Genomic DNA, 57,671 nt, shown 5'->3' on the forward strand with positions numbered 1-57,671 from the left:
CCAGCGGTGGTGCTGCGATAAAGAGCACAATCAGCGACTGCACCACAAGCACAATCTCAACCGGCACACCCTGCGAAGCCTGCATTGCGAAACCGCCGGCCTTGAACGCGCCGAAGAGCACTCCGGCCGCCAGAATTCCAAGCGGCGATGAACGGCCAAGTAGCGCAACAGTAATGGCGTCGAAGCCGATACCGGCATCAATATCGCCGCCGAAGCCCGAAGGCACCGTACCCTGCACCTGGCTCACCCCGGCGATACCCACCAGGGCACCGGCGATCAGCATGGCGAAGAAGTATGTCTGCCCAACGTTGATACCGGCCACCTTCGCGGCGTTCGGGTTCAACCCCACCGCGCGGAAACGGAAGCCGAGGCTCGAACGCTCAAGCAGCCACCAGGTAAACGCGACCGCGATCAAAGCCAGCAGCAGGCCCATGTGCAATTTGAACTGCGGTCCGAGCAGCGGCGGCAGCACGGCTGACTCTGCCATCGGCGCGGTTTTTGGGTTCTTTGAGCCGGGCGCCTGCAGCACGCCCTGGGTGGCAAGCATCCAGGCCAGCAGGTACGCGGCAATGTGGTTCAGCATGATCGTCACGATCACTTCGTGAGCTCCGGTGCGCGCCTTCAAGAAGCCAGCAATACCGGCCCAGACCGCCGCCGCAGCCATACCGGCGATAATGCCAACGATCATGTGCAGTGGCCACGGCATCGTCATGGTTGTGCCGACCCAGCCTGCAGCGGCTGCAGCCATCAGAATCTGGCCCTGGCCGCCGATGTTAAACATGCCGGCGCGGAAGGCAAGACCAACACCAAGACCAGCAGCGATCAGCGGAGTCGCAAACTTCAGGGTCTCGGTGAGTGGGCGGATACCCTTCACGAAGCTGTCAGCATCGAAGTTGTAGATCGCGCCCTTGAACAGTGCCACGTATGCGCCAGATACCGACTGCCAGATGGCCGCAAAAGTGTCGCCTGGTCGCGAGAAGAAGTAGCCAGCCGATTCCTGCACATCGGTGTCGGTGAAGGCGATCATGATCGAGCCAACAACGATTGCTACGAACACTGCGAGCAGCGAGATAATCGCGTTGCCCGTGGTGATCTTGGTGAAAGCTTCGCGCCACTTCGACACCTCAGGGGTCTCGTCGGGTGCCAAGCTGGGTTTTGTCGCCAGGGTGCCACTCATGCCTGCGCTCCATCGTTCTCAGCGGTTTCATGTGGGTGCATGCCCGCCATCATCAGGCCGAGCTGCTCCCTTGAAGTGTTTCCGGGTACCACCCCAACGACGCGCCCGCGGTACATCACCATGATGCGATCGGCGAGTGCGGTTACTTCGTCAAGTTCGGTAGAGATCACGATCACGGGAACACCCGAGTCGCGGGTCTCAATAATGCGATTGTGAATGAACTCGATCGATCCAACGTCGACACCGCGGGTTGGCTGTGCCGCCACAAATAGGTTGAGGTCGCGGCTCAACTCGCGTGCGATCACCACCTTCTGCTGGTTGCCGCCGGAAAGGCTGCCAGCTGCCTGGCTTGGCCCCTGGGTTCGAATATCAAATTCTTCGATCTTGCTCTTGGCGAATTCGTTGAGCAGACCACGTTGCACCGTGGCTGTCTTTACGAATGGTGCACCGTGTGAGCGGTCGAGCATCATGTTCTCTGCGACACTGAAGTCTTTAACGAGGCCGTCTACGCTGCGATCCTCAGGCACAAAGCCAACGCCCTCATCAAGGATGTTTCGCACCGAACGACCAATGAGTTCGTTCTGGTTCAGCTTGATGGATCCCTTTGCGCTCGCCTGCAGACCTACGATGGCCTCGGTGAGTTCGGTCTGGCCGTTTCCTTGCACGCCAGCGATGGCAAGCACCTCGCCCTTGCGGACCTCGAAGCTGACGTCGTCGACCAGCACCAGGCCTGAGGGGTCAGTCACGGTCAGGCTTTCTACCGAGAGGGCAACGTCGCCAAGCTTCGGCGCATCCTTCTGCACGGTAAGTTCGACCGCGCGGCCAACCATGAGCGATGCGAGCTCTTCGTTGCTTGCACTTGGTTGTGCCTCGCCAACCACTTTGCCAAGGCGAATCACGGTAATTCGATCGGCTACCTCACGCACCTCACGCAGCTTGTGCGTAATAAACACGATCGAGGTTCCCTCGTCCCGGAGCTGACGCATGGTGTTCATCAGCTCATCGGTTTCCTGCGGGGTGAGTACAGCAGTCGGTTCGTCAAACACGAGCACCTTTGCATCGCGTGAGAGCGCCTTAATAATCTCAACCTGCTGCTGCACACCAACGGGCAGGTCTTCAATGATCGCGTCGGGATCAACTTTGAACCCAAACCGATCTGAAATCTCGCGCACGCGCTTGCGTGCCGCTGTGAGGTCGAGCACACCGCCTGCTTTTGTGCTCTCGTTGCCGAGCATGACGTTCTCGGCAACGGTGAACACGGGGATCAGCATGAAGTGCTGGTGCACCATGCCGATACCGGCCGCCATCGCGTCGCCTGGACCCTCGAAGTGTTGCACTTCGTCGTCAAGCAAAATCTCGCCCTCGTCGGCGCGATACAGGCCGTAGAGAACGTTCATAAGGGTGGATTTTCCGGCACCGTTCTCGCCGAGAAGGCAGTGCACTTCACCCGGCTCTACGGTGAGGTCAATGTGATCATTTGCGGTGAACTCACCGAATCGCTTCGTGATGCCTCGAAGTTCAAGCTTCATGTGCTCGATCCTAGTAGTCAGATTGCGGATAACGCAGTGAAGAAAACGCGAAGGGAGTGACCAGCGTTTGCCGGTCACTCCCCCGCTATGAGCGGTTAGCTCAGGTAAGACTTAACGGTCACCTTGCCACCGATAATGTCCTGCTTGAGTGCGTCGACCTCAGTCATAAGAGCTGCGTCGACCTTGCCCTCGAAGTTGTGCAGTGGAGCAATGCCCACGCCACCGTTGTCGAGGGTGCCGATGTAGGTCTCAGCGTCGAACTCGCCGTTGGCGCTCGACATAACAGCCTCGTAGGTCGAGATGTCCATGTTCTTCAGGATCGAGGTGAGCACGAAGTCCTGGGTGCTCTCGTCGGTCTGGAAGAGGTCAGCGTCAACACCTACGAGCGCAACGTCGCGGCCCGACTCCTTGATTGCCTGGAGTGCCGACTGGTAGACGGGGCCACCGACTGGCATCAGTACGTCAACACCCTGGTCGAGGATGTTCTGCGCAACCGACTTAGCTTCCTGGTTGGCTTCGAAGCCACCGGTGAATGAACCGGTGTCGCCGTTCCAGCCAACAACCTCAACGCTGGTGCCCTTGACCTTGTTGTAGTGGTCAACGCCCTGCTTGAAGCCGTCCATGAAGATGGTCACAGTTGGGAACTCCATGCCACCGAAGGTGCCGACCTTGCCAGCCTGCGAGTAGCCTGCCGACAGGTAGCCTGCGAGGAACGCAGCCTGCGCGGTGTCGTACAGCAGTGGCTTGATGTTCTCAGCGTCCTTGTTGCCATCGAAGTCGTTGTCGGCAGCGTCGTCAACAAGGATGAAGTCGATGTCAGGGTTTGCGTTTGCAGCCTCAACGGTTGCAGCCGAGAGCGCGAAGCCAACCGAAACGATTGCGTTGCAGTTCTGGCCAACCATGCTCTCGAGGTTCGGAGCAAAGTCGGTCTCGCTGTTCGACTCAGCCTGCTTCAGCTTGACGCCGAGCTCGTCGGCAGCCTTCTTGGTGCCTTCCCATGACAGCTGGTTGAACGAACGGTCATCGAAGCCGCCCGCGTCCGAAACGATGCACGGTACGAAGTCCGATGCGTTTGCGTTGCCCTCGCCCTTGTCTGGTGCGGGTGCACACGCTGCGAGGCCTACGATCAGGCCAGCAGCAGCGACACCGCTGACGAGCCTCTTGCTTGAAGTATTCAACACGTTCCTCCTAGTGATCTACTCGCGCCAATCGCGAGCAAAGCATACGTGATTCCAAAATAGGTCAGACTGCCGGCACTTCCCAAGCAGAAGACCGCCAAATCATATCTCGATTAAGCAACAGTTCCGAATGAATTGTTGCCTTCGTGATTAGGTGCTCATGCGCCGGTGAATACCTGCTCACATGAGCATTTACGCACCCGGTGGTGTAGCACCGGTTCCATCGAGTTGATCGATGTATCTCAAGACGATTCCCTCACGCAGCGCCCACGGTGAAACCGTCAGAGTTTCCACTCCAAAAACCTTCATCGCAGTACGCAGCACAATGGCCCCGGCAAGAATTTGATACCCACGTTCCGGGGTGATTCCCGGCAGGTATTCGCGAACGGAACCAGGCATCTCTCGTAGCGTCGGTTCCCACTCGCGCAGACCTGTGTAGTGCAGTGGTGCAAGCTCTCCGGTGACCGGGTTCGGTGGACCACCGATGAGGCGCCCGAGAGACCGGATGGTCTTCGACGTGCCTACAACCCGAGTCGGCGCAGGCCGATCACTGAACATAGTGTCGCGAGCTTCGGTGAGCACCTGGCGGGAGTGCGCTCGAAGCAACGAAACCGCCTCACGCGGCGGCGGATCCTCGCGAAGAAAATTAATAGTGGATCGCCCTGCCCCCAGCGGAACCGAAAGCGATACGTCCGGATACTCATCAGCTCCCTGAGCGATCTCGAAAGAACCTCCGCCGATATCAAAAAGCAAAATCTCGCCAGCAGACCAGCCAAGCCAGCGGCGCACCGCAAGCATTGTAATTCTGGCTTCATCTTCGCCAGAGAGCACCTGCAAGATCACGCCAGCTTCTTGCTCAGCACGCGCCAGCACTTGCTCGCCATTTGGCGCCTCACGAATAGCCGAGGTGGCGGTAGCAATAAGGTCGTCAACGCCGATTCGAGCGACGGTTTCGACCGCGTCTCGAATCGCACCAATAATCAACTGCTGGCCCTCTTCGGTAATGCAACCCTCTTCATCGAGGTAGCGCATAAGCCGTAACGTCGCACGCTGCGAGTGGTACGGCACGGGGCTCGCGCCAGGGTGGGCATCAACAATCAGCAGGTGCACAGTGTTACTACCGACGTCAATGACTCCTAGGCGCATGCAGAAAATCTTACCTGGCATTCGCACGTATCCCGGAGTTCATTGTGTCGTTCCGTCCTGCATACTGGACAGCGTTCGAAAGCCGAACGGCCCTATCGCTTCGCTCGCTCAGCAGCATGTGACCTGCGACGAGCAAGCATGCCACCGCCCACCAGCAGCGCGGCAAGCGCCGCAGTCCACACTGCAACCGAAACTTCATTACTGCCCGTGCCCGGCAAGGCCTCTGCCGACGCCGCAGCCGAGGCGCCTGACGCAGCACCACTGCCTGCTTTGGCCAGACCTGTCACACCGTACAGACTGAACGAAGTTGCGCTGAAACGAATCTTCGGATCCAGAATCTGCGCGGACATCGTTTCAAATGCTCCCTCCGCAGTGAGGTGCTGAACCTGGAGCAATGTGTGCGTATCAAGTTGCACCATTGAAAGCTCGACATCGACAGCATTTCCCACAGGAGGCTGCCAGCGTGTCTGGCTCAACGTATCCACAAGGTGAATGTCATACAGCTTGACCAATGAGCGGCGCTCTGGCAACTGTGCCACAAAGTCGTCCAACATTGGGCCTCCGTTCACGGCAGTCACCACTACCCTGATGTGCCAAGGGAGCGTCTCGGAGGACACGCTCACTCCTTCCGCCGGGCTCGCATGGTTCACCAAACCTGCCTGCGCTTGGGCAGTGTGCAAATGATCAATCACGTTCTGCGGCAAGGCGGCTTGCTCTTCGTCGCTGAGTGCGTTCAAAGCATTACTTGCCTCAGCAACGGCATCGGCGTCTGCACCTGTCAGAATTGGCAGCTGCACCTGTGCAATCTGCGTGCTCACCTCTTCTTGCGCGTCATTGGGCTCCACTGTCAGCACACCCGGCACAAAGGTCACCACATAGTTCGGGTGCGCGAATGGTTCACCCTCAATGATCGAGCGCTCGCCAAACGCTGGCCCGTCTGCCAGCGTGAGCGATCCAGCGAACACGTCGTTTCCAATAATCGTCGGGTTCGCAGTCCATTCCAACGCCGAATCAATGTCACCAAACGCAGCCTGGGGATCCAACGCTGTAATGGTCACTGCACGTTTCAAGATCGTGAGCGTGAGGGCGGCCGTCGCCGGGTCATACTCCGAGTCTCCAGAAACTGTCGCAGTCACTTCGACCGTTCCGGCCGAAAGAATGGTCACAATACCCGTTGCTGGGTCCACCGTTGCCACACCATTTTCTACCGGCATCGACCAGGTAACCCGGCCAGTACCCAGCCTGCCTGAACTTCTGAGCGTGAACGGCGCGTTTCCGTACACGGCCTCAGTATCCGCTGCGGCAACTATCGAGAACCCCGGTTGCGGCGTTCCTGGCACGTTTATCGCGCTGCTCGTTTCGCTCGTTGCCCTGAGATAGTACGCAGTGAGGCCAGAATAACTGGCGGAGAACACATGTTCACCGCGCGCGGGAGCGTCAATACTGAGTGCTGCGACACCAGTATCCGAAACAGCTTGCGCAGCGCCAATAGCGACATCGTTGTCGTAGAAGCGCACGGTTCCTCCCGTGAGCGGCTGGATGGCGCCGGCTGGGACCGATACCGTCGCCATCAGCTCAATGGGGTCGTTTCTGGTAGCGCCGCCACTTGCAACAACCTCAACAACCGGTTGCGCGGGTGTAACCGTGACAGTTAGCTGCGCACTTGCCGCGTCGTGTGTTCCGTCTGCAACAACTGCAGCACTCAGACAGGTAACACCGACTTTCATCGCGGTGAGCTGGTTGCCGCTGAGTTCAGCCACTTCTGGCACAGAAGAGAAATAGTGCACCTCTGCGCCGTCTGCCACGCCAGCAAGGGTGAGCGTGTAGGGAGCGTCGCCGTACACAATCGATGCGGTCACTCCTGAAATTTCCACGGAAGGTGTGAGCGGTTCGGCCTCAATACTGTCGTCTTCGACCGTGCACGCTGCTGAGGAATCGTACTCAAACTCGGGCTCTGGCCCATCTTCCACGATCGGAGCGACGACAAAGAGCGACGGGGAAACTGCTACCGCTTCAGGAGTGGTTGCCCAACCCGCGGCTGCCGAAGGGGTGATCCGCACGGTAAGTTCCGTCTCAACATCGGCTTCGGTGAGCGTGTAGTTCATTTCGGTTGCGCCAGCGATTGGCTCACCGTTGCGGTACCACTGAGCTGACTCGGTGACCGTGCTCGGCAAACCACCAAAGTTCACGTTCCAGTTTCCGTCGAGCGTAGCGGTGAGGGTGTCCCCCACCTGGGGTGGCATCGTGTCGCCTTCCCCAGGAGGCACTGACAATTGTGGTTGCGCACCAACGATTGTGACGGTTTTGGGCTCCGAAAATGCCCGAAATTCAATACGCACCTCAGTGCTGCGGTCGTATCTTGACATCACCGGAGACACCGGGGTGACACGCACCGCTTCACCCAGGGGGATCAGCGAGTCACCTGGACGCATCGCCGCATATGACTCACCATCGGCATGCCTGCCCTGGATCAACACGGTTTGCAGGTTGTTCAAACTACCGTTGGTTTTCACTAGGCGCACACCGTCGGTCACATATCCACCACCGTTGCTGTTCAGCACTGGCACATTCGTAATCAGTGATCTCGCATCAATACCGATCGAATTTCGGTACTCAACCATGAAGTTGTATCGTTTATCGCCGTTGGCCACGGGGCTTGTCACGTTCAGACCGACGAGACCGGAGTTGAGTCCTGCCGCATTCAAAGTGAAGGTTTGGCTGACCCCGCCCGCGACGCTCACCTCGGTGGTCGCATCTCTAGGTAGCACTCCCATTGCGTACTGTTGCAACACGGTGGGTGAGACGAGCGCACCGCCATGCAGCGTGGTTGGACGTTGACCACCGAGCGCACTCCAAATGTCACCGTAGGCGATATCTACACACGCGCCATCAATCGCGTTTGAGCCAGCGGCCGGATTTTTGCTCACGTCCGACCAGTACCGCTCGGTCCGGTTTGCGTACCCAACCGGAGGCAGCCCGTAAGCGATCAGTCCATCAAAGTATGGCGCCGCGCACTTCCTCGACATCGAATGCCAGAGCCCGAGGTTGTGTCCCATTTCGTGCACTACACCGCTGACCATGGTTTGTGGATCTTGTTGGTTTCCCGCGAGTGCCATATTTTCGCGTAGCCAACCGCCAGCGTGCAGACTGTAGATGCCACCTATGCCAATCTCGCTACCGCTGCAGGCCGTGCCAGTATCAGTAAAAACGATCAGGTGCGTACTCCTGGTTGAGTTGTTGTAATAAGCGGTGGTTCGCCCAGGCGCAAGTGCTGCTGTCGCTTCGGAAAGTGCCTTGTTGACATAGATGAGGCTGCCATCAGTGTCTTTTTGGCAAGCGTCATAGGCTGATATCACTTTGATTGATTGATTGACGCTGAAGCCGCTGATCGCACCGTACGTGGCTTGCATCCAAAACTCGCCTGAGGCTTGTACCACTTTCGCCAGATCTTCGGTGGTGTAGCCGTACGCATCCAACCGGTCTTTTGGTAGCAGCATCACTACATCGGCACTGTGCGCTTTCACGACTGAGGCGCCAGTATTTCCGAACGCTGCGACGCTCGCAGCCGCATACGACACATCCCAGTTGTTATATAGCTGAGCGTTCAACGGGCCAGCTGTGTTGGTGGTATTACCGACCAGATTTGCCTCGTAGGTCTCTTGCAGGTTCACTTTTGGCCAAACTGCGCTTGATGCTGACACTTCCTCAGTGTGAGCTGCGGCAGAGGCTGTGTTGTCGGTGAAGACGCTCTGCCCCACTGTGATTCGCGGCAGCAATGCTTGCATGGCGCCAATGGCTCCGCCTGAGCCGTTTTGCGGAGCAAACGGATTCTCTGCCGTGTTTCTAGTGAACGTTGAGTGTTGAACGCTCAGAGTTCCGTTGCCATTTTCCAGGTCGATCGCACCACCCCGAGCTGTGCTGTTTTGCAGATCGGCATCGGCGTCTGCGCCTGATCCGATAGCAGCACCAAGCACGATCGAACGGTTCTCGGTGAAGGCGCAGCTCACACAAGCGGTAAATGTTTTGCTTTGCCCAATGCTGCTCGCAATTGCACCGCCAAAACTGCCGCCTGCCCCAAGCATGCGGGCCTCATTTTCAGCGAAGGTCGAGTCGTCGATACTCAGTGAAACTGTGGGCAAACTGCTGCCCGCTGCAGGGTCAATACCGATCGCGCCACCCGCGGCGATACCACCGCGAGCGCTCACTGTATTGCCCTCGAACGTGGTGCCTGAGATGCTCACCACCTCGGCGCTTTTGGTCGTGGTCATACGGATGCCAATGGCACCACCGGTCACTGTTGTCCCGAACGGTGCCTCACTATGCGCTGCGTTGCGTACAAAGTTTGAGTCAGTGATGGTGACCCGCTGATCTTTTCGCGCATCAACCATCACCACGCCGATGGCACCACCGGAGAGGTTCGTAGTCTCGGTAACGGTGGTGTTGTGCTCGAAACGAGTACGAACCACGTCGAGCGATCCGGTTCGGATTGCTACCGATTGGCCGCGACTACTCGAGATGGTGCCCTGAAAATTGCAGTTCTTAACGGTGGTGTCGAAGCCAGCCTTGCCAATAAACACCGCTGGTTCTTTCCCAATGTTTGGGTGCTGGCTTGTGCTGTCGTCCAGGTCTCGCATCGAGGTATCGATGGTAGCGACCAGCCCGCTGACACCGCCGCCATCGAACGTTCCGTTATAGAAAGTGAAGCTGCCGCCTGATCGGCCAAGTTTAGTGAGATATGAGAGCGGCGAGTTATTAATAATCGTGTGGCCGTTGGCGTTGATTTCAACATCTCCGAGTACCGCACCCCAACCGGTGCCATCGGTGCTACCGGTGTTTGTGTGGCCAAAGATAGTGCCATTCGTGTTTGCGGCACTTGTTTGCACTCGTTTGCGAGTGTAGTTACTCGCAATCACTAAATCGCTATCCAGGGTGATCTTGAGCGTGCGACCCAAACGGTCATTGGCGCTGATAAATGTTTGGATATTTGCGAGGGTAGGAGAGGCAGTCATCACCATGATGTCGTCTGCGGCACGCGCAAGAGCCGAGCTGAGTACGCTCCCCGCAATAAGCATCGCGATCACGGTCGCCATTGCGAGCGCCGCAGTAACACGGTCAGCAAACATCCGCGCAAAACGAGAGTTTTGCTGCTGCCAGTGAGGTTGCCCCGCAAAAGGCAACGTCGTGGTCAGAAGGGTGCGGCGAATCGTTGGCACGGGGCAGGACTCCCAAGGTGTCGAAATAAATACGAACACTGTGCTGAGAGACGACGCTCCGTTTGAGGAGCTTTCTCAGGGGGCTGCACTGTATCGAGTGAAGATTAATCTACGTGGCTCCGACAGGTCAAGCTGCGCCAAGATCTACTATCACTGAACAAAAAACCCTCACCGAAATGAGGGTCGGCTTCGCGGGGGCTCGTCCGTTTCGAACGAGACCCCGCGAAGGAATTTAGACCATACTCTTTGGATGCCACACGGTCTTCACCTCGGTGAATGCCGCGATGCGCTGCGGTGAAGCCAGAATCTCGCCAGGCTCGATAACCCGGGTGAGTGTTTCAGCTGCGCGCACCTGCAGGTCGATCCAGTCGATGTCTGCGGCGCCCGCAAGGTCAAGGACGTTGACGTCAGCGTGATCCGCCAGCCACGGTGCCATCTCAGCTGGCGCACCGGTGAGAACGTTTACGACACCACCCGGCACGTCGCTCGTGGCAAGCACCTCGGCGAAACTAATCGCCGAAAGCGGGAAAGCCTCGCTTGCGATCACAACTACGGAGTTGCCCGAGACCAGTGCTGGCGCGACTGCCGAGACCAGGCCGAGTAGTGCGTCTTGCTGCGGAGCAACAATCGCTGCGACCCCGCTTGGCTCGGGCGCTGAAATGTTGAAGTATGCGCCCGCAACAGGGTTCAGATTGCCAGCAACCTGTGCGTACTTATCGCACCAACCCGCGTACCAGACCCAAAGATCGACAGCTGCATCAACCTGTGCACCGGCAACGGCAGCTGAAACGCCCTGCTGTGAGACGATTTCGTCTACAAACTGAGCCCGACGACCCTCGAGCACTTCTGCGACTCGATAGAGCACCTGGCCGCGGTTGTATGCGGTGGCACCGGCCCATTTCGCTTGTGCAGCGCGGGCGGCAACTACCGCATCGCGGGCGTCTTTACGCGAGGCCTTCGACGCATTTGCAAGGAACTCACCCTTTGGTGAGCGCACCTCGTACACACGCCCTGATTCGCTGCGCGGAAACGCTCCCCCGATAGCGAGCTTATAGGTCTTCGGAATAGTCATACGCGCGCTCATGCTGATGCTCCCTTCAGGTAAGCAGCGAGGCCCTGTTTGCCGCCCTCGCGGCCGTAGCCCGATTCCTTGTAACCGCCGAATGGGCTCGACGGATCAAAACGGTTAAACGTGTTCGCCCAAACGACGCCAGCCCGCAGACGATCAGCAACCGCGAGAATTCGCGATCCCTTGTCGCTCCAAATGCCAGCGGAAAGGCCGTAGGGCGTGTTGTTCGCCTTCGCAACGGCCTCGTCTGGCGTGCGGAAAGTCATCACAGAGAGCACCGGCCCGAAGACCTCTTCGCGCGCAATCCGGTGCGAGGTTTCAACACCCGTGAAAATCGTGGGCGCGAACCAGAAACCCTGCTCTGGAATCTCACAGGCCGGGCTCCAACGTTCAGCACCCTCGGCCTCGCCGATATTACTGAGCTCAGTAATACGTGCAAGCTGAGCGGCTGAATTAATAGCTCCGATGTCGGTGTTCTTATCCAGCGGATCGCCGAGCCGAAGCGTCGAGAGTCGCTGCTTGAGGCGATCAACAACCTCGTCATGAATGGACTCCTGCACAAGCAGGCGACTGCCTGCACAGCAGACATGCCCCTGGTTGAAGAAGATGCCATTCACAATGCCTTCAACGGCCTGCTCGATTGGCGCATCATCAAACACAATGTTTGCTGCCTTGCCGCCAAGCTCAAGTGTGAGGCTCTTGCCGGTGCCAGCAACCGCACGGGCAATTTCACGACCGACAGCCGTCGATCCGGTGAATGCGACCTTGTTTACATCGCTGTGCCGTACAAGCGACGCACCGGTTGCACCGGCGCCTGTGACGATGTTCACGACACCGGCTGGCAGGTCGGCTTGCTGCAGAATTTCTGCGAAGATCAGCGCGGTGAGCGAGGTGGTTTCGGCTGGTTTCAGCACAACAGTGTTGCCTGCGGCGAGCGCCGGTGCGACTTTCCAAGCCAGCATCAGTAGCGGGAAGTTCCAGGGAATAACCTGGCCTGCGACCCCGAGTGACTGCGGATTTGCCCCGGCGCCAGCGTAATCAAGCTTGTCTGCCCAGCCGGCGTAGTAGAAGAACCAGGCCGCGACAAGAGGAACGTCAACGTCGCGGCTTTCGCGAATTGGTTTGCCGTTGTCAAGGCTTTCGGCGACGGCAAGTTCGCGGGCGCGTTCTTGCACGAGGCGAGCGATGCGGAAGAGGTACTTACCGCGGTCGCGCCCTGACATCTTTGACCAGACCTTGCTGTGCGCTCGGCGAGCTGCCGCAACCGCAAGATCAATGTCTTCGTCTGAACCGATTGAGATCGAAGCGATCTTCGACTCGTCGGCGGGTGAAATAGTGTCGAAGAGGCCACCGCGGCCCTCAACAAACTCGCCATCGATGAACAGCCCGTAGCTGTCTTTCAACTGCAAAATGCTGCGCGACTCGGGAGCCGGCGCGTATTCAAGAAATCCCATGATGCTCCCTAGACGTTCTAATCGATCGTGACGTAGTCAGGGCCGGAGTAGCGGCCAGTGGTGAGTTTTTGACGCTGCAGAAGAACGTCGTTCAGCAGGCTTGATGCGCCGAAACGGAAAAGATGAGGCTGTAGCCACTCTTCGCCAACAGTCTCGGCCACATGTACGAGGTACTTCACGGCATCTTTCGAGGTGCGAATACCTCCAGCTGGTTTTACGCCGATCTTCTCGCCGGTGAGGCGATACCAATCGCGAGCCACCTCAAGCATGAGGAGCGTGACAGGCAGTGTTGCTGCCGGCTGTACCTTGCCGGTTGAGGTCTTGATGAAGTCGCCCCCGGCAAGAATCGAGAGCCATGAAGCGCGCTTGATATTGTCGTAGGTTTTCAGCTCGCCTGTTTCGAGAATCACTTTCAGCGAGGCGAAGCTACCGTCTGGTCGGGCGCACGCTGCCTTCACCTGAACGATTTCGTTGTACACCTTGAGATAGTTCCCAGAGAGAAATGCGCCACGGTCGATAACCATGTCGATTTCATCTGCGCCGGCCGCAACCGCGTCACGTGTATCGGCGAGCTTCACCTCAAGCGAGGCCCTACCGCTGGGGAAGGCAGTCGCGACTGCAGCAACAGAAATCTTGCCATCGTCAGGGTCGCCATGCGTCTCGCCGAGAGCCTCAACAACGTACGGAACCATGTCGCCGTACACACAGATCGCTGCGACCTGCGGGCAGCTGGGGTCCGATGGGTCCGGGTGCATTGCTTTGGTTGCGAGCGAGCGCACCTTGCCCGGGGTGTCTGCGCCTTCGAGGGTCGTGAGGTCAATCAAAGCGATGATCTTATCGAGCGCCCAGACTTTTGAGCTGGTTTTGATTGAGCGAGTGCTGAGTGCTGCCGATCGCTGCTCCAGCCCAACCGCATCAACACCGGGAAGTCCGTGCAGCACGTTCCTCAGCTTCTCATTGTCGGGGTGCGCTCCCAACAGTTCCGAGACCAGGCTGCCACGATCGGCGCCGGTCAGTTGATCCGTCGTCATAGTTCCTCCAAGAGTGCTCTGGCGGTCATTTCGTCTGTAATTACTGTGCTGCACATGCCTGAACTCACTACGGTTCGCGCGATGTCGTGCTTGTTTTCACCGACGGTGACAAACACAGAGCTCGTTGCTTCGCGCAAACGATTCAGGCTGATACCCACGGTGCGGGCATCAAGTTCTGGGTCAACGATGTTGCCGTCAGCGTCGATATACCTGCCGAGCACGTCACCAACTGCTCCTCGCCTAGCTAGTTCGTCGACGTCCTCGTGATTGAGATAGCCGTTTTCGACGTGTGCGGAGTTGTAGTCGCAAACGCCCGCGGTAAAGAGATATACATCTGCTTCGCTTGCCTGTGCCAAAACGCCGGCCACTGTTCGATCAGATTCGATTGCGAGCTTTGTTTCGAGTCGGTCGAGGATCGCCGGGCTTGGCAACAGCACAGCTTGGCCGGAGGCTTTTCGCGCGATTGTGGTTGCGAGTGATGATGCGCTGCCTGGGCGTCGATTGACGCTTACGCCGCCGTTCATCTGCACCACTTTGACTGACCTGGCCCAGCCTTCTTTGAGTTCGGCCGCGACTGCGGTGAGCGTTCGACCCCAGCTGACAGCTATCGTGTCTGGGACGGGGCGGAGTGTGGTGAGTTGATCCGCTGCCGCTCTTGCGACGCGTTTCAGGTCGTCTGCGGAATCGCTGCTTGCCGGTACGACGACAGCTTCGGAAAGGTCGTAGCGCTCGCGCAGTTCACGTTCAAGCCCGAGCCGTCGGGCGCGTGGATGCACAATTTCTATGCGCACAATGCCCGCGGTACGCGCTTCGGTGAGCAGCCGTCCCACTTTGAACCGTGAGAGGCCTAGGAGTGCACCGATTTCGTCTTGGGTTTTGCCTTCTTCGTAGTAAAGCTCGGCGACACGCACGATGACGAGATCCTTGTCCAAGATCGCATCGCTCATGACTTGAGGATACGTTGTTTCGCACCTCTGCGCACTCAGTTGCTCATATGAGCAAAAGTTGGCGGCTTTTCGAACATTTGCTCTATCGAGCGGAAACCTCATTCATCTCAGGCAGCCCGGCAGGGGGCGCAATAGCCTCTCGCCGAGTCTTCGCCCACGATCCAGCGCCCACAAGGTATCTAAAAAGCGATCGGTACACCACCGGAAAAATCATCAGAGAATACAGGGCATACACGTACGCGAAGACCAATTGCAACAAGATTCGTAGTGGGTTCGCGCTGCGCTGAGCAAAAACCGCACCCGCAATAGCTGGCGCAACCGAGAACACATAAATCAGCACAACGATTGGAATACTCCAGCGCACATCCACGATTCCCGTAGCAAAAAGCAGCACAGAGAGCAGCACCGTCGCGCCCATAAACGCCTGCAGCAAGGGTGTCATCAGATACCAGAACTGATCCCACTTCGCGACAAAACCAACATTAGGGTTCTTTGCCATGGTGGGCACCAGATCAAGCATCTGCCAACCGCCTTGCGCCCACCTGGTCCGTTGCCGGTAGAGTGCTCGCAGCGAGTTCAAACCCTGCTGGTCAATGCTCACGAGAGTCGATTGCCGGCCCTGCCAGCCAGCACGAATCAAGCGCAAACCAATATCTTGATCCTCGGTTAGCCGTCCCTCCCGCCAGGGCCCAAGCCTGCCGCTCGAACCAGCAACGGCCACATCATTCAGGGCTTGCAGCCGGTTGAATTGGCCGTTTCCACCCATATTTGCGGTGCCCCAACCCAGACGGCCCATCTGGTAGACGTATCCAAAAATCGCAAACTCAAGATTTTGCGCCCAGGTCAACACACTCTTGCGGTTGTAAATACGCACGAGCGACTGCACCCCACCGACACGTTCGTCACCAAAATGTTTCGCAATCCGACCTGCGTGCGGATCGAGTCGACCATCGGCATCAACAATGGCAACAATTACCTTGCGCGGATCCCAGTGCGCATACTCCCCCTCGGTCAACATAACCTCGGTGAGATGACGCCAAGCATCGTTGAGCGCTTCAGATTTACCCTGCCTTGCTTCCGGCATCGTACGAGTGAGCACGGTGAGGCCCTGCTGCGGCATTGCCGCAAGTAACGCTCCGGTTCGGTCATCAGATCCATCGTTAATAACGAGAATCTGTTTGTGCGTCACCCGCACCTCACGAAGCCGACCAACCGAGTCGGCAATGGTGATTTCTTCGTTGAGCGCAGGGACCATAAAGACCCAGAGATACTCAGACTCGATCGCTTCGCCGGTTCCTCGCAGCGGATCGCGCTCAGTTCGGCGGATTGCGAATTGGGCGCGCGCGATCAAAATAACCATTGAGGTTGCCGAACTCACCACCACAATGGCGGCAACCCAAAAAATAGGAGCCGCCCAAATAGGCATGCCGAAATAAATGTTGAGCAGCCATTCAAATGCGTCGCTAGCTGCCTCGTTCAAATTCCTCATGGCCGACGCGGCGCCCGCTCTCTCATCAAATCTTTTCGGTCAAGATGCCGGAAGACGGCATCTTGCAGGTTCTCACCCTCAAACTGCTCTGGCATTTCACCACCTCGGCGAACATGCGCCAGCGCGGAAACAATACGCTCGGCCGCGTGGCCATCACCGTAAGGGTTCATCGGCGCATACAACTTCGCGAGTTCGAGTTCTTCATCGGTGCGATCGAGTACCCGAGCGGCTGCCTTATAGATGCGTTCCGGGTCAGTCCCCACGAGCTTCAGTGTGCCCGCGGCGACGCCTTCGGAGCGCTCGGTCACACTGCGAGTCACCAATACCGGGATCCCTAGAGCGGGGGCTTCCTCCTGCACCCCACCAGAATCGGTAATAATCAGCGAAGCACGTGCAACGATTCGCATAAACGCGAAGTACTCACGCGGTTCAACAAGATACACGTTGGCGCGGTCAGCAAGCCTCGTCTGCAGCGGCTTGCGCGCGACTGGGTTCGGGTGCATCGGCACCACAAACGCAGTGGTCGGGTATCGTGCAGCGAGCCGGTCTACTGCCTCAGCAATATTGCGCAGCCCGTCACCCCAGTTTTCTCGGCGGTGCGCGGTGACCAGCACAAGCCTGCGCGCCGAATCGGCGTGCACCGATTCAAGACCGGGCCCGAGATCACCCTGGTGCTCGTTGGCAAGCATCAGCATGTCGATCGAAGTGTTGCCCGTGACAATGATCCGATCGTAGTCAACACCCTCGCGCACAAGGTTGGCTTTATTCGCAGCGGTCGGCGCGAAGTGCACTGCCGCAAGCCGAGAGATGATCTGCCGATTCCCCTCTTCTGGGAATGGGGCCATCAGGTTCGATGTGCGGAGGCCAGCTTCAACGTGCACCACCGGAATTTGCAGGTTAAAGGCCGCGAGCGCCGCAGCGCTTGCCGAGCTGGTGTCGCCGTGCACCAGGCAGCCAATGGCGCCGCGCGGCCCCCGTCGGCCGTCAGCCCGCATATCTTCGGGCACACTCTTAGCGCTCCACAACCGATCAATACCGACCAAAATGCGCGCAACCATCTGGTTCAGTGTTGGCGGCTCATCGTCCTCATACCTGCCTGCGTTCAGCGTCGCGTCGATCCGCATGCCGGCTTCGCGAAATAGGTCAGCGACAAGATCTTCGTGCTGCCCAGTGCTAATCACGATAGGAAATAGCGAGTCGGAATCTTGCAGCGCGCGGATCACCGGGATCATCTTGATCGCCTCCGGGCGGGTCCCGACAACTACAAGAATCGACATCCGATCATCTTGTTCGCGCGCCTGACGCTCGGCGTCGTGCACAAGTTTTCGAGTCGGATTTGCATAGCTTGATTGATCCACGCGGCACTCTATTTCGTTGAATGTTCGCTGTGTCCCCACACAGCTGTTCCCTATGCAGCCAACTGTATGCCGGGTTCTTGACTAATGCCCGAGAAGGTATCCCATTCTTTCTACCTTGATCACAGCGTCGCCAAGCTCAGCCGACTCAATCAGGTCCACTGTGCCCTCGATCACCCAATCATGGTTTTCTTCAGGGTCATCAAGCACCTGTGTGAAACGCCAGGTGCCCGATTGAGCCGTCGAGGTATCAACGCTAAACAGCTTTGCTGCGCGGGCTTTCGCGCCAGAACCCATTGAGTCGTGCTCATCGTAGTAACGCTCAAGCGCATCATCCCACTGGTCTTCACCAAAGCCAGAGGCTCCATCGAGACGACCAAGTTCTTCAACTCGGTCGAAGGCCGCCGCAAGCACCCGACGAAAGACAGCATTGCGCACCATCACCGTGAACGCTCGCTCGTTGTCAGTAACCGATCGCATCGGCGGCGCAATGTCTTCGAGTGTTGAGCCCGGCACGGTGATTGAACCCGCTGCCACGCTCGCAGCAACACCGCCGTCTTCTTCGAGTGTCTGCGCGGCCGTCCACTCATCAAGCAAACTCGAGTCGACCTGACGCACCAGTTCCCCCAACCAGTCGATCAGCGCAAGCAGCTCGTCGGTTTTCGCCGGTTCCGGCACCGTACGCTCAATAGTGCGGTACGCATCCGAGAGGTATCGCAGCACCGCCCCCTCCGCTCGACCGAGGTCATAGGCTGAAACAAGATCTCGAAACCTGAAGGCCCGCTCAACCATTTCGCGAACCACTGACTTGGGTCGAGGTTCGTAGTCGCGAGCCCACGGCACCTCTTTGGTGTAAGCCTCAAAAGCCTCGTCAATCAGTTCCTTGAGCGGCTGCGGGTGAGTAATCGATTCGAGCCGTTCCATACGCTCGTCATACTCGATGCCGTCAGCTTTCATCTCTTGCACAGCTTCGCCCCGCGCTTTGCGCTCTTGCGCCCGCAGAATCGCACGAGGATCTTCAAGCGCGGCTTCGATAATTGAAATCACGTCAAGGGCATAGTCGTCTGATTCTGGATCAAGCAATTCGATTGCGGCGAGCGCAAACGGCGAAAGCGGCTGATTCAAGGCAAAGTTCTGCTGCAGCTCAACGGTGAGGCCAAGGATCTTTTCACCGTTCGCGTTTACAACGGTCTCGACAATGCCGCCATTGCGCAGTGTCTTAAAGATCTCAATCGCCCTGCGCGCGTGAGCAAACTGTTTCGCTGGGGTCTCGTGACTGTCGAAGATGAGCGCCCGCATGGTCGCCAATGCTTCACCCTCATGACGCTCGCCGCGAGCGATGATCGATAGCACCATCGAGTGCGTCACCTGCATCCGGCTCACGAGCGGCTCCGGCTGCGCAGCGACAAGCTTCTCGAGCGTCTGCTCGTTCCAACTGACAAACCCAGCAGGCGCAGACTTTTTCTTGGGACCCTTGCCCATCTTTTTGCCTGAGGCTGCCTTCGCGAGAGCTTTTTCGCTCTGCTTTGCGTTCTCAACCTCATGCTCTGGCGCCAGTGCGATCACATCGCCCTCGGTGTCGTACCCGGCGCGCCCCGCACGCCCAGCGATTTGGTGAAATTCTCGCGCACTCAGTCGGCGCATCTTTTCGCCATCAAATTTGGTGAGCGCGGTGAAAACCACGGTGCGAATGGGCACATTGATTCCGACGCCGAGTGTGTCGGTGCCGCAAATCACTTTCAGTAGCCCACGCTGCGCAAGCTGTTCAACGAGGCGTCGGTATCTTGGCAGCATGCCCGCGTGGTGCACCCCGATTCCCGAGCGCACCAAACGGGAAAGAGTCTGACCGAATCCCGCGGCAAATTTGAAGTCACCGAGGGCAGCTGCAATCTCGTCGCGCCCCTCCCGGTCAAGTAGCCGTACGCTCGAAAGTGCCTGCGCCTGCTCAACCGCGTGTGACTGGTTGAAGTGCACCAGGTACGCAGGAGTCAGTCTCTCTTCACGCAATTGTTCGACCACTTCGTGGGTGGTTTTTAGCGCATAGGCAAATTCGAGTGGAACCGGGCGTTCAACACCGGTGACTTCGGTTACCTGTCGTCCGGTGCGACGTTCAATATCAGCGGCGAGCTCAGTGACGTCACCGAGGGTTGCTGACATGAGCAAAAATTGCGCGTTCGGCATGGTGAGTAGCGGCACCTGCCAGGCCCAGCCGCGCTCGGGGTCTGCGTAGTAGTGAAATTCATCCATCACTACCTGCGTGATTCCGCCGGCATCCCGGTCGCGCAGCGCCAGATTCGCCAAGATTTCGGCGGTACAGCAAAGAATCGGCGCATCAGGGTTGATGCTGGTGTCGCCTGTAACCATGCCAACAAGTTCGGGGCCAAACGCCTCGACGAGCGCAAAAAACTTCTCGTTCACAAGCGCCTTAATGGGCGCGGTATACGCAGTGCGGCGACCCTCGGCGAGCGCAGCAAAATGGGCACCAAGGGCAACGAGTGATTTTCCGGTTCCGGTCGGGGTTGCAAGAATCACGTGGGATCCGAGCACAAGCCCGAGCAGTGCTTCCTCCTGAGCGGGATACAAACTCAAACCGAGTGATTCCGCGGTCCACTGTTCAAAACGAGCGTGAATCTCGTCTGGCTCAGGGGTCTCTGAACCTGCCATTACCTCTAACACTGCAGCCAAACTCACTCGTTTATTCTCTCACCGGAAGCCGCCGCAAAGCTTCACCGGCGCGACAATTGCGACCAGCTCGCGCAGAGGGCAGGGCAATACACTGAACGCATGGCGAATCCACTGCTTTTTCAGCCCTTCCAACTGCGCGGGCTCACGGTACGAAATCGGCTTTGGGTGCCGCCAATGTGTCAGTACTCAGCTGCGGCAGAGGGCGAATCAATGGGTGTGCCAAATGATTGGCACCTTGTGCATCTTGGCGCCCTCGCTCGCGGGGGCGCGGGCCTCGTCATCGCTGAGGCAACTGCGGTCGTGCCAGAAGGCCGCATTTCACCAAACGATCTTGGCCTCTGGAACGACACCCAAGAACAGGCTTTCGCAAACATAGTGCGCGTGATCCACTCGCACGGGGCACACGCCGGCATCCAGCTCGCACACGCCGGACGCAAGGCTTCCACCCACCCGTGGTTACCCGGCGCCGCCACCGGGTCGGTAGCAGAAGCAGCAGGCGGTTGGCAGACGGTTGCCCCTTCGGCTATTGCTTTCGGCGATTTTGCCGATCCTCGAGCGCTCAGCACAAGCGAGGTGTACGAGGTAATTGCTGCCTTCGTGGCTGCCGCAGATCGCGCGGTTGCCGCCGGCTTTGACGTGGTACAGATTCACGCTGCTCACGGCTACTTGCTGCATGAGTTTTTGTCACCACTGAGCAATCAACGAGATGACCAATTTGGCGGCGACGGCGAACGCCGCGCGTTCTTGCTGCGCGAGATTGTGCGGCAAATTCGTGCCGCACACCCTGACCTGCCCGTTACCGTGCGGATCTCCGGCGACGAATGGGTCGAGGGCGGATTCAACGTTGAGGCGGCCCTGCAGCTTGCGCAGTGGTTGAAGCTCGACGGCGCCGACCTGATCGATGCGTCTTCTGCCGGTAACACCGCAGAAGTGCGTATCTCGATCGGTCCGTCGTACCAGGTTTGGATCGCCGACCGCCTGCGTGCGGCAGGCCTTCCGGTCGGTGCTGTTGGGCTCATCACCTCGGCGCAGCAAGCCGAAAGCATCCTCGCTACCGGCCAAGCCGATGTGATTTCGGTCGGTCGCCCACTTCTGGCAAACCCACAGCTACCGTTGAAATGGGCGCAAGAGCTGCGCGCACCCGTTGCGGCAGCGCTCACTCCCCCGCAATACCATCGCGCAATCTTCTAAAGACGCTCGCCCGGAGCAGGTATGCACGCGGTAGCCTTTTTGCATGCACATTGAGGAGCTCTCACTTGTCGCCGTAGCCGGGCTTGTGCTGGTGGTTGCGGTCGCCATGCTTGCCGGCAGGATCGGCATTGCCACGCCGCTCGTGCTCGTTGTCGTTGGTATCGGCATCGGCTACATTCCTGGCGTTCCGCTTATTTCGCTTGATCCTGAGATCATTCTGCTTGGGGTGCTTCCGCCGCTGCTATATGCCGCGGCGGTGAATGTGCCGATCCTCGATCTGCGCAGAAATGTTGGGCCAATTACCGCTCTCTCGGTAGTGCTCGTCATTATCACCGCACTCGTTATCGGCGCTCTGCTGCACTTGCTTGTACCAGCGATTCCGTTTGCCGCTGCTGTCGCCCTCGGCGCGGTGGTCGCGCCGACCGACGCCGTGGCCGCAACTTCTATCGGTAAACGAGTAGGCATGCCGCCCCGCCTCGTCACCATTCTTGAGGGCGAAAGTCTCGTAAACGATGCCACCTCCTTGGTGCTTCTGCGCACCGCGATCGCGGCGGCGGCCGGTGGTTTTGTGTTCTGGGATGCGGTTGGAAGTTTCGCTTTCGCCGTCTCGGTTGCGATTCTGATCGGTTTTGTGATCGGTGTAATCACCGTTTGGGTGCGCTCAAAAATCAGCAACCCCGTCTACGACACCGTGGTCTCTTTCGCTATTCCTTTTATTTCTTTTGTGCCTACCGAGTATCTCGGCGCCTCCGGCGTGCTCGCTGTGGTGGTTACCGGTCTCTATACGGGGCATCATGCACCAAAGAAGTTCAGCGCAATTGCGCGCGTGAACGAGCGTCTGAATTGGCGCACCGCACAGTTCTTGCTCGAAAACGGCGTCTTTTTGCTGATGGGGCTCGAATTGCACAAGCTGGTGAACGACATTGGTCAGAGTTCACTTCAGCTGCATCACACGGCGCTGATTGGCCTCGGTGTTGTGGTCGTACTGATCGTGTTGCGAATGGCCTTTATGTGGCCGGTCACGCAGAGTCTCGCCAAAGCGCTGCCCCGCTACGAAGCGAGGGCCGATGGCTGGCGCAGAATCGCGAGCCGCGCACAGCGGCATCCGAAGGCCAAAGAAAGCACCGGCATTATTCGGCTGAGGCTTGACCGTATCGACAGGGCAGCCAGGCGCAGTGAGGCCGATGCCGCGCACGCCCGAGAGCAGGGCCTCGATTGGCGAGGCGCCACGATTCTTGGCTGGAGCGGTATGCGCGGCGTAGTAACCCTTGCCGCAGCACAGTCGATTCCAACGACGGTACCGTTCCGTTCGCAGCTGGTGCTCATTGCATTTGTCGCTGCGGTCGTCACTCTGCTTCTGCACGGGCTCACCCTGCCCAAGCTCATCAAAAAGCTGCGCCCGCAGGGACCGAGCGCGAATGCTCGCACCGCTGAGCTGGTCGCACTGTATGGCGACCTGGTTGAGGCCGGCACCGTTGCGGTCGAAGCTGAGGCTGAGCACGAGCGAGAATTGGCCGAGCACGACCCGGCGCACCATGTGCCCTCTGACCAGATCGTCAAACGGGCCCGGTCAAGCGTGCAGAATTCAATCGCGTCGCTCGCTTTTGCGATTCCCTCGTCTGAGCTCACTGAAAAGTCAGAGGCAGAGGCAGAGGGACGCAGCTATCTGCGGCTTGCCCACGCTGGGCTCGAAGCACAGCGGGCCGCACTGCTCGAGGAGCGCGCCATCGGCCAGTACAGCAGCGAGGCCCTGCGCACCGCAGCGGAAGCGTTGGATCAGCACGAACTGAGGCTTTCGCCGCCTTCTGGGCATTAGACGGCTGCTGGCTGGGCGATCCAACGCAACACAAATCGTTGGATCGCCCAGCCTGTTTGTTTTAGATCGTCACACGCACCGGGTTTTGGTGATGGCTGAACATAATGCTGGTTCTGGTTGAGGAAACTGCAGGATGTGCAGAAAGATGTTCCATCACAAAATCACGCACATGGTCAGAGTCGCGCGCAGCCAGGTGAATGATGAAGTCTTCAACACCGCCGAGGAAAAACAGCTGCAGTACCTCTGGCAGCGCCCGCAGTTCATCGCTGAACTCAGCGATGCGTTGCCGCGCACCGGAACGGATCGTAACGCTGACGAGCACCTGCAGGGTCATGCCCATCACTGCGGGGTTCACTGCGGCGGTAAAACCGGTAATGATCTTGCGTGAGACCAGGCTGCGCACACGGGCAACACAGGTCGATGGCGCAATGCCAACTCGCTCTGCCAATTCAGCATTTGTCATGCGACCATTGAGTTGCAGCTGACCAATGATCTGCCGGTCAACATCGTCAAGCGTTGCTGGCTCTCGCAGATTATTCGACTGTTCCATCCGGATTCCCTTCAAAACAAGGAAAGCTGGGTTGATCCGCCGAACTTTCCGAAGAATATTCTATCTGAGCAAGAAATCAGCGAAGATAGTGCAGAATCTAAGCTATCGAGCAAGTGACATTCTGGGGCGAAGAGCAGCTGCGCCTCCAGCTTCAAAGCTCGGACCCGTAGCAAGCAAATCGAATGGAGCATCCCATGCGCGTCGGTATTCCCACCGAAATCAAGAACAACGAAAACCGCGTTGCCATCACCCAGGCCGGCGTCTTCGAGCTGAAGCGTCGCGGCCACGAGGTATTCGTGCAGGCTGGCGCTGGCCTCGGCTCAGCAATCACCGATGCCGAGTACGAAGCAGCAGGCGCAACCATCGTTGCAAGCGCTGACCAGGTTTGGGCAGACAGCGACATGATCCTCAAGGTCAAAGAGCCAATCGCCGCCGAGTACGACAAGATGCGCAAGGGCCAGGTGCTCTTCACCTACCTGCACCTCGCAGCAGACAAGACTCTGACCGAGAAGGTACTCGAGTCGGGCACCACCGCAATTGCATACGAGACCGTGCAGCTGCCAACCCGCGCACTGCCACTGCTCGCTCCAATGTCAGAGGTTGCTGGCCGCCTGTCGGTTCAGGTCGGCGCTTACAGCCTGATGAAGGCAAACGGCGGCCGTGGCATTCTGCTCGGTGGCGTAACCGCTACCCGTCGCGGCAAGGTTGTTGTCATCGGCGGCGGCGCTGCCGGCGAGCAGGCTGCACGTATCGCCTACGGCATGGGCGCAGAGGTCACCGTTATCGACATCTTCATCCCACGCCTGAAGCAGCTTGAAGACGAGTTCAACGGCCGCATCCAGACCCGCACCTCGAACGCACTCAACATCACCGAGGCACTCAAGGAAGCTGACCTGGTCATCGGTTCGGTACTGATCCCAGGCGAGAAGGCACCGAAGCTCGTTACCGACGAGATGGTTGCTCAGATGAAGCCAGGCTCAGTGCTCGTTGACATCGCTATCGACCAGGGTGGCTGCTTCGAGAACTCGCGCCCAACCACGCACGACGACCCAACCTTCCCAGTGCACAACTCGATCTACTACTGCGTTGCAAACATGCCAGGCGCAGTGCCAGAGACCTCAACCGCAGCGCTCACCAACGCGACGCTGCCATACGTTGTTGCACTCGCCGACAAGGGCTGGAAGGCTGCGCTCGCTGCAGACGAGTCACTCGCAAAGGGACTCAACGCACACGAGGGCGTTGTCACCAACGAGGGCGTCGCTCAGGCATTCCCAGAGCTGCCATACAACACCTACAGCGAGGTTGTCGCTTCGGCATAACCCCCTCGCGTGAACTCCGCGTGACAGAGACTCGCAGCCGAAGCGAGTACTCTTAAACACATGGATTTGAAGTTCACTTTCGGCGCATCGAACCCGCTCCCTCTTTCTACCGAGGGGGCGGGTTCTGCGTCTTCTCTGGGCGCAGGCAACGGCATGTGCGAGTTGCGAGTCACCTTGAATACCGACTCCGGTTCCCTTCTCTGTGAGGGCGTCTCGGGCGATGGTGTTGCTTACTCAAGCGCAGAGAAAAAACTGGCAGCCGACGACACCGCCAGCCTCGCCGCAGCGCTTCGTTCGGTGCTGGCACGCGGCGGCGCCGAATTGCCAGAACCCATGCTCGGCTCCGTCAGCGCGATTGCGCTTGCACTTGGCGGGCGCGAAGCTGAAGCTCTCGGCGAACTTGGCCTCATGGTCTCCCCCGGCAATGTGGTGCTCGCACAGGTAGACGAGGCGCTTCAAGCCCGCACCGGCATCAGCGCTGGCACCCCCATTCGCATCGAGAGTTAGCGCCCACCGTGTCGCTCAGCCTTCGCAAGCTTCTGCAAAACCCCTCGCTACGGCTGCACCTGGTCATCACGGGTGAAGAAAACAGTGAGACGGCAAGCGGCAATGCGCTCGATGAAGAATTCGAGTGGCTGCACGCGACCGACATGGTCGACCCGACTCCGTTCCTCGGTCCGGCCGAGGTGATCCTCACTCTCGGCTGGCAGTTTCCGGTGGTTGAATCTGCCGACCCTTCCGTGCCTGAGGTTCGGATCGCACCGGAGCGACTCGCTCGAATCTACGACGACTACGCCGCTCTCGTTGCTGCACACGGCGTAATCGGCATCGGCTTTGGCAGCGATGTGGTGCATCGCGGTGTACCCCACCAGCTTGCCCTCGCTTGCCACCGGCACGGCCTCATTTTGTTTAATGTGCCGTACGAGATTTCGTTTATGGATCTGCTGCAAGAAGCAGCCCGCGTGCTACAGCGCGATCAGTCGGAACGCTACACGCGCTCGTTGCGCGCGCAAAAGGCCATTGCCAATGCAGCCACCAGAAACGATGGGCTTTCGGCGACACTGCGAGAAACGGCCCGGCAGTTGGGCTGCGGCGTCGCACTGTATGACCCGCTCGGCAGGCCCGTAATTCTTGTTGATGCACCAGACGGCAAGCTGCTCTCAGAATCGCAGCTCACCCCGATCGTGCTGCAAACGCTCGAAAACAATCAGCGGTTCCTCTCCACCCAGGCGACCCCCGAAATCGAAGTGGTCTTGCAACTGCTCGGTAGCCCCGACGACCCGAGCGGGGTACTCGCGCTCACACTGAGCCGCGGGTTTGACGATGTATCGCGCAATGTACTCTCGAGTGTTTTGGCCCTGGTGAGCGTCTCACTCGAGCAAAATCAATCGCTCGCGAGCCTGCAGAGCAAACTACGCGAAGCCCTGCTGCAATTGCTCCTCTCTGGCAGTATCGACGTCACTCGACACATTGTTGAAAGCGTTTGGGGCCCGCTCCCCAAACCACCGCTCGCAACCCTCATTGGCATCCCGCAGCACTTCGATTCATCACGCTTGCTGCCCGCCCTCGACACCATTCGACTCGAAGAAAACACGCCAGCATTTTTTGCTCAGTACCGCAGCGACACGGCGATCCTCGTAAATGAATCTGACGCAAATGAGTTTATTGAGCAGCTCGCCTCATTCGGGCTAGTCATTGGCAGATCGCGCTGTGACACTTGGGACGGCCTCAGTCTCGCCCTCGAAGAAGCCAAGAAAGCGGCCGATTTTGGCTTGCGCCGCGGCGAGAGCGCCGTCACTCTATTTACTGAGATCTGGCGCGAAGGCGTCACCGATCTTATTGACGCTTCAGATGCAGCACACGTCGCCAGGCGACTGCTTGGCCCCCTCGAAATCGACGATGAGGCCAACGGCACAGAGATGCTGCGTACACTGCGCGTGTGGCTTGAGCAGCACGGCAAGCAGTTGCCCACCGCCCGAGAACTCGGCATTCATCGGCACACGCTCAGCAGCCGACTTGAGCACATTTCAAACGTCATTTCGAGCGATCTTGAAGATTATCAAGTGCGTGCCGAGCTAGCCCTCGCGTTGCGTTACTTTCAACCCAAGCCACATTCTGTCGATTAATCACCACTAGCTTCGACAATTTGCAAGTCAAGTTTTCGCGCTGGATCACACAGACTGTCCAGCGAGCTCGCAAATATGGGCGATATGTCGAATGCGCGTGCCCGTGTTCGAGAGCAAGCTTGGGCTGAGAGTATTTTTACCCAGCAAAGGAGCTGCGGCATGGCAAACACCAAGCTCAAGCGAAGTCTCGGGTTCGGCGCAGCATACGCTGCCTCAACCGGACTCGTGGTTTCCGGAACCGCAATGGTTTCACTTGGCAATGGATTCGGCACAGGCGGTTTAGCCTTCGCCATTCCCGCTTTTATCGGCCTGATCATCATCACAATGGTCGCCATCTCATACGGTGAGCTTGCCGCAATGCTGCCGGGCGGAGGCATGGTCGGCGAATACACGCTGCCAGCCCTCGGCCGCTTGATGGCGATTATTGCCGTGCTCGGCGGATATCTTGTGCTGGTGTCTGCCGATGGCGGCACGCAGTTGCTGGTTGCTGGAGAGTCATTCCAATCACTCACCGGCTTCCCCGCCCCGCTCTTCTCGTTCATTCTGCTTGCGATCTTGCTGGTGCTGAACATTTCTGGCGTTGACATCTTCGCCCGGGTGCAGATTCCCGTGGTCTTCGGCATGATGGGAATTCTCGCCGTAATGGGCCTCGCTGGCGTTACCGGTTTTGCGGCCGGCACCCCGGTTGACAACCCTGTTCTTGCCACCGACTGGGGCACCCTCGCCTCAATGGGAGCGGTCGCGATCTGGCTTTACATCGGTATGGAATTTGTCGCGCCGCTCGCCGAAGAGGTGAAGAAGCCCTGGAAGACCATTCCAATGGCGATGATCGTCGGCGTTTGCACCATCTTCCTCGTCGATGCGCTCTTTGGTTGGGGCTCCACCCGCTACGCAGACCTTGCAGAGATGGCATCATCGTCGATTCCACACGTCGTCGGAGCTACTGCGATCTTCGGCGCTACCGGCGGCCTGATCATGACTATTGTGACGATCCTCGCATCGTTCTCGACCGGCAACTCTTACCTGGCTGCCATCCCCCGCATGCTTTACGGACTCTCGAATGAGGGATTGCTGCCGAAGTGGCTCTCGAAGGTCAGCCGCCGCAGCCGTGTGCCTTGGACCGGAATGCTCGTCACCGCCGGCTGCATGGCTTCCGTGCTCTTGTACTCGACCTTCGCGCAGGGCGGCATCGACATGATCTTGAACCTGATCAGCATTGCCTGCACCACCTGGCTGCTCAGTTACATCATCGCTCAGGTTGACGTGATCGTGCTTCGCCGCCGCTACCCACGCGCACGTCGCCCATTCAAGACCCCGCTCTACCCGCTGCCACAGATCCTTGGCATCGCTTCGTGCGTCTACCTCATCGTCTTCATCGTTCCCGAAATGTCGCAGCGAATTGTGATTTGGAGCAGCGCAGGTATCGTGCTCGCCGCAATCGCAATCTTCGCCATCATCTGGCTGAAGAAGAACCGTCTGCCGCTGTTCACCCCAACCGACCTGACTGAAACCCAGTCAAACATTGTGATTCGTTCGGAAGACCTCGGCGAAGGTTTTGAGACCGTCGAAGCTTCAGAGCGACCAGCGCAGGAAGACGCACGATGAGGACCCCCGGCACGCCTGCTCGCAGTAGAGCTCGTAAAGATGCCCTCGCCGGCGAGGGGCCGATCGTCAATCGTGCCCGTGCAGCGCTCAAACACACGGCAGCGGGGTTCGGCACGATCACCTCGAGCGATCAAACAAGCGTCACCGTGCGAAGCGATGATGGGATTCAGCTGAAGCTCTCATACAACCCGGGAAACTACATCTTCTCGCGCGTGTATAACTTGAAGATCACGACGATCCTGCCAGAGGGCACCCAAGTTCCAGGCAACATCGAGCTCTCCTTTCGAGAGAAGGGTGCGGCAAAGTTCTTTCCCAAAAAGCAAGGATCGATCCCGCGCCCTGCCGCAGGGCCCCGCCTCAACGCACTGAACTCTCGGCTCTCGACGCAACTCGCCAAAATCGATCTGCTCGAGTCTTCGGTTGAGGGCAGATCGCTCAGTCTGGTGCCGATGGGTGGTTCTTTTGTCTGGGTGTTGATCCCGCCAATCTTCAAGGCAACCGCGTTCCCAGCGGGAGAAGTTGACCGTCTACTCGAACTCATTCGCAGCTTCCGGGAACCGCACACCGCAAGAACAGCAGCCGCGGCTTAGCACTGCCGCGACCCCTACCCATCGCGCGACCCCACACACACTCACCGATTCGAAAGGAATCTCAATTGATTACCGTTAACGCTGCCGTATTCACCGGACCAAACCAGCCACTCGAAATGCGGGAGCTACAGATCTCCGACCAGCCGGGAGCAAACGAAGTCCTCGTAAAGATCGCAGCATCTGGCGTTTGCCACTCTGACTTGCACGCCCTCAGCGGAGAATGGGAAACCCCGGCCCCCCTCGTGCTCGGCCATGAGGGCGCCGGCGTGGTGATCGCTGCTGGCTCAGAAGTAACAGGGCTTGAAGTCGGCGATCACGTTGTACTCTCGTGGACCCCTTCTTGCCAGAAGTGTGAGTTCTGCGTGACCGGCAACCCGGTGCTCTGCCAGCTTGCGAACGAAACTGCCTACCAGCATGTCTTTTCGGACGGGAAGACTCGTTTGAAGGATGGTGAGGAAGACGTCAAGAGCTTCCTCGGTGTCGGCTCATTTGCGGATCACGCAATGGTGCCCGCATCGGCCGCAATTAAGATCCGCAAAGACGCGCCATTCGCACAGGCTGCTCTTGTCGGTTGCGCTGTCACCACTGGCATTGGTGCAGTTGTGAACACGGCAAAGGTCGAGCCATACTCGACCGTGCTGGTGATTGGCGGCGGCGGTGTCGGCCTGAACATTGTGCAAGGCGCGCGTCTCGTTGGTGCGAAGCAGATCATTCTTGCCGATGTCAGCGAGGACAAGCTCGAGCTTGGCCGAAAGTTTGGCGCAACGCACACGATCAACAGTCGCGAAGTCGATCTACTCACCGCGGTGAAGGAACTCACCGAAGGTCGCGGCGTCGACTACGCCTTCGAAGCGATCGGTCTGCCCTTCACCATTGAGGCGAGCTACGAGGCTGTGCGCCGGGGTGGCACGGCGGTTGTGGTTGGCCAGGTTGCTGACGGCGTGAAAATTTCGATCGACCCATTCGTAATGAGTGATCAAGAAAAGAAGCTGATTGGTTCGAACTATGGTTCGAGCCGTCAGTCGATTGATTTCCCGAACATCATTGATCAGTACATGGAGGGCCTGGTTGATCTGGACTCGATGGTTACCGATCGAATCGCTCTGAGCGAGGTGAATGAGGCCTTCGCTGAAATGCGCAAGGGCCGTGGCATTCGCAGCGTAATCGAATACCCAATGGCGTAGTTGATACGTAAGAGTAAGGGGGTGAGCACCTATTGGCGCTCACCCCCTTTCCTTTTGGCCTGCCGAATAGCATTACGCTGGATCGCCCGGCCTCTTCGAACTAGTTCTGAAAGCGCAGGATACGGTCGATGGCCTCGGCCACTGCAGGCTCGCCAGCTGCGTAGCTCAGCCGAACAGCGCGATCGCCTGAGACCGGGTCGAAGTCGACGCCGGGCACAATCGCGACATCAGCCTGTTCGAGCAGAGCGCGTGCATAGTGAACCGAGTTCTCGTAGCGTTCAAGCTGCGGACCGAGTTCGCTGTAGTAATAAAACGCACCGTCTGCTGGCGCTGCTTCTCCCCAGGCAAGCGATGGTGCTGCTTCAAGAATCAGTTGACGAGCTTTTGCGAAGCCGTCAACAATGCTGTCTCGTTCCGCGTAGCTCTCGGCTGTGAAGGCAGAGAGTGCGAGTTCTTGAGCCGGTGCAGGTGGCGACAGTGCAAAATTTGAGGCGAGCGCTTCGAGCGGAGCAATGAGGCTCTCGGGTAACACAGCCCAGCCGAGTCGCCAGCCCGTCATGCCCCAGTACTTTGAGAACGAATTGATTACAATGGCTTCGCTGTCAAGCTCGGCCAGGCTCACGCCGCGCACTCGAGCTCCTGCTGCCGCCTCGCTGAGGCTGTCTTCGCCACCATCGGCAAAGGTAATGCCGTGGTAAATCTCGTCGCTAATGAAACGGGTTCCGTGTTGGCTGCACCAGTGAGCCAGCGCTTCGAGTTCGTTTCTGCCCAGCATTGTGCCGGTTGGGTTGGCTGGCGATGCCACAATGAGGCCCGCGAGCTCGCCATGTTCGGCGACCGCCGCATCAAGTAGCGCTGGGGTTGGCTGATACCGGGTCTCGATGCCGGTTGCAATCTCGATCACCTGCACTCCGAGTGCAGCGAGAATATTTCGGTACGCCGGGTATCCGGGGCTTGCCAGGGCCACACGGTCGCCCGGGTCAAATGCTGCGAGGAATACGAGTTGGAAGGCCCCGGACGATCCAGTAGTTACCGCGATTCGTGCCGGATCAATCTCGACTCCGTACCATTCGCGATAGTGCCCGGCGATGGCTTCGCGCAGTGGCGTGGTGCCAAGTGGTCCGGTGTATCCGGCAGGTTTCAGCGTGCCCGGAGCTGGCCGGGCGCTTGGCTCACCAGCGCAGAGCGAAACGATGTCGCGCCCTTCTGCCCGACGTCGCGCAACTTCGTCGGTAATTCGCATAACCTCAAAAGCAGGAATAGCCGAGCGCTTTGATGCGCCCAGCGCCCCCGATGCAACCGCAGGGCTCGCAGCACCAGAAGCACCCGAAGCGCCCGAAGCTGCCTGCTCCCCCGCTGCTGAGTACTGCTTCAGCTCGGGAAGTTTGCCTGTTGGAGGTGTAAGGAATGGTCCGCCTGGTCTCACCATGACTCCACGTTAGTCGAGAAGTTTTGGTTTCGCCCGCGTTCTGTAAGCCGGAGATAACCGCTGAGCGCCGCGACGCCTTCGGCCGTGCCAGGCAAACTTGTGCCGAGCCGGTCAGAAGAGACCAGGTGGGCAGACCATTGGGCACGGCTAATGGCCACATTTAGCCGGTTTCGCATCAACAAGAAGTCGAGGCCTCGTGGCACGTCTTCACCGCTCGATGCGGCCAGGCTCACGATCGCAATCGCTGCCTCTTGCCCCTGGAACTTGTCTACTGTGCCGACACGAACGCGACCGAGTTCTGCTGCTTCAAGAGCCTCGCGCAAGCACTCGACCTGAGCGTTGTACGCGGCCACCACGATAATGTCGTCCTCCGTGAGAGCTCGGGGGCTGGCTTCGCCTTCGATCAGGCTGCCACGAAGTGACTGCTGTGCAATACGCACTACTTCAGCGGCTTCTTCGTTCGAGTGGGTGGAGTTGCCAAAGTGACGCACCGGATGCCAAATCAAACCAGCGGGGCCTGCGTCAATGGCAGTGCGATCGGAGGCACTCGGGTGTGCGTGCAGTCTGCCCTCGTATGAGAGCTCGGACACTACCTCGGCTAGCTCTGGGCGCATACGCCTGGTGTCGGCAAGGAAATACCCGCTGCCCTCAGGAATTGTCTCGTGTGTGTCAAGCAACCAGCCGAGCGCCGAACTGTCGACGGGCTCAGGGTGTGAACCTTGAGAAACCTGAGGCAATTGTTGGGGATCACCAAGCAGCAGCAAACGCTCTGCCGCCACCGCAGCTGCGATCGTTGGAGCGAGCGAGAACTGCCCGGCCTCATCAATCACAAGCAGGTCGAGACCACCGCGAGAGATTCTGCTTTCGTTTGAAAAATCCCATGCGGTGCCGCCGACAACGCTGCCCCGACCTGCTTCTCGGTGCTGTCGCACGAAGGCGTCGTGACCGCCGTTGCGCAGCACAGTGTAGGGCGGTAGCTCGGCGTCATCGTCGAGTCGGCCGCCCTGGGGAACCTTGCCAACCTGACCGGCAGCGAGTCCCGCACCGACGACGCCCTCGAGCACGTTCTCAACGACCCGGTGAGACTGCGCTACCACGCCGATCTGCCAACCATCGCGCTCAACGAGCTCGCGAATCACTCTCGCCGCCAGATAGGTCTTACCGGTGCCGGGCGGTCCTTGCACCGCAAGAGCAGAACGATCAAGCCCGCGCAGAGTCGAGATCACCGCACCGATCATGCGTCCGTCTTCGCTCTTGCCTGTCTCAAGTGCCAGCGTTGAACCGGGCTCGATAATTGAGCCGCCACTGGCCATGCGCGGTGGAACTCGTCGCATAACGTCAAAGACAGGATCGACGAGTTCTTCACCACGGTCGAGCGCGGCGGCGAGCGCTGCGCCCCACTCTTCAATCGCGGTTTTCTGAGCTCCTGCGCGAGGTGGTGGCCCTGGGGTAAGGGCTATCGGCATTACGTGCCACTCGGGCAGATCACCGTTGCGCGTTTCTTCAACGATGACCCCGTCGTCGAGCCGCTCGGCAATTTTCACGAGCTTTGCGCTGCGGGCACCTGGGGCAGATCGGGGAGTCTCGAAGGGCGCTGGTGCGGCGTACACAAGATAGGCATCGCTACCTGCTTTCAGGCTGCTACCGGGCGCGAACTCGCCTCGCAAACGCAATCGTCTGCGGTGCAGCCTGGCACGTCCCTGTGGTTCTTGCCAGTCGACCTCGGCGGCGCTGATCCCTCGATCAATCACCAAGACATCGCGCGTGTCTGCCCAGTCTTCGATGGGGTCAACCAACCGCGCAAAATGCGCCCACCAAAATGACTTTTGTTCGCGCTGATAGTAGTCGATCGCGCTCCCGGCAAGGGCCGCCGCTTTTTTGACGGCAGGATCTTCTGCCGATTCTGCGTGCCTAGCCAGCGCCTCGGCGATAGGGCTCAGTTCAAGCCCCAGATCGAGTGTTTCTTTGTCAAAAGTTGGGAGCGGAAGCGGTTTCACATCATGCTCACGGGCAAGCGCAAGCAGCCAGTCTCGTAGCCGCAGTGTCGAGACACAGTCGTAGCGATTGTAGTCGGCAATCGCGTCAAGTCGACGCTGGCCCTCGGCGCGATCTTCAACGGTATCTGCGCCGAGCAGCACAATTGCTTCTGCATACTCGGTCACCGATTGAGCGCCACTTGTCACGCCGTCTTGGTCGCGAAGTTCATCGCCCATGTACAGCGGCTCAAGCTTTTTGATCGAATACGAGCGTGTGCCGATTCGCAGTGCTGAGCGCACCAAGGGGTATAGGTCGATCAGCACGTGCTCACGCAGCAGTCGATCTACTTCGGCTTCGCAACTACCGTGCCGCGCAGCGATCGAGAGCAAATGGGTGCGTTCATACGGCGCATAGTGAAAGATTCGCATATTCGGAAAGCGTGCGCGCCGCTCAGCCACCAAGTCGAGAAAATCTTCAAGCGCTTGGCGCTCTGCATTAAAATCATGCGCCCAGAGCGGAGTGAAATGCTCATTGGCATCGACCATTCCAAAGAGATAGTCGAGCCCCCACCTCCCCTGTTTGTCATCACCGGGTTCTCGATACAGCGGATCGCCTTCAAAATCGAAAAATAGATCGCCTTCATTGGGTTCTGGGATCACCGCGAGAGCGGCAGGGTCGATCACCCGATAGGGAGGGGCTTCGCCTGGTACTGCTTCAACTTGCGCCACCGCTTGCATCGCTAAACGCTCGAGTGTTGGTTGCGAGATACCCTCAACGCTCAAGCCGCCCTCGCTGAGTTGCGGCAATATCGCAGCAACAGCGTCGATCGTCTTATAGCCCGCGGCGATCAGCCTGCCCCGCTGAGCCACCTGCATACCTGCGATCAATAGCGGGTCTCGCGTTCTCAATATCTCTGGCTCACACACCTCACAGCGCCCGCAAGCACTGATACCGTCTGCGCCCCAAGCAATCGCCGCGGCAGAGGCGCGCTCCCCGTCGGCACCCCGGGCCTCAGCTCGCTCAAGCAAGAGAGCGTGCAGCCGCTCCCTGCGCGCACGGAACACTGGCGCGATGTCAGCGATCTGATGCACGCTATGCGATCCATCGCCAAGGATCAGAACAACATCTGCAGAAACTGGAATTTCAAGCCGTTCAAGCTGCTCTGCGTAGGCTGCCAGTTGCATGAGTGCGCTGACCTTTGCCCTACGCGCAAGCTTCGTGTCTTGCACTTGATAGTTGCCAGAATCGGTTCGACGCAAGAAATCGGCAAAACCGATAAACCCAATTTCTGGGCTCACCGGGCTCTCTGCCTGCCGAGCAAGCGGTTCAAAAAATGTGGCTTGAAACACGATGTCTGCACCATCGCGCATCGCAGAAACGGTGAGCCGCTGGGCTTCAGCAAGTGCGGCATCGTCGCGTGAATCAGCCCGGGCAATCTCAGCAACTCCGCCGGCAAAGCCTGGCAGATGCTCACCATATTCTTTGCGGTACTGCATGAGCACACGCTCCTCGTGCGCGTCGCCAAGTTTTGCAGCGCGCGCGAGCATTGCGTCGTCGTCAAGTGGCACATCAATATCGCGACCAAGTTTCACATCGACCCGGCGCAAGAAGGCAAACTCACACGCGCTTGCAGCGGTGAGGTCACTCGCGCTCGTCATCAGGCGAATGCGGTTCTCTGCCAGGTTCTGGATGAACATGATTGCTCCTTTGTTGCTCTCGACGTTACCGGGTGCCACCGACATTCAAAGCTGATCAGCAAGCCCGCATATGATGGCCCCATGCTTGAAATACTGACGGGAACCGGCCTCGCCGCTGCCGCTGGCCTCAATGCATACATTCCGCTTTTGCTGATGGGCTTGGTTGCGCGCTTTGACTGGATTCAATTGCCGACCGGCTGGACCTGGATTGAAAACGAGTGGATTCTCGTAATTTTTGGTGTGCTCTTTCTGATCGAAATTGTCGCCGACAAGATCCCAGCTGTTGATTCGATTAATGACTGGATACAGACAGTTATTCGCCCCGCCTCGGGAGGCATTGTATTCTCAGGCGGCATTGGCACTTCGACGGTTGCAGTCGACGACCCGAACACTTTTTTCTCGTCTGGGGCCTGGATACCGGTAGTGATCGGCATCGTTCTCGCGCTACTCATGAGCCTCGCAAAAACTGCGATTCGGCCAGTTGCCAACGTGGTTACAGGCGGTCTCGCGGCACCTGCGCTCAGCACAGCCGAAGACGGCGCCAGCATTGCACTGAGCATTTTTGCGATCGTTGCTCCCATTCTGGTGATCATCACGCTAATCATCATGGCAATTGGCGCGACGGCGCTGATCAGACGTCTGCGCCGAAAGCGTCGAGCACGCGATGTGTCAGCGGGCGACGCGTCGGCGCAAGTTCCCAGTTGAGTGCTCTACCATTGGTGTTAGCCACTATTTGATCTGCGACGAGGCGATTCCCCCACGCAGCGATCCACTTCGAGTACGAATACTCTGCGCCGGATGCACTGGCCGGCGCTTGCGGTGGCACTTCTTTTCAGTGCAATCAGAACGAAAGCACCCCCTGTGACCACACCCTCATTCGCCGATCTTGGCGTGCCAAATCCCCTTATTCAAGCGCTTGAAAAGAACGGAAAAGACAGTCCGTTTCCAATTCAGCGCGACACCCTGCCCGACACCCTCAAAGGCCGAGACGTTCTCGGTCGCGGGCGCACCGGCAGTGGCAAGACGATCGCTTTTGCGATCCCACTTGTTGCAAATCTTGTAGACGGCGCCGAGCGTAAACGTCGTCCGAATCGACCTCGCGGCATCGTTCTCGCACCGACTCGCGAGCTCGTCACTCAGATCGCTGAGACCGTGAAGATGCTGGCCGACCCTGTCGGGCTTCGTGTCACCACGATCTTTGGTGGCGTGCCGCAGCGTCGCCAGGAGGCCGTGCTTGAGCGTGGCGTTGACATCGTGGTTGCGGCCCCTGGCCGCCTCGATGACCTCATGCGCCAGAAGCTGGTGAGTCTCGACGGCGTTGAGATCACCGTGCTTGACGAGGCTGATCACATGGCAGACATGGGCTTTTTGCCAGTCGTCACTCGCATTTTGAACGCTACCCCGAAGCAGGGGCAGCGACTGCTGTTCAGCGCAACGCTCGACAACGGCATCGACAATATTGTGAAGAAGTATCTGCACGATCCGATCATGCACTCGGTTGATAGCGCAGAATCTCCGGTGCCTCAGCTCACCCACCACGTTTTTGAGGTGGCAAGTGGAGCCGGCAAGGATCAGCTGATTGAGGCCCTCGCCTCTGGAACTGCCCGTCGAATTTTCTTCACCCGTATGAAGCACCAGGCGAAAAAGTTCGCAAAGCAGCTCACGGCAAAGGGAATTCCCGCGGTCGAGTTGCAGGGCAACCTTTCTCAAAACGCACGCGACCGTAATCTCGCTGAGTTTGTCAGCGGTCAGGCCAAGGTACTCGTAGCCACCGACGTTGCGGCTCGCGGCGTACACGTCGACGGTGTGGATCTGGTGGTGCACATCGATCCTCCGGTCGAACACAAGGCTTATCTGCACCGATCAGGCCGCACCGCTCGGGCTGGCAATGAGGGTGACGTGGTCACGATTGTGCTGCCAGAGCAGCGCGGCGAGATGCGCCAGATCATGCGCGCGGCAAAGATTCAGGTGACACCGCGCTCGGTGCGTCTTGATGATCCTGAGCTGGCCGAGTTGATCGGCGAGGTGGCACCAAAGGTTGACCCTCGCGAGGTTGAGCGCCGCCGTAATGAGGCGCAGTCTTCGCAGCAGCGAGCCGCTGGACACAATCCTGCTGGCGCAGGCAAGTCCCAGGGTGCAAATGCCAGGCGCAAGCGGGCCCGCGCACAGGGTCAGGGTGGCCAGGGCGCTGCTCAGGGCCAGGGTCGCGGCGCGGGGCAGGGCTCAGCTTCGAGCTCACGCCAGAATTCAAATTCGCGACGAGGATCGCAGGGCGGCCAGCAAGCCGAACAGCAAGGGCAGCGCCGCCGCAGTGGCAACGGCGGCAACGGCGGCAACGGCGGCGGTCGTTCTGGCGGCAGCGGATCGTCAAACACCAGTTATTCGACGAGCAGTCCCGGTCTCTCGCCGAGCTTCCAGTCGCCAAAGCCACGTCAGGGCGGTTCTCGCCGCGTGCGGTCAGGTAACTAGCTTTCCCTGCCTACCACTAGGCGAGCTACGGTAGCTCAGCGCTACGGAATTCGTGCAAAACTGCGGAAGAATCTCATGATTTCTTCCGCAGTTTTGTCATTTTTTCGCCGTTGCGGCCTTACCGCAATCGCGCAGCATCCGCGTTGTCAGTGGCACGCAATACACTCGCAACATGACACAGTCGCTCACCTCCGATCAGCTGCTAACAATGCGTATGTCAGCGCAAGGCTTGCTTCCTCCTGCCAGCGGCTCCGATGCACAAGACAACACACACGCATCAACCGCTGCACCAAGTTCCGCTGCCGAGCGGATCGCCCAAACTGCTCGGCACATGCTGGCCGTGCAGGGGCAAGACTGGCGCTCGGCTCGTTGGGCGCTGGGGCTGCGCACGCCGGGCAGTCACGTCGAAGATGTGCACAGTGCCTTCAACCGAGGTCTTATCGTGCGTTCTTGGCCAATGCGCGGCACCATTCACCTGCTCGCCGCCGAAGACATTGGTTGGATGCAACACACCACGAACCGACGGGTGCTCGCTGGCGCTCCAAAGCGACGTGAGTTCCTTGGCATCACCGATCACACCCTTGATCGGCTGGTTGAAACCTCCGTGGCTGCGCTTACAGGCAGTACCGGCATGGAGCGTGACGAACTAGCTGCAACCTGGAGCGAGGCGGGCATCGAGTGGCAAAGTAACTGGCGATATCACCTGATTTGGTGGCTGTGTCAGAACGGCATCGCGGTGCTTGGCCCGGTTTCAGAAAAGGGTGAGCCCCGTCTGGTGTTGGCAAGCGAGTGGATCGCCTCCCCCAAGCAGCTGAGCGGCGATGAAGCATTGCTTGAGCTTGCTGCTCGCTACGCTAAGGCTCGTGGTGCAGTCACAGCGAAAGATCTTGCCTGGTGGTCTGGTCTCACAGCGAGCGAGGCCAGGCTGGGGTTGACGCATGCGACCGAAGCTGGGTACTTAGTCGAGTGTGCTACCGAGCGCGATGGCAAAATCATTGCTATTTGGTGTGACCCGATCATTCTTGAGTCACACCTTGCAGCCCCGTCACCGGGTTCTCAAAAGCTCGATGGCCCGCAGTGGCTGCTGCTCCCGGCGTTCGACGAGCACCTGCTGGGCTACCAAGACCGAAGTGCGCAGCTAGACCCTGCACACTTTGATCACATTGTTCCCGGTAAAAACGGCATGTTCCTTGCTACCGTCGTGCGAGATGGGCAGGTTGCTGGTACATGGAAGAAAAGCACGCGAAAGTCTGAGGGGCTCGTTGCGACGCCATTGCCGGGCGCTGAGCTGAGTTCGGGTCTCGAAGAACTGCACAGAAGCGCCCAAGAATGGGCGAAGTTTCACGATCAAAACGACCTGCCGTTCACCCTTGCCGAAAGCTCGGCCTAGAATGGAAAGAACAGCACAAGCCCCGCGAGGAGTTATTTCGTGAAGATCTTCACCCGCATTGCCGCAGCAGTGACCGCAGCACTCGTTTCCGTTTTTGTCGCGACGCCAGCGCTCGCACAGGAAACAGGCGAAAAGTTCAACCCAGCTGACCAGTTCTCAGCTGCAGGCCAGCCGGTAGACACCGTTGCCATTCTGATCGTCGGCGCAGTCCTGCTCGTCGTCATCCTGGTTACCGCACAGCTCGTCGGCAACCTGTTCGAGAAGTCAGGCAAGTAATACGATGACCGTGGCGCAGAGGCTTGAAGCCCTAGAACTCGAAACACTCGAACTCGGGGTCGAAGCTTCGATCCTCACCGTCACGGTCAACCGCCCAGCGGTGCTCAATGCCCTCTCACCAGAGGTCATCAATGAGCTCCGTGAGGTGTTCGCTTTGCTCCGAGACACTCTCGGCAAAGCGAACTCTGACGGTAGTGAAACTGCCTCGGCCCCCGACTGGTCGGTTCGTGGCGTCATGCTTACCGGCGCAGGCGAACGAGCTTTCGTGGCTGGCGCAGATATCTCGGCAATGCGAGATATGACTCCTGACGAGTCGCGCGCATACGCAACTCGTACCCAAGAACTCACTTCTTGGATTGAAACTTTGCAGGTTCCCGTGGTCGCAGCGGTCAATGGCTTTGCCCTTGGCGGCGGTTGCGAACTCGCGATGTCTTGCGACTATATCTTTGCCTCGGCAAACGCCAGCTTCGGCCAGCCTGAGGTGGCGCTCGGCCTGATCCCGGGCTTTGGCGGCACTGTACGACTTGCTCAGTACGTTGGCAGCGCTGCGGCACGTGAGATGCTGCTGACTGGTCGACGGATCAACGCCGAAGAAGCAGAACGTCTTGGCCTTGCGCTTCGGGTGCTACCCGACGTTGCTTCACTGCATGAGGCGGTACGCGAGAGCCTGGCCCTTGCCGCCGCTCAGTCCCCTGCCGCTGTGGCCAGCACCAAACTTGTAACCCGCCAGGTTCGCCCGCTCCCGACCGACGAGGGGTTGGCTCTTGAAGCTGAGGCCTTCGCAAATCGTTTTGGTGCGCCGGATATGCTCGAGGGCACCTCAGCGTTCCTTGAGAAGCGCAAAGCAGACTTCCCGGGGTTCTAAAACCCCACAAACGTAAAGCGCCCCGGTCATCTCGACAAGCTCGAAGACCAGGGCGCTTTGCGTTTGTGCGTTAGCTTTGCAGCGAAGCCGTGACTGGATCAAGCACCACACGGAAGGTGGCAACGAGCGGATCGTTCGCACCGCGAACCACACCGGTCGGTGAGGCAGCAACCGCTTGCAAGAAGGTTACGGTCTCTTCGGTGATCTCTTCGCCGGGTACCAGGTTCGGAATTCCTGGCGGGTAGGCAGCGAGCGTGTCAGCCGAGATGCGACCGATTGCTTGATGCGCGGTGACCACAACACTCTCTGCGAAGTAGGCGGCACGCGGCAACATACGCAGTGTTCCAGCGGCGGGCAGCGGCGGGAACTCGGTAACTTTGTCGCTCTGTCCGGCAGCACGAAGCTCGTCAGCTTCGTCAGCGACAGCCTTCAGCGACTCCATAATGCGGCTGATGTCTGGAGTGGCCAGAGCACCAATCACCGCAACAATCGAGGTCGCAGTAGACATTTCGAAGAAAACACCGTGCTCTACGATCAGACGGTCGCGCACCCAGTGTCCGCTCTGGCCCAGCTTTGACACGTCGATCGGGATGCGTAGCCAGTCGGTCGCAACAATGTCTGGGTATTCATCGAAGTGATCGCTAATAATCGAGAATCTGCCGTCTGCTCGCACCTGCTCCCGCAGGTCTTCAGCGCAGCGTAGCGACTCACCAATCTTCTCTTCACCCTGCACCAGAGCGCGCCGGGCGAGGTCGAGCGAGCCCATCAGAATTGCGCTCGCCGAGGTTGAGGCCGTCATCGTGTAGGCACGATTCACTAGTGGCTCAAGCACATCAGCGAACGGACCGTCTCCGAGGTGAAGCATTGACGCCTGAGTAAGTGCACCAGCAAGTTTGTGGGTGCTTGAAATCACTAGGTCTGCGCCGAGTCGTGCAGGTGACTCTGGAAGATCTGGGTGGAAGCCAAAATGTGCGCCCCAGGCACCATCAACAATCAGTGCGGCACCGTGCGAATGAGCCACCTTTGCGAGACCGGCAACATCGGCAGTCGAGCCAAAGTAGCTAGGCGAAACCACATAGATGCTGTTTGGCTTTCGACCGTGAGAAATCTCATCGCGAATTGCTTCGTCAAGACGTTCCGGGGTAAGGCCGTGCGCAATACCGTGATGTTCGTCAACGTTTGGCGCAACGAACGCCGGAATCAGGCCTGCCAGCAGCACACCATCGGCGAAGCTCGAGTGTGAACTGCGCTGCATCAGTACACGCTCACCAAGCCCACGCACGGCGAGCGCAGCGGTACGGTTACCCTGCGATGCGCCGTTGGTCAGCCACCATACGCGGCGTGCCCCCCAGGCTTCTGCTGCGAGTTGCTGCGATTGCTCGCGTGATCCATTTTCACCGAGGTCGATGCCATCCAACATGAGTGGTACGTCGTAGTTCGCGATCCGCTCACCGTAGACATCAGCGAGATGCGCAGCTCCATGTTCTGCGGTGCCACCGTGGCCAGGCACCATCACTTGCAAAGGGTTGCTTTCGGCAAGGCGCTGAATTGATTCAATGTAGGGGGCACGGCTCTGATCCATCCTTCTATATTGGCGTTTCGAGACGCTCGAATGGAACCCCGATTGCCCTGCATCGAACCATATACTGTATGTAGCAACAAGTTCGATAGATCCGCTCAGCTCCATAGCAAGTGAGGTTCACAGTGCTCGACCCGAGACAGCTCCAAGCGCTCACCGCAGTAGCCGCGGAAGGGTCCGTCGCACGCGCGGCAATTCGTCTCGGCTGGAGCCAGCCAACCGTTGACTACCATCTCAAAGCACTCGACAAACTTGTTGGCTCACCGCTTGTGACGCGATCCTCGACGGGCAGCCAACTCACCGCAGCCGGAACCCTCATGCTTGAGCGAGGCGCCGATATTCTTGCGCTCTCAGACCGAGCGGTCGCTGACGTACGCGAGCTTTCCAATATGGGAAAAGTGAAGCTTCGATTTGGCTCCTTCCCCACCGCGGCGTCCCGACTACTTCCTGGGGTCGCCCACCGTATGCGCGACGTTGGAATAGAACTCGACGTAGTGCTTGAAGAAATCTCACCGCTCGTAGCCAGAATCAACCAGCAAACCCTTGACGCAGCTCTGGTCTACACCGCGAGCGGATACAGCTTGCCGTTCCGCAGAGACGTGCACACCATCCACCTCCTGACCGATCCACTTCTTGTAGCACTGCCACAGCGGCACCCGGCGAGCGCAAAACAGGCGTTTGACCGCGAAACTCTGCTCGAGCTCGGCGCCTCACCTTGGGTCTTCGGAGCGACGCCCGGTGACACCCTCGACGATGTAGTTCGCGACGCATTCGCAGGGCGCAGATTTGAAATCGCAGTACGCACAGACGACTATGCGGTTGCGCTTGGTCTCGTTGCCGCCGATATGGGTATTGCCCTTGTGCCGAGGCTGGCCGCAGTAAACGTGCCAGACGAGGTAACTCTTCGCCCAATCAGCGACCCCCGATTTGCGCGGGAGATCCTGCTGGCTGCAGGCACCGTGCGAAACGAACCGTCAACCGCGGTGCGACAGCTGGCTGAAGCAGTGCGCCGCACTGCCGAAACTCTCGACTAAACAGTTGTGGCAGGTGAGCACGCTCACCTGCCACAACCACACGAGACTGCGAAACTCGACGGGTTACTCCGCCTCAGCTACCGCCGACTCTTCCGGCTCTTCTTTCTTCTCCGTGATGAAGAATGCGAGCACTACGCCTACGGTTGAAATCGCACCGCCCAGGAGGAACGCGGTATGTATGCCCTCCGCAAGATAGTGCGGAGTAACCGCGCTGGGCGATCCAGCGGCGGTCGCAGACACGATGGTCATAACCGTCACGAAGAGCGCGGTGCCAGCCGCACCCGCAACCTGCTGAGCGGTAGAAATAATCGCGCTACCGTGCGAAGCGAGATTACCCGGCAAGGATCCGAGCGAAACCGTGAAGAGCGGGGTGAACACGCCTGCCAGGCCGATGCTCAACACGATGTGCGTGATCATCACCTGCCAGATCGAAGTGTTGTCGGTAAACAGCCCCATGCCCCAGAGGGCGAGTGCAGTGATCACGGTGCCGGGCACGAGCAAGAATCGTGCCCCGCGCTGATCGACCATCCGACCAACGTATGGTCCGAGTAGGCCCATCACCAGACCACCTGGAAGCAGTACCAGCCCGGCTTCCAGTGTCTCGTAGCCGAGCACCTGCTGCACGTAAAGTGGCAGCAGAATCAGGCTTCCGAACAGAGCCATCGAAGCAAAGATGAAGAGGATCACCGAGAAGGCGTACGGCTTGACGGTGAGAGTGCGCAGATCCAGGAGCGCGCCGTCGCTCTTTTGCAGCACCAGCTGACGCCAGACGAAGAGACCGAGCGAAACCACACCGACGACGACGGGGAACAGCGGATCGATCGTCGCGCCACCGCTGGCGCGCTCGCCCACCGCACTCAGACCGTAAACTAGCCCGCCGAAACCGAGCACGGAGAGCAACACCGACAAGATATCGATCTTCGCAACGCGCTGCTCACCAACATTCGGCAGGCGCAGAATTCCAAGCAACAGAGCTGTTGCGGCAATTGGCAGAACAAAAATGAACAACCAGCGCCAGTCGAGCCACTGCAGAATCAGGCCGGAAACGGTTGGTCCAAGTGCCGGAGCTACTGAAATCACGGTACCGATGCGGCCCATCATGGAGCCGCGCAGGTGCACAGGAACAAGCAGGGTGACCGTGGTCATCAATAGCGGCATCATGATCGCGGTGCCACAGGCCTGCACAATGCGACCGATCAGCAGCACAGAGAATCCTGGCGCGATTGCAGAGATGAGTGTGCCCGCAACAAAAAAGCCCATCGCGATGATAAACAGGGTGCGGGTGGTAAGACGCTGGATCAGCATGCCCGTAATCGGGATGACGATGCTCATTGTGAGCAGGAATGCGGTGGTGAGCCACTGTCCTGCTGCGGCGGTGATTCCGAGATCCTCCATGAGTCGCGACAGCGCGACACCCATGATGGTCTCATTGAGAATCACCGTGAATGCACTGCCGAGCAGCAACCAGATCGCTAGTTGCTCACGGGGCCCGAACTCCCGCTCTTCGTGTGATTGAGTCGAGGGGGTATTAGGCATAAGAGTTCTATGTTAGCTGGTTGGCGCAAACTTCGCGTGTTGTATGGGAAGTACGATGATAGGCATGCAGAATCCAGTGCCACCCGCACAGCCCGCCGATGTGTCTCAGCTCGATGATTTGCCCTACACCCGCAAACACCAGCGAGTGCTTTTTGGTTCGGGCTTGGGCTGGGCTCTTGATGCCATGGATGTTGGCCTGATCTCGTTCATCATTGCCGCGCTTGGCCAGCACTGGCAGCTCGATAAGGGCGAGATGGGGTTGATTACCTCGATCGGCTTTGTCGGAATGGCGATTGGCGCAAGCCTTGGCGGGTTGCTTGCCGATCGTTTCGGCAGGCGTCAGGTGTTCGCGGTGACGCTGTTGATCTACGGTATTGCCACCGGCGCTAGCGCCCTTGTTGGCGGCATTGCAGCACTGCTTGTACTGCGCTTTTTTGTGGGGCTTGGATTGGGTGCCGAGCTTCCTGTCGCCTCGACGTATGTGAGCGAGTTTGCGCCGGCGCGAATTCGCGGTCGACTCATCGTCATTCTTGAGGCTTTTTGGGCGGTTGGCTGGACGGCGTCGGCGCTCATTGGCTACTTCATTGTTCCGGCGTCTGAGAACGGTTGGCGATGGGCTTTTGCCATTGGAGCTGTGCCAGCAATTTACGCTCTGATTGTGCGTTGGGGCCTGCCCGAATCACCACGCTGGCTCGCCAGTCGCGGACGTAGTGCCGAAGCCTCTCAAATCGTCGAAGACTTCTCAAAGGCAAAGCCCGTACGATTCTTCTCGCGAACAGTTGCAACCGTAGATACCAGTTCGGAACGCACCGCGCAGGTCACTGCATCATCCGTTGCTGCATCACCTGATCCGACAGCCGACAGCACAGCTTCTATTGCGACTGCCTCGGCCGCTGCACCGGCAACGACTGATTCAGAGAAGATGCCTGCGGCACCGCTCGCAACTAGCGCAGGAAAACGGCTCGCAGCACTATGGTCGCCAGAGTTCCGCCTGCGCACAGCATCTATTTGGCTCGTCTGGTTCTGTGTGAACTTTGCCTACTACGGCGCGTTCATTTGGATCCCGAGCATCTTGGTTGATGCCGGCTTCCCTCTGGTTCGCTCCTTTGCTTTTACGCTCATCATTACGCTTGCGCAGTTGCCTGGTTACGCAGTTGCCGCCTGGCTCATTGAAGTGTGGGGGCGAAAGCTCACTCTTTCAGTGTTCCTTATCGGCTCGGCAGCCTCGGCGATCATGTTCGGCACCGTGCACACCGAAGCTGCAATCATCGCCTCTGGCATGGCGCTGTCGTTCTTCAACCTCGGCGCTTGGGGCGCACTCTATGCCGTCACCCCTGAGATCTACCCAACTTCACTTCGCGCGACCGGGGCTGGTTGGGCCGCCGGTGTAGGCCGCATCGCCTCGATCATCGCGCCGCTGCTTGTGCCTGTCTTGCTTCTTGCGGGCGGGGCTGGACTCACCTTTACCGTCTTCGCTGTCTTCTTCGTGATTGCTGCGGTCGCGGCGTGGGGCCTCGTCGACCGAGGAGGGCATGCACTCGACGACCGTTAAGCCACGCGGCGACGCTGATCCAGCAAGGCTGATCCAGCGAGGCTGATCGCGGCAACAAAGCCTCCGCGATCAGCCCCACCGCAAACGACGCCTAGTGCGGATCGCCGATGCAGAATTCGTTGCCAGCGGGGTCAGTGAACGTATCCCACTGAAAGCCTGCTTCGCCGCGCAGCCCGAGGTGCGTTGCACCGGCGGCAACCCACTCGGCAACGGCCTGCTCACGGTCTGCACCGGGCTTATGGTTGAAATCAAGGTGCAAGCGGTTCTTGCCCGGTGTCGCATCTTCGACCTTTTGGAACCCAAGGTTCACTGACATGCCGGGTGCTGCGACGATGCAAAACCAGCCCTCCATATCGGCCACAATTTCACCGCCAAGTCGGTCGGCCCACCATGATGCCAGCTCGCGCGCATCGGCGGTATCGATGGTGATCATTCCAAGTTCAATCATGTGTGTTTCCGTTCTTTGGGTCGGCTGCGTCTCGGGGTACACGCTACCTGGAGCCACCGACATTTCCCCGGCCCTCCCCTCGAGAATTCTTTAAAATTTGTAATGAGTTCACACAACAAAATGGTTCAATCGCGAACCGCTTTCTTGATAGAGAAATAGACCAAGGTGATTTTCACTGGCAGACTGTTCGAATGGCCGAAACGCACGTACGCGAGTTCAGCGAGCTTCCCATCACTGTTGATCGGAACGCTGATACTCCGCTTCCCGCACAGATCGCGGCCGCAATTCGCGAGGCGATTAACCAAGATGCGCTCCGTCCCGGCGAGGCTGTGCCAGCTACCCGTGAGCTCGCGAGCAGAATTGGCGTAGCTCGCGGCGTGGTCGTCGCCGCGTACGCGCAACTACTCTCAGAGGGTTATCTTTCTGCTGGACATGGCCGTGGCACCCGTGTGCATCCAGAACTTCGCTCAATTACGGAGCTAGATGCGCACCGCACCAATCGAGGATCAACGGCTGGTAGCGCTTCTGCACAAGAGTTATCAAACGCCGCAGACGCACCTGCTTCCCGGTTATTGGAATTTCCAATAACCGGGGCAGAGTTGCACACCCCCGCACCCACTTCCTCCTCGTTATTGGAAATTCCAATAACCGAAGAAAACGGGACAACTCCCCCGAACGCGAGCGCCGCAGAAGCAGCACTCCCCCTCGCACCGGGGCTCCCCGACACGAGTGCGGTAAAAACCGCCGCCTGGCGTGCGGCTTGGCGAAGCGCCGCCTCGCAGTCATTATTCGAAGCACCAGATCTTGGCGATCCTCGTCTTCGAAAAGAAATCGCAGAGCACCTGCGCAGAATGCGCGGCACCACAAGACCAGCAAGCGACATTATTGTCACGGCGGGCGCGCGTGAGGGGCTAAGCCTCCTACTCAGCGCACTCGGAACCACCAGGGGCAGGGCGCTCACTGTTGGCGTCGAAGATCCTGGTTACCCCTCGCTTCGTCGCGTCGCAAGCCGTCACGGCGCGCAAATTATCGCTCTGCCAGTCGACGCCGAAGGGCTCGTCACCGAACAGCTGCCTGAAACACTGCTCGACGTGGTGCTCGTTACGCCAAGCCACCAATATCCACTTGGCGGTTCACTTCCGCTCACCAGACGGCGCGAACTCCTAGATTGGGCTGCCCGCACCGGCGCCGTCATTATTGAAGATGATTACGACAGCGAATTGCGGCACACCGGCAGCCCATTGCCCACCCTCGCGGCGCTTGATAACGCGCAGCACGGTTCAGTCGCGCTGCTGGGCACTTTTTCGAAAACAATTTCGCAGGCGGTTTCGTCTGGGTTCTTGCTGGTGCCCGAGAATCTGCGCCGGATCATCGAACCTGCCCGCCAAGACCTTGGTGGACCAGTTTCAGCGGTAGTGCAATCGGCACTCGCTGAATACCTTGCGAGTGGAGAACTGCGAAGGCACACCGCCAGAATGCGTCGCCGCTACGCTGCCCGCAGAGAACTTGTGGTTGAACGGCTCTTCGGCACGCCAGGCGTGCAAGTTAGACCGATGAGTGGCGGCCTGCACGCTGTAATCGAATTTCAACGAGGATCGCAAAACGCCGAACAGTCAGTGCTTGCGCGCAGCGCGCATCTTGGCGTCGTGCCATTGAGCGCGTATTGGCACGGTCTCAGCTCTGGCAGCGAGCTCTTCGGCCTCGTGATTGGTACCGGTGGCAGCCTCGACGAGGAGCACTTTGACGGAGCGCTCCGTGAACTACGCCAGATTCTCGCTGAAGAGCTCAGCGCCTGACTCGGCAGCTCGCTGCAGCACCGCATCGCGCAACACCATCGCATGGTTTGTTGTTTCATTGCGTGAGGCATAGAGCAGGGTGAGCCGCTTCGAGTTGCGAGCAAGTTGCACCAGCTGATCCACCGCATCGCGAGCTTCGCCCTGCGACAGTTCTTCGCGATACGCAGCAGCGAAGGCGGCAAAATGCTCGGGTTCATGCCCGGCTGGGTCAGCGTGCCACCGGGTTCGCAGTTCTGGACTTGGCGCCGCAGACTTTAGCCACAGATCAATCTCGGCTGCTTCTTTCCGCACGCCCCGCGGCCAAAGTCTGTCGATCAGCACACGGGCACCATCGCCCGCATCTGCGTTCGAATAGATCCGCTTGATCACTACTTCCATGGGCAAAGGCTACGCGCACAGACAAAGAGCCGCTACACTCACTGCAACATGCCTCGCTGGTGGCAGGTTTTTTGGGATACTTAGTGGAGCGCGCGAAAGCGCTGCAAAAGATTTGAGGCGAAAGGGGTGCGGCATGGCATTCGACTGGCTAAAGCGCAAGAAAAAGACTGCCCCGCGCCCAAAACGTCGGCTTCCACAGCGCCATCTTGCCCCAGTCGAAGAGATCGTCGAGCAGGGCCTTATGGTCGCCGATGTCGCCGTACGAATGAACGTGAAAAACGCGATTATTCTGAACGCACTCGGCCGTAAGGCTGACTACGACAAACAGCAGATCACCCGCATGGTGCAAGACGCCACGCTTGAGCTCGCGGTTGAGCGTGAGCGAGATGCCAGGCATATCGCCAGGATGCGCGGCGAGATCAAACAGACCGGGTTTAGCACCTGGAGCGAAAACGACTACGGCAGTGACGACAATGCCACCCTGCGTCATCGTCAAGAGGTCTATGAGCAAGTTGCTGCACAGCTGCGTGAACGTGCAGACAACGAGGAGTACCTCGACGAAGCTGCTGAGCGCGCACGTACAGCCGCGTGGAATGAAGTTGGTGATTCCCTCAAAGAGAAAGCCAGCCACCCGTACTACGCTGGCGGTTCGAGCGAAGAATACAAGCGCGAGCGCGACTCACGTATTGATCTGTTGATCCAGCGCGACCTCACCGAGCTGATGAAGCAACACGCCTCATCGGGCGAAAACGGTGGCTCAAAACGACGCATCTTCTCTAAACGCAACGAAAGCTAGGGAGCACTGCGCAAGCTAGCGAACGCTAGAAGAGAAGTGTCTACGCGCTGATCAGTTCGGGATGCTTCGCAAGATACTCTTCGATAAACCAGCACGAGGCTTGAACGTTTCTGCCCGGCACAATCTCATGTTTGAGTGCGTGTTCTGCCAGCAGACCTGAGATTCCGGTGCCACGAAATTCGGGCAATACAACGGTGTGGTCGAAGTCAATCCCGTTCTCGCCAAGCAGCGTGTAATGCGCCTCACCTATCTCACGTGGTTCAACCTCACCGAGCGGCTTCTGATCAACGAGTACGACGAAACGGCTTCTGGCGACATCGTGCTCAATCCGAATACCGTCGGCCAACATTTCTTCTTCACTGAGGTATCGAGCCATGCCGTCAGCCTGTCTCAGCGAGCTGAGGGTTCCGTGTGAGCCAGGTTAAAACTCCAGCAAGATTTCGTCATCGCCCAATTGTGGGTCGAGGATCCGCTCGATCTCTGCTCGGCTCACATCTTCGAGTCGGGCCGGCTGCCAGCGTGGCTTGCCATCTTTGTCGATCAGCTGCGCTCGAATACCCTCGGCGAAATCTGCACGAGCAATGAGCCTCGGCAGCACACGGTAGTCTTCGCGCAGTGCCTCGTTGAGTCCCTGGCCGGTCTCGCGCGCGAGAGCATTGCGTGCAAGAGCCACCACAACGGCGCTCGGGCATACCGATCGAATCTCGGTCGCGATCGCCGTCGCCCGCGCTTCAGATGAACTCTCTAGCGCTTCAATCAGCCGGATACTGGCGGCAACCGGATCAGCGAGCGTGGTCGCGGTGTCGCCAAGAGCATTCTCAAACAGCGGATCACACCATTCACGATCTTGAAGCAGCGGTGACTGGGCTGGAGCCTCAGCAAAAGCCGCGACAGCTTCTGCAGGGTCTGCTCCTGCTGCAATCTCCTTTCGCAGATCATCGAGTTTTGCAGCCGCTACCTGGTGATCGGCAAACCCCAGAGCGATGGCGTCGGCTGCGGTCATACTCGCTGAGGAGGCCGCGAGTAGGTCGCCGAGCCGACCGGGAGAGTTCGCAAAAATGGCGTTCGCTCCAACATCAGGCACAATTCCGATTCGAGTCTCTGGCATGGCCAGGCGGCTCCGCTCGGTTACCAGGCGAATGGCGGCATGCCCGGTGAGGCCAATACCGCCGCCCATCGTGATGCCATCCATCACTCCGATGACCGGAATGCTTGCGTTCGCGACGGCGTAATCGGCCCGGTATTCGTGCCACAAAAAACTTTTGCTCGATGCCGGGCCATTTGCGACCATTGCTTTTACATCGCCGCCGCCACAGAAACCACGATCCCCCTCACCGTCAAGCCAAATGGCGGCTGAACCATCACGTTGCGCTGCGAGCACTGCGTCACGCACCGCGATCACCATGGCTCGAGAGAGGGCATTGATCGCTCGGGGCCGCGACAGCGTAATTCTTGTGAGTGTGCCTTCACGGCGTACCGTCACAAATGCTTCTGGCTCAGTGATTTCGCTCATGGCTGCTCCAATTCAGGTCGTGACCAACGTCGGTTACGGAGTGGGGTGAAGCGCGTCGTAGCGCTGGAATCCACCGTACACGCGCGCAAAGACAATCATGAGAGAGACGATCACCAAACCGCCAATCAGGGCAGGCGCCCAGAGCGCAATTACCGTGGCTAGAGCCCCGGCAAAAAGGTCACCGAGGCGCGGACCACCGGCGACGACAACGTAAAACAGGCCCTGCATTCGCCCGCGAACCTCGTCTGGAGCAGCTGCCTGCAAAATAGTTGTGCGGAACACAGCACTGACATTATCTGCAGCCCCAGAGCCGGCGAGCGCAACGGCGGCGAGCGCGAGCGCCCACATGATTGGCTCACGCTCAACCCCAGCCGTGTTTGGTACGAGCGTCATGGTTACCAGCAGCACAATGCCGAACATGAGCGTGCACAAGCCATAAACGAAGATCGAGACCGTGACTGCGCGGCCCTGTCGCCGCACGGAACCAAGCGGTCCAGACAGCAAGCTGCTCAGCAGGCCGCCGATCGCGAATGAAGCCGTAAGTAGGCCTACTGTCACTGAGCCGCCGCCGAGCACAAGTGCCGCTGCTGCGGGGAACACCACACGGGGCATCCCGAAGATCATTGCGACGAGGTCGAATACGAAGGTGGCTCGCACGTTCGGTGCGGTTTTCAAGAAGCGCAGACTCTCGCCAACCGATGCAGCGCTTTCGCCCACCCCGCGCCAGAATGCTCGCGCACGTGAGACCGGTGGCAGCTGTTGCGGGGGCACCGCGTTCGTATGGTTCGCAGAGTTCGCAGATGATGGTTCTGGCAGCATTGGCGGCAATCCCAAAATGCCAAGAAATGCGCCACTGAACAAAATCGCATCGAGCAGGTACGTCCAAGAGAAGCCAACATTCGCGACCATCACGCCCGCGAGCGCAGGCCCAACGGTCAAGGAAAGACCCATGGTGATGCCACCGAGCGCCGCCGCGGCAGGCAAGAGTTGAGTCGGCAAGAGCCGCGGCTGAATGGCTCCGCGAGCAGCTCCCATGATTGTTGCGCTCGCGGCGTTGACTGCAGCCAGCACGTAGTAGGGCCAGGTTTCGGTGACACCGATAAAAGAAATCGTGGTGAGGGTACTGATGCTCAGCCAAGCGACGATCGCCGTCACCAGCGCCACCTTGCGTCGATCAAAACGATCAGCGAGCGCCCCACCGACAAATCCCGCGAGGATCATGGGCGCGAGCGCCCAAAGCGCAACAAACGAAACCGCAAGTGTTGACTGAGTCAGCGCATAAATGTTGAGACCAACCGCAACGATGGTCAGCTGCGCACCAATTTGAGAAACAGAAGTACCCACCCACAGCCGGGCGAAGGCAGGGCTGTACTTCAGCGGGGAGATGTCGATAAGAAGCGCGCGCAGGCCAGTTTTTTGTGTGCGACGCTGACCGGTCTCGCCAGATGCTGCTTCTCTTGGCCGATCTTCGTGCTCACTTTGTTCTCCCACTCTCGATACCTTATCGGCAGCGTCGGACACTCCGTTCATCGAGTTCAACAAAAGCTGCATCGCCTCACAAACACTGACGAACTCTGCCGAACTCTGCCGAGCCTCATCTATCAAGCAGACTGTGCAAGCAGACTGTGCAACCACACCATGCGGCCACATCACGCTTCAAGACGTGGCACCCTAAACTTGCACTGAGCCCATTGGCTATTTCGCCTAGCTGCACAGGAACGCGATAGACACATGTTTGACGAGCGATACGATAACGACCCCCTCGCCGCAATGAAACCGCGACGAGGCCCGGTCGCGCGGCGCGAAGTCACCCTTGCCCGGGGGCTCGTGGTTGAACACAGTGAAACCGAGTGGTGCGGTGCGGTAGTTGGCGCGCGCGAGGGTCTCGTACAGCTCGAGGACGGTCGCGGCAAACGGCGCATGTTCCCGATGAACGACGGGTTTATGATCGACGGCAAGCCCGTCACTCTGGTGATGCCAAAACTGGCTCCCAAACGCAGCGTCACCGCTTCAGGTTCGGTTGCAGCACCTCAACAACGTGCCCGGGTAGCCATGCCCAGCCGCATTTTTGTGGAAGGCAAACACGATGCTGAGCTGGTCGAGCAGGTCTGGGGAGATGACCTGCGCGTCGAGGGTGTGGTGGTAGAGCTCCTCGACGGCGCAGACAATCTTGAACAGGTACTCGCCGAGTTTGGACCCGCTGCCGATCGACGCGCTGGAGTGTTACTCGATCATTTGGTCGCTGGCAGTAAAGAGTCGAGGATCGCCGAGCAGATTTCTCAGCGCCTCTACGGCGCACACGTGCTCATCGTGGGCCACCCTTTTGTTGATATTTGGGCGGCGGTGAAACCCGCGCGTCTTGGCCTTGCCGCTTGGCCAGAAATTCCTCGCTCGATTGAATGGAAACGTGGAATCTGCCAGGCTCTTGGCTGGCCAGGAGACGAGCCCGCCGACATTGCCGATGCTTGGTCCCGAATTCGAGGCCGGGTTCGCAATTACCGCGATCTTGAAGCAACACTCGTTGGCAGGGTGGAGCACCTCATCGATTTTGTGACGGTGGGCGAGTAATGAGCGAAACACAGCAGCAGGCTTCGCCCCTCAGCAGACAGCGCCCGCTCCCCTTTGCGAAACTCGGCTACTGGTATGCAACAGCTTTCGGTTTCGCCTGGGGCGCCATTTGGAGCACCGGCAAGATTCGCAACATCGATGGACTGTGGGTGTTCACGGGAATGCCAAAGTGGACCTTTGGCAGGGGTGGCAGCTGTGTTGGCGCCTGCTATCTCACCAACCGTAATGTGAGCGAAGCAGTGCTCAGGCACGAGCGAGTGCACCAGAAACAGTGGCAACACTATGGTCTCGCTCTCCCGCTGCTCTACCAAATGAGTGGTCGCGATCCGCTTCGAAATCGCTTTGAAATCGAAGCCGGTCTCAAAGACGGCGGCTACCTGAGATAGTACGGATTCAGCGCGAGCAAAAGCGCTGCAGTCCAGTGGCAGAGAAACGCGAGCACGGTAAGCGCGTGGAAAATCTCGTGGAAACCAAACACTCCTGGGATCGGATTTGGCCGCTTCATGCCGTAGACCACAGCACCGACGGTGTACATTAGGCCGCCCACTACGACAAGCACCATCGCGGCAATATTGGTGTGCGCAATGTCGACAACGTACATCACTGCGGCCCAACCAAGCAGCACGTAGAGCGGCACGTACAGCCAGCGCGGTGCGCCGATCCAGAACACTCGAAAACCGATACCCAAAATCGCGCCGCTCCATACCGCGATCAGCAAGATAACGCCTTGCTTCATGGGTAGCGCAAGCAGCGCAATCGGTGTGTAAGTGCCGGCGATCAGCAGGAAGATGTTTGCGTGGTCAAGTCGGCGGAACACCTGTTTGGTTTTTGGCTTCCAGTTGAAGCGATGGTAGAGCGCAGAAACGCCGAAGAGGATCATGCTGCACACCATAAATACGGCAGATGCCCACTTCGCGACCGTACCCTGAGCCAACGCAATCAGCACAATACCGGCAGCAATGCTGATCGGGAACGTGCCGGCATGAAACCAACCTCTCAGTGTTGGTTTCTTCTCTTCTGAAACTTCGGCGTGCTGCTCGGCGTCTTCAAGCAGCGGCAGCGAGATGCTGTCGGGCTCAGGGAAGTTGCGGGGGGCGCTGTCCGTCATGCTTCGAAGTGTACGCTTCCTACAGTTTCGAATCGGAATATGTATCTCAAGCCGCCAAAATACAGTCGATTGTTCGAAAGAAACCACCCGCGAAAACGACGCCGAGAATCACTTAGCCCGGGGGTGCGCACCCATGTAGTGCGCCCGCAAAGTCTCTGCGGTCACCTGAGTATAAATCTGGGTGGTCTCTACCGACGCGTGCCCCAGCAGCTCTTGCACCGAGCGCACGTCAGCACCCCCGGCAAGCAAATGCGTCGCAAAACTGTGCCTAAAGCTGTGCGGCGAGACCTCAATATCTAGCCCAGCACGCTCAGCGGCCGCGCGAATAATCAACCACGCACCCTGCCGTGAAACTCGCCCGCCTCGCGGCCCCACAAATAGTGCCGGCGTGCCAACACCTTTCGCAACCATTCCGGGCCGAGAACGCACCAAATAGGCTGCAAGCGCACGCCCCGCATAGCTGCCGTAGGGCACGACACGCTGCTTCGAGCCTTTGCCCGTGACGCGCAAGAAGCCACCCTCACCAATGGCAGCTTCGGGGTCTACCCAGGCATCCTGGTCTTCATTCGCAAAAAGATCGTCCAGATCCAGCGCAGTCACTTCACTGACCCGCGCCCCTGTTGCGTACAGCAATTCAAGAAACGCGCGGTCGCGAAGGGAGACAGGATCATCGCCGCTCACCGCTCCAAGTATCGCTTCGACCTGCTCAAGCGGCAACGCTTTGGGGAGGCGTTGCGCGAGCTTTGGTGTTCGCACGCCGCTGCCTGCATGACTTGGCAGGTCGCCCTCTTCAAAAAGAAAGCGGTGCATGTTGCGAATGGTAGAGATGCGCCGATTAATTGTGGTCGCAGAGTAACTTCGCGCTGGATCGCCCTGCGTGCCTTCGGCGACCGTGGTGTTTGCCGAAGGGGCGGCACCGTTCAGTTCAGCAACGTACTCAGAAAGGTGCTCTGGCTGCACATGGGTGAGGTCATCGATCCCGCGCGCATTTAACCAGTCGGCGTAAGCGTCGAGATCTCGACGGTAGGCCTCGCGAGTGTTCTCCGAAAGCCCCCGCTCGATCGCGACATGGCGAAGGTAGCGGGCGGCGCCCTGCTGTGGCTGCAGCGCAGGCACCGCCGCTCCCCTGCTACTCGGTTTCAGCGAAGAGGCTAGCCGCCTCGCGACGATCGATTGCCGCAGCAGCGAGACCCGCGAAGAGCGGGTGCGGGCGGCCCGGGCGTGAACGCAGCTCTGGGTGAGCCTGTGTTGAGATGTAGTACGGGTGAACCTCGCGAGGAAGTTCTACGTACTCAACAAGCTCGCCGCTTGGGCTGAGACCAGAGAACGAAAGGCCAGCCTCTGCGATCTGATCGCGGTAGGCGTTGTTTACTTCATAGCGGTGGCGGTGACGCTCGCTCGCAGTGTTCGCACCGTAGAGCTCTGCGGCCAGCGAGCCCTCAGCGAGGTTCGCGTCGTAGAGGCCGAGGCGCATTGTGCCGCCCAGGTCGCCACCGTCAATGATTTCAACCTGCTCAGCCATGGTCGCAATAACTGGAACCGGAGTCGCAGGATCGAACTCGGTCGAAGATGCGCCATCAAGACCAGCCACGTTCTGTGCGTACTCAATCACCATGCACTGTAGGCCAAGGCAAATGCCGAGCGTAGGCAGGCCGTTTTCGCGAGCGAAACGCAGTGCGCCAAGCTTGCCCTCGATACCGCGCACGCCGAATCCGCCTGGCACACAGATTGCGTGCATATTGCCGAGCGCCTCACGCGCACCCTCTGGGGTGGCGCAATCGTCAGAGGCAACCCAGTGAATGTTGACCTTGGTGAAGTGAGCGAAACCACCGGCGCGAAGCGCTTCGGTTACCGAAAGGTACGCATCTGGCAGGTCAATGTACTTGCCGACCAGGGCGATATCGACCTCGCCCTTAGGGTTGTGCACAGCGTCAAGCACCGGCTGCCAAGTGCTCCAGTCAACGTCGCTAGCTTTGCCGGTGAGGTCAAGGTGATCCACCACAGTCTGGTCAAGGCCCTGGTCGTTGAAAAGCTTTGGCAAGTCATAGATGCTCTTCACATCGATGGCGTTCACCACTGCGTCTTCGTCAACGTCACACATCAGTGCGATCTTGCGCAGGTTATCGTCGGTGACTGGTCGATCACTTCGCAGCACCAGCGCGTCTGGCTGAATACCGATCGAGCGCAGCGCCGCAACTGAGTGCTGGGTTGGCTTCGTCTTCTGCTCGCCCGAGGCACCCATAAAAGGAACCAGTGAAACGTGCACAAAGATAACGTTTTTGCGGCCGAGTTCGTGACGCACCTGGCGTGCAGCCTCGAGGAACGGCTGAGATTCAATATCGCCGACGGTGCCACCGATTTCGGTAATGATGACGTCTGGCTGCGGCTCCTGATGTGACTGCAGTCGCATCCGTCGCTTGATCTCATTGGTAATGTGCGGAATCACCTGAACAGTGGCTCCGAGGTAGTCGCCGCGTCGCTCAGCTGCGATCACATCCGAGTAGATCTGACCGGTCGTCACGTTTGCAGCACGCGAAAGGTTGATCCCGAGAAAGCGTTCGTAGTGACCAATGTCGAGATCGGTCTCAGCACCATCATCAGTCACA

At 58.8% G+C, this 57,671-nt stretch carries 44 protein-coding genes (2 of these 44 only partly in view); 19 read left to right on the forward strand and 25 right to left on the reverse strand.

Features of this window, described 5'->3' with window-relative positions:
- The 12 genes from QBL02_RS07070 to QBL02_RS07125 all read right to left on the reverse strand — a co-directional run.
- Nucleotides 1-1,177 carry the 5' portion of an ABC transporter permease gene (locus QBL02_RS07070; RefSeq protein WP_282725682.1) on the reverse strand. 80 nt of this gene lie to the left of the window's left edge, so the window shows 1,177 of its 1,257 coding nt (coding positions 1-1,177); its start codon is at nt 1,175-1,177; the stop codon falls past the left edge of the window.
- A complete protein-coding gene (locus QBL02_RS07075) occupies nt 1,174-2,706 on the reverse strand; it encodes an ABC transporter ATP-binding protein (RefSeq protein ID WP_282725683.1) in 1,533 nt (510 codons plus the stop codon). The genes QBL02_RS07070 and QBL02_RS07075 overlap by 4 nt, the downstream gene beginning before the upstream one ends.
- Before the next feature lie 95 nt (nt 2,707-2,801).
- Nucleotides 2,802-3,887 carry a BMP family ABC transporter substrate-binding protein gene (locus QBL02_RS07080; protein WP_282725685.1) on the reverse strand — a complete coding sequence of 362 codons (1,086 nt, stop codon included), beginning with the start codon at nt 3,885-3,887 and terminating at the stop codon, nt 2,802-2,804.
- Between the two features lie 189 nt (nt 3,888-4,076).
- Entirely contained in the window at nt 4,077-5,030 is a 954-nt protein-coding gene (locus QBL02_RS07085) for a Ppx/GppA family phosphatase (RefSeq protein WP_282725753.1), read from the reverse strand.
- Between the two features lie 92 nt (nt 5,031-5,122).
- On the reverse strand, nt 5,123-10,243 hold the full coding sequence (locus QBL02_RS07090) for an Ig-like domain repeat protein (RefSeq protein WP_282725686.1): 5,121 nt from the start codon (nt 10,241-10,243) through the stop codon (nt 5,123-5,125).
- Nucleotides 10,244-10,475: 232 nt separating this feature from the next.
- Nucleotides 10,476-11,327, reverse strand: a complete 852-nt coding sequence (locus QBL02_RS07095) for an aldehyde dehydrogenase family protein (protein ID WP_282725687.1) — start codon at nt 11,325-11,327, stop codon at nt 10,476-10,478.
- A complete protein-coding gene (locus QBL02_RS07100) occupies nt 11,324-12,766 on the reverse strand; it encodes an aldehyde dehydrogenase family protein (protein ID WP_282725688.1) in 1,443 nt (480 codons plus the stop codon). Before QBL02_RS07100 ends, QBL02_RS07095 begins: the two co-directional genes overlap by 4 nt.
- 17 nt (nt 12,767-12,783) lie before the next feature.
- Nucleotides 12,784-13,797 (reverse strand): deoxyribose-phosphate aldolase, encoded by a 1,014-nt coding sequence (gene deoC, locus QBL02_RS07105; protein ID WP_282725689.1) that lies wholly within the window; start codon nt 13,795-13,797, stop codon nt 12,784-12,786.
- Nucleotides 13,794-14,744: a sugar-binding transcriptional regulator gene (locus tag QBL02_RS07110; protein ID WP_282725690.1), complete on the reverse strand. Its 951-nt coding sequence runs from the start codon at nt 14,742-14,744 to the stop codon at nt 13,794-13,796. The genes deoC and QBL02_RS07110 overlap by 4 nt, the downstream gene beginning before the upstream one ends.
- A gap of 82 nt (nt 14,745-14,826) precedes the next feature.
- Complete coding sequence (locus QBL02_RS07115) at nt 14,827-16,224, reverse strand: glycosyltransferase family 2 protein (protein WP_282725691.1); 1,398 nt, start codon at nt 16,222-16,224, stop codon at nt 14,827-14,829.
- A 5-nt stretch (nt 16,225-16,229) separates the two neighbouring features.
- On the reverse strand, nt 16,230-17,591 hold the full coding sequence (gene wecB / locus QBL02_RS07120) for a UDP-N-acetylglucosamine 2-epimerase (non-hydrolyzing) (RefSeq protein ID WP_282725692.1): 1,362 nt from the start codon (nt 17,589-17,591) through the stop codon (nt 16,230-16,232).
- A gap of 81 nt (nt 17,592-17,672) precedes the next feature.
- Nucleotides 17,673-20,252 carry a DEAD/DEAH box helicase gene (locus tag QBL02_RS07125; RefSeq protein WP_282725693.1) on the reverse strand — a complete coding sequence of 860 codons (2,580 nt, stop codon included), beginning with the start codon at nt 20,250-20,252 and terminating at the stop codon, nt 17,673-17,675.
- Between the two features lie 120 nt (nt 20,253-20,372).
- Between QBL02_RS07125 and QBL02_RS07130 the strand changes: the two genes are divergently transcribed.
- Together QBL02_RS07130 and QBL02_RS07135 are read left to right on the forward strand one after the other, a co-directional pair.
- On the forward strand, nt 20,373-21,464 hold the full coding sequence (locus tag QBL02_RS07130; RefSeq protein ID WP_282725694.1) for an NADH:flavin oxidoreductase/NADH oxidase: 1,092 nt from the start codon (nt 20,373-20,375) through the stop codon (nt 21,462-21,464).
- A 43-nt stretch (nt 21,465-21,507) separates the two neighbouring features.
- Nucleotides 21,508-23,280, forward strand: coding sequence for a sodium:proton antiporter (locus QBL02_RS07135; protein ID WP_282725695.1), 1,773 nt, complete (start codon nt 21,508-21,510; stop codon nt 23,278-23,280).
- 61 nt (nt 23,281-23,341) lie between these two features.
- Here the strand turns inward: QBL02_RS07135 and QBL02_RS07140 are convergent, their stop codons facing one another.
- Nucleotides 23,342-23,830: an Lrp/AsnC family transcriptional regulator gene (locus tag QBL02_RS07140; RefSeq protein WP_282725696.1), complete on the reverse strand. Its 489-nt coding sequence runs from the start codon at nt 23,828-23,830 to the stop codon at nt 23,342-23,344.
- Between the two features lie 194 nt (nt 23,831-24,024).
- On the opposite strand from QBL02_RS07140, the gene ald reads away from it, so the two are divergent.
- From ald to QBL02_RS07170, 6 genes are all read left to right on the forward strand, one after another.
- Complete coding sequence (ald, locus tag QBL02_RS07145; RefSeq protein ID WP_282725697.1) at nt 24,025-25,149, forward strand: alanine dehydrogenase; 1,125 nt, start codon at nt 24,025-24,027, stop codon at nt 25,147-25,149.
- A 60-nt stretch (nt 25,150-25,209) separates the two neighbouring features.
- Nucleotides 25,210-25,656 carry a hypothetical protein gene (locus tag QBL02_RS07150; protein WP_282725698.1) on the forward strand — a complete coding sequence of 149 codons (447 nt, stop codon included), beginning with the start codon at nt 25,210-25,212 and terminating at the stop codon, nt 25,654-25,656.
- 8 nt (nt 25,657-25,664) lie between these two features.
- A complete protein-coding gene (locus tag QBL02_RS07155) occupies nt 25,665-27,275 on the forward strand; it encodes a helix-turn-helix domain-containing protein (protein ID WP_282725699.1) in 1,611 nt (536 codons plus the stop codon).
- 159 nt (nt 27,276-27,434) lie between these two features.
- Nucleotides 27,435-28,880: an APC family permease gene (locus QBL02_RS07160; protein WP_282725700.1), complete on the forward strand. Its 1,446-nt coding sequence runs from the start codon at nt 27,435-27,437 to the stop codon at nt 28,878-28,880.
- Nucleotides 28,877-29,470, forward strand: a complete 594-nt coding sequence (locus QBL02_RS07165) for a hypothetical protein (RefSeq protein WP_282725701.1) — start codon at nt 28,877-28,879, stop codon at nt 29,468-29,470. The genes QBL02_RS07160 and QBL02_RS07165 overlap by 4 nt, the downstream gene beginning before the upstream one ends.
- A 65-nt stretch (nt 29,471-29,535) precedes the next feature.
- A complete protein-coding gene (locus QBL02_RS07170) occupies nt 29,536-30,654 on the forward strand; it encodes a Zn-dependent alcohol dehydrogenase (protein ID WP_282725702.1) in 1,119 nt (372 codons plus the stop codon).
- A 100-nt stretch (nt 30,655-30,754) separates the two neighbouring features.
- On the opposite strand, the gene QBL02_RS07175 is transcribed toward QBL02_RS07170, so the two are convergent.
- Nucleotides 30,755-32,083 (reverse strand): aminotransferase class I/II-fold pyridoxal phosphate-dependent enzyme, encoded by a 1,329-nt coding sequence (locus QBL02_RS07175; protein ID WP_282725703.1) that lies wholly within the window; start codon nt 32,081-32,083, stop codon nt 30,755-30,757.
- Complete coding sequence (locus QBL02_RS07180; RefSeq protein WP_282725704.1) at nt 32,077-35,757, reverse strand: TM0106 family RecB-like putative nuclease; 3,681 nt, start codon at nt 35,755-35,757, stop codon at nt 32,077-32,079. Before QBL02_RS07180 ends, QBL02_RS07175 begins: the two co-directional genes overlap by 7 nt.
- A gap of 81 nt (nt 35,758-35,838) precedes the next feature.
- On the opposite strand from QBL02_RS07180, the gene QBL02_RS07185 reads away from it, so the two are divergent.
- The 5 genes from QBL02_RS07185 (at nt 35,839) to QBL02_RS07205 (ending at nt 40,757) form a co-directional block, all read left to right on the forward strand.
- Entirely contained in the window at nt 35,839-36,462 is a 624-nt protein-coding gene (locus QBL02_RS07185; protein WP_282725705.1) for a DUF4126 domain-containing protein, read from the forward strand.
- Nucleotides 36,463-36,618: 156 nt separating this feature from the next.
- Nucleotides 36,619-38,226 carry a DEAD/DEAH box helicase gene (locus QBL02_RS07190; protein ID WP_282725706.1) on the forward strand — a complete coding sequence of 536 codons (1,608 nt, stop codon included), beginning with the start codon at nt 36,619-36,621 and terminating at the stop codon, nt 38,224-38,226.
- 172 nt (nt 38,227-38,398) lie between these two features.
- On the forward strand, nt 38,399-39,616 hold the full coding sequence (locus tag QBL02_RS07195; RefSeq protein WP_282725707.1) for a winged helix DNA-binding domain-containing protein: 1,218 nt from the start codon (nt 38,399-38,401) through the stop codon (nt 39,614-39,616).
- 39 nt (nt 39,617-39,655) lie between these two features.
- Complete coding sequence (locus QBL02_RS07200; protein WP_282725708.1) at nt 39,656-39,892, forward strand: hypothetical protein; 237 nt, start codon at nt 39,656-39,658, stop codon at nt 39,890-39,892.
- Between the two features lie 4 nt (nt 39,893-39,896).
- Nucleotides 39,897-40,757, forward strand: a complete 861-nt coding sequence (locus tag QBL02_RS07205) for an enoyl-CoA hydratase-related protein (protein WP_282725709.1) — start codon at nt 39,897-39,899, stop codon at nt 40,755-40,757.
- Between the two features lie 70 nt (nt 40,758-40,827).
- On the opposite strand, the gene QBL02_RS07210 is transcribed toward QBL02_RS07205, so the two are convergent.
- Nucleotides 40,828-42,339 carry an amino acid decarboxylase gene (locus QBL02_RS07210; RefSeq protein WP_282725710.1) on the reverse strand — a complete coding sequence of 504 codons (1,512 nt, stop codon included), beginning with the start codon at nt 42,337-42,339 and terminating at the stop codon, nt 40,828-40,830.
- A 122-nt stretch (nt 42,340-42,461) separates the two neighbouring features.
- On the opposite strand from QBL02_RS07210, the gene QBL02_RS07215 reads away from it, so the two are divergent.
- Nucleotides 42,462-43,370: a LysR family transcriptional regulator gene (locus tag QBL02_RS07215; protein WP_282725711.1), complete on the forward strand. Its 909-nt coding sequence runs from the start codon at nt 42,462-42,464 to the stop codon at nt 43,368-43,370.
- A 63-nt stretch (nt 43,371-43,433) separates the two neighbouring features.
- Here the strand turns inward: QBL02_RS07215 and QBL02_RS07220 are convergent, their stop codons facing one another.
- Entirely contained in the window at nt 43,434-44,906 is a 1,473-nt protein-coding gene (locus tag QBL02_RS07220) for an MDR family MFS transporter (protein ID WP_282725712.1), read from the reverse strand.
- A 64-nt stretch (nt 44,907-44,970) separates the two neighbouring features.
- Here QBL02_RS07220 and QBL02_RS07225 point away from each other — a divergent pair, with 64 nt between their 5' ends.
- A complete protein-coding gene (locus QBL02_RS07225; protein ID WP_282725713.1) occupies nt 44,971-46,458 on the forward strand; it encodes an MFS transporter in 1,488 nt (495 codons plus the stop codon).
- Between the two features lie 91 nt (nt 46,459-46,549).
- On the opposite strand, the gene QBL02_RS07230 is transcribed toward QBL02_RS07225, so the two are convergent.
- The gene (locus QBL02_RS07230) at nt 46,550-46,906 is read right to left on the reverse strand and encodes a VOC family protein (RefSeq protein WP_282725714.1); all 357 of its coding nucleotides are present in this window, start codon (nt 46,904-46,906) and stop codon (nt 46,550-46,552) included.
- 191 nt (nt 46,907-47,097) lie between these two features.
- On the opposite strand from QBL02_RS07230, the gene QBL02_RS07235 reads away from it, so the two are divergent.
- Nucleotides 47,098-48,702, forward strand: a complete 1,605-nt coding sequence (locus QBL02_RS07235) for a PLP-dependent aminotransferase family protein (RefSeq protein ID WP_282725715.1) — start codon at nt 47,098-47,100, stop codon at nt 48,700-48,702.
- Here QBL02_RS07235 and QBL02_RS07240 read toward each other — a convergent pair.
- Entirely contained in the window at nt 48,667-49,080 is a 414-nt protein-coding gene (locus tag QBL02_RS07240; RefSeq protein WP_282725716.1) for a DUF488 family protein, read from the reverse strand. The genes QBL02_RS07235 and QBL02_RS07240 overlap by 36 nt on opposite strands.
- Nucleotides 49,081-49,213: 133 nt before the next feature.
- Between QBL02_RS07240 and QBL02_RS07245 the strand changes: the two genes are divergently transcribed.
- Complete coding sequence (locus QBL02_RS07245; RefSeq protein ID WP_282725718.1) at nt 49,214-49,876, forward strand: asparagine synthase; 663 nt, start codon at nt 49,214-49,216, stop codon at nt 49,874-49,876.
- Between the two features lie 40 nt (nt 49,877-49,916).
- Here QBL02_RS07245 and QBL02_RS07250 read toward each other — a convergent pair whose 3' ends face one another.
- From QBL02_RS07250 to QBL02_RS07260, 3 genes are read right to left on the reverse strand one after another with little or no spacing between them, the layout of a single operon-like run.
- Nucleotides 49,917-50,252 (reverse strand): GNAT family N-acetyltransferase, encoded by a 336-nt coding sequence (locus QBL02_RS07250; protein ID WP_282725719.1) that lies wholly within the window; start codon nt 50,250-50,252, stop codon nt 49,917-49,919.
- A gap of 45 nt (nt 50,253-50,297) precedes the next feature.
- Nucleotides 50,298-51,389 (reverse strand): enoyl-CoA hydratase/isomerase family protein, encoded by a 1,092-nt coding sequence (locus QBL02_RS07255; RefSeq protein WP_282725720.1) that lies wholly within the window; start codon nt 51,387-51,389, stop codon nt 50,298-50,300.
- A 33-nt stretch (nt 51,390-51,422) separates the two neighbouring features.
- The gene (locus tag QBL02_RS07260) at nt 51,423-52,880 is read right to left on the reverse strand and encodes an MFS transporter (protein ID WP_282725722.1); all 1,458 of its coding nucleotides are present in this window, start codon (nt 52,878-52,880) and stop codon (nt 51,423-51,425) included.
- A gap of 240 nt (nt 52,881-53,120) precedes the next feature.
- On the opposite strand from QBL02_RS07260, the gene QBL02_RS07265 reads away from it, so the two are divergent.
- A complete protein-coding gene (locus QBL02_RS07265) occupies nt 53,121-53,957 on the forward strand; it encodes a DUF3097 domain-containing protein (protein WP_282725723.1) in 837 nt (278 codons plus the stop codon).
- Nucleotides 53,957-54,343, forward strand: a complete 387-nt coding sequence (locus tag QBL02_RS07270; RefSeq protein WP_282725724.1) for a Fe-S oxidoreductase — start codon at nt 53,957-53,959, stop codon at nt 54,341-54,343. The genes QBL02_RS07265 and QBL02_RS07270 overlap by 1 nt, the downstream gene beginning before the upstream one ends.
- On the opposite strand, the gene QBL02_RS07275 is transcribed toward QBL02_RS07270, so the two are convergent.
- From QBL02_RS07275 to QBL02_RS07285, 3 genes are all read right to left on the reverse strand, one after another.
- On the reverse strand, nt 54,331-55,065 hold the full coding sequence (locus tag QBL02_RS07275; protein WP_282725726.1) for a hemolysin III family protein: 735 nt from the start codon (nt 55,063-55,065) through the stop codon (nt 54,331-54,333). The genes QBL02_RS07270 and QBL02_RS07275 overlap by 13 nt on opposite strands.
- 108 nt (nt 55,066-55,173) lie before the next feature.
- Nucleotides 55,174-56,181: a site-specific tyrosine recombinase XerD gene (locus tag QBL02_RS07280; RefSeq protein ID WP_282725727.1), complete on the reverse strand. Its 1,008-nt coding sequence runs from the start codon at nt 56,179-56,181 to the stop codon at nt 55,174-55,176.
- Between the two features lie 13 nt (nt 56,182-56,194).
- A protein-coding gene (locus QBL02_RS07285) for a CTP synthase (RefSeq protein WP_282725728.1) crosses the window boundary here: on the reverse strand, nt 56,195-57,671 show its 3' portion. Its footprint extends 206 nt past the window's final position; 1,477 of the gene's 1,683 nt are visible here — the last part of the coding sequence; the start codon falls outside the window, past its right edge — the gene reads right to left on this strand; it ends in the stop codon at nt 56,195-56,197.

Source organism: Leucobacter sp. UT-8R-CII-1-4 (assembly GCF_030010235.1).
GTDB lineage: Bacteria > Actinomycetota > Actinomycetes > Actinomycetales > Microbacteriaceae > Leucobacter.

Bases quoted from the DNA above. Each gene is read 5' to 3' on its own strand.
- QBL02_RS07180 (WP_282725704.1), bottom strand. From the start codon at position 35,757: ATGTTCATCCAGAACCTGGCAGAGAACCGCATTCGCCTGATGACGAGC.
- QBL02_RS07265 (WP_282725723.1), top strand. From the start codon at position 53,121: ATGTTTGACGAGCGATACGATAACGACCCCCTCGCCGCAATGAAACCG.
- QBL02_RS07270 (WP_282725724.1), top strand. From the start codon at position 53,957: ATGAGCGAAACACAGCAGCAGGCTTCGCCCCTCAGCAGACAGCGCCCG.
- QBL02_RS07235 (WP_282725715.1), top strand. From the start codon at position 47,098: ATGGCCGAAACGCACGTACGCGAGTTCAGCGAGCTTCCCATCACTGTT.
- QBL02_RS07175 (WP_282725703.1), bottom strand. From the start codon at position 32,083: ATGGTGAGACCAGGCGGACCATTCCTTACACCTCCAACAGGCAAACTT.
- QBL02_RS07085 (WP_282725753.1), bottom strand. From the start codon at position 5,030: ATGCGCCTAGGAGTCATTGACGTCGGTAGTAACACTGTGCACCTGCTG.
- ald (WP_282725697.1), top strand. From the start codon at position 24,025: ATGCGCGTCGGTATTCCCACCGAAATCAAGAACAACGAAAACCGCGTT.
- QBL02_RS07210 (WP_282725710.1), bottom strand. From the start codon at position 42,339: ATGGATCAGAGCCGTGCCCCCTACATTGAATCAATTCAGCGCCTTGCC.
- QBL02_RS07125 (WP_282725693.1), bottom strand. From the start codon at position 20,252: ATGGCAGGTTCAGAGACCCCTGAGCCAGACGAGATTCACGCTCGTTTT.
- QBL02_RS07220 (WP_282725712.1), bottom strand. From the start codon at position 44,906: ATGCCTAATACCCCCTCGACTCAATCACACGAAGAGCGGGAGTTCGGG.
- QBL02_RS07250 (WP_282725719.1), bottom strand. From the start codon at position 50,252: ATGGCTCGATACCTCAGTGAAGAAGAAATGTTGGCCGACGGTATTCGG.
- QBL02_RS07165 (WP_282725701.1), top strand. From the start codon at position 28,877: ATGAGGACCCCCGGCACGCCTGCTCGCAGTAGAGCTCGTAAAGATGCC.
- deoC (WP_282725689.1), bottom strand. From the start codon at position 13,797: ATGACGACGGATCAACTGACCGGCGCCGATCGTGGCAGCCTGGTCTCG.
- QBL02_RS07130 (WP_282725694.1), top strand. From the start codon at position 20,373: ATGGCGAATCCACTGCTTTTTCAGCCCTTCCAACTGCGCGGGCTCACG.
- QBL02_RS07140 (WP_282725696.1), bottom strand. From the start codon at position 23,830: ATGGAACAGTCGAATAATCTGCGAGAGCCAGCAACGCTTGACGATGTT.
- QBL02_RS07230 (WP_282725714.1), bottom strand. From the start codon at position 46,906: ATGATTGAACTTGGAATGATCACCATCGATACCGCCGATGCGCGCGAG.
- QBL02_RS07245 (WP_282725718.1), top strand. From the start codon at position 49,214: ATGGCATTCGACTGGCTAAAGCGCAAGAAAAAGACTGCCCCGCGCCCA.
- QBL02_RS07275 (WP_282725726.1), bottom strand. From the start codon at position 55,065: ATGACGGACAGCGCCCCCCGCAACTTCCCTGAGCCCGACAGCATCTCG.
- QBL02_RS07255 (WP_282725720.1), bottom strand. From the start codon at position 51,389: ATGAGCGAAATCACTGAGCCAGAAGCATTTGTGACGGTACGCCGTGAA.
- QBL02_RS07205 (WP_282725709.1), top strand. From the start codon at position 39,897: ATGACCGTGGCGCAGAGGCTTGAAGCCCTAGAACTCGAAACACTCGAA.
- QBL02_RS07075 (WP_282725683.1), bottom strand. From the start codon at position 2,706: ATGAAGCTTGAACTTCGAGGCATCACGAAGCGATTCGGTGAGTTCACC.
- QBL02_RS07095 (WP_282725687.1), bottom strand. From the start codon at position 11,327: ATGAGCGCGCGTATGACTATTCCGAAGACCTATAAGCTCGCTATCGGG.
- QBL02_RS07195 (WP_282725707.1), top strand. From the start codon at position 38,399: ATGACACAGTCGCTCACCTCCGATCAGCTGCTAACAATGCGTATGTCA.
- QBL02_RS07185 (WP_282725705.1), top strand. From the start codon at position 35,839: ATGCTTGAAATACTGACGGGAACCGGCCTCGCCGCTGCCGCTGGCCTC.
- QBL02_RS07150 (WP_282725698.1), top strand. From the start codon at position 25,210: ATGGATTTGAAGTTCACTTTCGGCGCATCGAACCCGCTCCCTCTTTCT.
- QBL02_RS07100 (WP_282725688.1), bottom strand. From the start codon at position 12,766: ATGGGATTTCTTGAATACGCGCCGGCTCCCGAGTCGCGCAGCATTTTG.
- QBL02_RS07225 (WP_282725713.1), top strand. From the start codon at position 44,971: ATGCAGAATCCAGTGCCACCCGCACAGCCCGCCGATGTGTCTCAGCTC.
- QBL02_RS07240 (WP_282725716.1), bottom strand. From the start codon at position 49,080: ATGGAAGTAGTGATCAAGCGGATCTATTCGAACGCAGATGCGGGCGAT.
- QBL02_RS07135 (WP_282725695.1), top strand. From the start codon at position 21,508: ATGCACATTGAGGAGCTCTCACTTGTCGCCGTAGCCGGGCTTGTGCTG.
- QBL02_RS07110 (WP_282725690.1), bottom strand. From the start codon at position 14,744: ATGAGCGATGCGATCTTGGACAAGGATCTCGTCATCGTGCGTGTCGCC.
- QBL02_RS07160 (WP_282725700.1), top strand. From the start codon at position 27,435: ATGGCAAACACCAAGCTCAAGCGAAGTCTCGGGTTCGGCGCAGCATAC.